The 57,671-nt window shown below is 38.1% G+C and carries 53 protein-coding genes and 1 pseudogene (1 of these 54 running past the window's edge); 28 read left to right on the top strand and 26 right to left on the bottom strand.

The genetic code is table 11. The annotated features are described in order from the left end of the window. Positions 1 to 1,032 carry the 5' portion of a gliding motility-associated C-terminal domain-containing protein gene (locus ACIQ32_RS01730; protein ID WP_396193931.1) on the bottom strand. The gene continues 759 nt to the left of window position 1, outside the view, so 1,032 of the gene's 1,791 nt are visible here — the first part of the coding sequence; it begins with the start codon at positions 1,030 to 1,032; the stop codon falls past the left edge of the window. A 116-nt stretch (positions 1,033 to 1,148) separates the two neighbouring features. Here ACIQ32_RS01730 and ACIQ32_RS01725 point away from each other — a divergent pair, with 116 nt between their 5' ends. The 3 genes from ACIQ32_RS01725 to ACIQ32_RS01715 are packed head-to-tail and all read left to right on the top strand — an operon-like array spanning position 1,149 to position 4,441. Then, a complete protein-coding gene (locus tag ACIQ32_RS01725; RefSeq protein WP_396193930.1) occupies positions 1,149 to 2,093 on the top strand; it encodes a FemAB family protein in 945 nt (314 codons plus the stop codon). Then, positions 2,090 to 3,169 carry a DegT/DnrJ/EryC1/StrS family aminotransferase gene (locus ACIQ32_RS01720; protein ID WP_396193929.1) on the top strand — a complete coding sequence of 360 codons (1,080 nt, stop codon included), beginning with the start codon at positions 2,090 to 2,092 and terminating at the stop codon, positions 3,167 to 3,169. Before ACIQ32_RS01725 ends, ACIQ32_RS01720 begins: the two co-directional genes overlap by 4 nt. Then, positions 3,170 to 4,441 (top strand): O-antigen translocase, encoded by a 1,272-nt coding sequence (locus ACIQ32_RS01715; protein WP_396193928.1) that lies wholly within the window; start codon positions 3,170 to 3,172, stop codon positions 4,439 to 4,441. Here ACIQ32_RS01715 and ACIQ32_RS01710 read toward each other — a convergent pair. Then, a complete protein-coding gene (locus ACIQ32_RS01710; protein WP_396193927.1) occupies positions 4,438 to 5,577 on the bottom strand; it encodes a glycosyltransferase in 1,140 nt (379 codons plus the stop codon). The genes ACIQ32_RS01715 and ACIQ32_RS01710 overlap by 4 nt on opposite strands. Before the next feature lie 67 nt (positions 5,578 to 5,644). Between ACIQ32_RS01710 and ACIQ32_RS01705 the strand changes: the two genes are divergently transcribed. Together ACIQ32_RS01705 and ACIQ32_RS01700 are read left to right on the top strand one after the other, a co-directional pair. Beyond that, a complete protein-coding gene (locus ACIQ32_RS01705) occupies positions 5,645 to 6,727 on the top strand; it encodes a glycosyltransferase (protein WP_396193926.1) in 1,083 nt (360 codons plus the stop codon). Next, positions 6,728 to 7,141, top strand: a complete 414-nt coding sequence (locus ACIQ32_RS01700; protein WP_396193925.1) for a sugar 3,4-ketoisomerase — start codon at positions 6,728 to 6,730, stop codon at positions 7,139 to 7,141. Here ACIQ32_RS01700 and ACIQ32_RS01695 read toward each other — a convergent pair. After that, positions 7,118 to 8,044, bottom strand: a complete 927-nt coding sequence (locus ACIQ32_RS01695; RefSeq protein ID WP_396193924.1) for a glycosyltransferase family 2 protein — start codon at positions 8,042 to 8,044, stop codon at positions 7,118 to 7,120. The genes ACIQ32_RS01700 and ACIQ32_RS01695 overlap by 24 nt on opposite strands. After that, complete coding sequence (locus ACIQ32_RS01690; protein WP_396193923.1) at positions 8,044 to 8,940, bottom strand: glycosyltransferase family 2 protein; 897 nt, start codon at positions 8,938 to 8,940, stop codon at positions 8,044 to 8,046. Before ACIQ32_RS01690 ends, ACIQ32_RS01695 begins: the two co-directional genes overlap by 1 nt. A 63-nt stretch (positions 8,941 to 9,003) precedes the next feature. Here ACIQ32_RS01690 and ACIQ32_RS01685 point away from each other — a divergent pair, with 63 nt between their 5' ends. Both ACIQ32_RS01685 and ACIQ32_RS01680 read left to right on the top strand, forming a co-directional pair. Beyond that, positions 9,004 to 9,822, top strand: a complete 819-nt coding sequence (locus tag ACIQ32_RS01685) for a 2OG-Fe(II) oxygenase (RefSeq protein WP_396193922.1) — start codon at positions 9,004 to 9,006, stop codon at positions 9,820 to 9,822. 1 nt (position 9,823) lies between these two features. After that, positions 9,824 to 11,083: an ArnT family glycosyltransferase gene (locus ACIQ32_RS01680; protein WP_396193921.1), complete on the top strand. Its 1,260-nt coding sequence runs from the start codon at positions 9,824 to 9,826 to the stop codon at positions 11,081 to 11,083. Here ACIQ32_RS01680 and ACIQ32_RS01675 read toward each other — a convergent pair. Then, positions 11,052 to 11,735, bottom strand: a complete 684-nt coding sequence (locus tag ACIQ32_RS01675) for a cell division ATP-binding protein FtsE (protein WP_396193920.1) — start codon at positions 11,733 to 11,735, stop codon at positions 11,052 to 11,054. The genes ACIQ32_RS01680 and ACIQ32_RS01675 overlap by 32 nt on opposite strands. A gap of 201 nt (positions 11,736 to 11,936) precedes the next feature. Between ACIQ32_RS01675 and ACIQ32_RS01670 the strand changes: the two genes are divergently transcribed. The 7 genes from ACIQ32_RS01670 to secDF all read left to right on the top strand — a co-directional run bounded on the left by ACIQ32_RS01670 (position 11,937) and on the right by secDF (position 25,518). Beyond that, on the top strand, positions 11,937 to 14,951 hold the full coding sequence (locus tag ACIQ32_RS01670) for a tetratricopeptide repeat protein (protein WP_396193919.1): 3,015 nt from the start codon (positions 11,937 to 11,939) through the stop codon (positions 14,949 to 14,951). Positions 14,952 to 15,008: 57 nt separating this feature from the next. Further along, complete coding sequence (locus ACIQ32_RS01665) at positions 15,009 to 16,727, top strand: TonB-dependent receptor (RefSeq protein WP_396193918.1); 1,719 nt, start codon at positions 15,009 to 15,011, stop codon at positions 16,725 to 16,727. A 75-nt stretch (positions 16,728 to 16,802) separates the two neighbouring features. Further along, positions 16,803 to 17,246, top strand: coding sequence for a hypothetical protein (locus tag ACIQ32_RS01660; protein ID WP_396193917.1), 444 nt, complete (start codon positions 16,803 to 16,805; stop codon positions 17,244 to 17,246). 162 nt (positions 17,247 to 17,408) lie between these two features. Further along, entirely contained in the window at positions 17,409 to 19,082 is a 1,674-nt protein-coding gene (asnB, locus tag ACIQ32_RS01655; RefSeq protein ID WP_396193916.1) for an asparagine synthase B, read from the top strand. Positions 19,083 to 19,326: 244 nt separating this feature from the next. After that, the gene (gene gyrB / locus ACIQ32_RS01650; protein WP_396193915.1) at positions 19,327 to 21,267 is read left to right on the top strand and encodes a DNA topoisomerase (ATP-hydrolyzing) subunit B; all 1,941 of its coding nucleotides are present in this window, start codon (positions 19,327 to 19,329) and stop codon (positions 21,265 to 21,267) included. Between the two features lie 116 nt (positions 21,268 to 21,383). Then, complete coding sequence (mdh, locus tag ACIQ32_RS01645; protein ID WP_396193914.1) at positions 21,384 to 22,319, top strand: malate dehydrogenase; 936 nt, start codon at positions 21,384 to 21,386, stop codon at positions 22,317 to 22,319. A 226-nt stretch (positions 22,320 to 22,545) separates the two neighbouring features. Next, on the top strand, positions 22,546 to 25,518 hold the full coding sequence (gene secDF / locus ACIQ32_RS01640; protein WP_396193913.1) for a protein translocase subunit SecDF: 2,973 nt from the start codon (positions 22,546 to 22,548) through the stop codon (positions 25,516 to 25,518). A gap of 57 nt (positions 25,519 to 25,575) precedes the next feature. On the opposite strand, the gene ACIQ32_RS01635 is transcribed toward secDF, so the two are convergent. The 5 genes from ACIQ32_RS01635 to ACIQ32_RS01615 form a co-directional block, all read right to left on the bottom strand. Then, entirely contained in the window at positions 25,576 to 25,950 is a 375-nt protein-coding gene (locus ACIQ32_RS01635; protein WP_396193912.1) for a DUF4258 domain-containing protein, read from the bottom strand. 64 nt (positions 25,951 to 26,014) lie between these two features. Beyond that, positions 26,015 to 27,214 carry an alanine dehydrogenase gene (locus ACIQ32_RS01630; RefSeq protein ID WP_396193941.1) on the bottom strand — a complete coding sequence of 400 codons (1,200 nt, stop codon included), beginning with the start codon at positions 27,212 to 27,214 and terminating at the stop codon, positions 26,015 to 26,017. Positions 27,215 to 27,312: 98 nt separating this feature from the next. After that, positions 27,313 to 27,720 (bottom strand): tRNA (adenosine(37)-N6)-threonylcarbamoyltransferase complex ATPase subunit type 1 TsaE, encoded by a 408-nt coding sequence (gene tsaE / locus ACIQ32_RS01625; RefSeq protein WP_396193911.1) that lies wholly within the window; start codon positions 27,718 to 27,720, stop codon positions 27,313 to 27,315. 79 nt (positions 27,721 to 27,799) lie between these two features. Next, entirely contained in the window at positions 27,800 to 29,353 is a 1,554-nt protein-coding gene (locus ACIQ32_RS01620) for a PglZ domain-containing protein (RefSeq protein ID WP_396193910.1), read from the bottom strand. Positions 29,354 to 29,497: 144 nt separating this feature from the next. Further along, positions 29,498 to 29,701 (bottom strand): DUF2892 domain-containing protein, encoded by a 204-nt coding sequence (locus ACIQ32_RS01615; RefSeq protein WP_396193909.1) that lies wholly within the window; start codon positions 29,699 to 29,701, stop codon positions 29,498 to 29,500. Between the two features lie 127 nt (positions 29,702 to 29,828). Here ACIQ32_RS01615 and ACIQ32_RS01610 point away from each other — a divergent pair, with 127 nt between their 5' ends. From ACIQ32_RS01610 to ACIQ32_RS01550, 13 genes are all read left to right on the top strand, one after another. Further along, on the top strand, positions 29,829 to 30,461 hold the full coding sequence (locus ACIQ32_RS01610; RefSeq protein ID WP_396193908.1) for a Crp/Fnr family transcriptional regulator: 633 nt from the start codon (positions 29,829 to 29,831) through the stop codon (positions 30,459 to 30,461). A 125-nt stretch (positions 30,462 to 30,586) separates the two neighbouring features. Continuing rightward, on the top strand, positions 30,587 to 32,005 hold the full coding sequence (locus ACIQ32_RS01605; RefSeq protein ID WP_396193907.1) for a rhodanese-like domain-containing protein: 1,419 nt from the start codon (positions 30,587 to 30,589) through the stop codon (positions 32,003 to 32,005). Positions 32,006 to 32,014: 9 nt separating this feature from the next. After that, positions 32,015 to 32,221 carry a hypothetical protein gene (locus ACIQ32_RS01600; protein ID WP_396193906.1) on the top strand — a complete coding sequence of 69 codons (207 nt, stop codon included), beginning with the start codon at positions 32,015 to 32,017 and terminating at the stop codon, positions 32,219 to 32,221. Continuing rightward, positions 32,211 to 32,513, top strand: a complete 303-nt coding sequence (trxA, locus tag ACIQ32_RS01595) for a thioredoxin (protein ID WP_396193905.1) — start codon at positions 32,211 to 32,213, stop codon at positions 32,511 to 32,513. Before ACIQ32_RS01600 ends, trxA begins: the two co-directional genes overlap by 11 nt. After that, entirely contained in the window at positions 32,513 to 32,713 is a 201-nt protein-coding gene (locus ACIQ32_RS01590; RefSeq protein ID WP_396193904.1) for a DUF6132 family protein, read from the top strand. The genes trxA and ACIQ32_RS01590 overlap by 1 nt, the downstream gene beginning before the upstream one ends. 120 nt (positions 32,714 to 32,833) lie before the next feature. Then, entirely contained in the window at positions 32,834 to 33,034 is a 201-nt protein-coding gene (locus ACIQ32_RS01585; protein ID WP_294777829.1) for a hypothetical protein, read from the top strand. Positions 33,035 to 33,145: 111 nt separating this feature from the next. Continuing rightward, positions 33,146 to 34,744, top strand: coding sequence for a hypothetical protein (locus ACIQ32_RS01580; protein ID WP_396193903.1), 1,599 nt, complete (start codon positions 33,146 to 33,148; stop codon positions 34,742 to 34,744). A gap of 141 nt (positions 34,745 to 34,885) precedes the next feature. Continuing rightward, entirely contained in the window at positions 34,886 to 36,193 is a 1,308-nt protein-coding gene (locus ACIQ32_RS01575; RefSeq protein ID WP_396193902.1) for a TolC family protein, read from the top strand. Positions 36,194 to 36,244: 51 nt separating this feature from the next. Further along, the gene (locus ACIQ32_RS01570) at positions 36,245 to 37,327 is read left to right on the top strand and encodes an efflux RND transporter periplasmic adaptor subunit (protein WP_396193901.1); all 1,083 of its coding nucleotides are present in this window, start codon (positions 36,245 to 36,247) and stop codon (positions 37,325 to 37,327) included. Positions 37,328 to 37,373: 46 nt separating this feature from the next. Then, positions 37,374 to 40,586, top strand: a complete 3,213-nt coding sequence (locus ACIQ32_RS01565; protein WP_396193900.1) for an efflux RND transporter permease subunit — start codon at positions 37,374 to 37,376, stop codon at positions 40,584 to 40,586. 19 nt (positions 40,587 to 40,605) lie between these two features. Beyond that, positions 40,606 to 40,911, top strand: a complete 306-nt coding sequence (locus ACIQ32_RS01560; RefSeq protein WP_396193899.1) for a hypothetical protein — start codon at positions 40,606 to 40,608, stop codon at positions 40,909 to 40,911. Positions 40,912 to 40,921: 10 nt separating this feature from the next. Continuing rightward, a complete protein-coding gene (locus ACIQ32_RS01555; protein WP_396193897.1) occupies positions 40,922 to 41,107 on the top strand; it encodes a DUF2892 domain-containing protein in 186 nt (61 codons plus the stop codon). 109 nt (positions 41,108 to 41,216) lie between these two features. After that, the gene (locus ACIQ32_RS01550; RefSeq protein WP_396193896.1) at positions 41,217 to 43,256 is read left to right on the top strand and encodes a M13 family metallopeptidase; all 2,040 of its coding nucleotides are present in this window, start codon (positions 41,217 to 41,219) and stop codon (positions 43,254 to 43,256) included. A gap of 36 nt (positions 43,257 to 43,292) precedes the next feature. Here ACIQ32_RS01550 and ACIQ32_RS01545 read toward each other — a convergent pair whose 3' ends face one another. The 7 genes from ACIQ32_RS01545 to rsfS all read right to left on the bottom strand — a co-directional run bounded on the left by ACIQ32_RS01545 (position 43,293) and on the right by rsfS (position 48,848). Next, positions 43,293 to 44,069 carry a superoxide dismutase gene (locus ACIQ32_RS01545; protein WP_396193895.1) on the bottom strand — a complete coding sequence of 259 codons (777 nt, stop codon included), beginning with the start codon at positions 44,067 to 44,069 and terminating at the stop codon, positions 43,293 to 43,295. 3 nt (positions 44,070 to 44,072) lie between these two features. Continuing rightward, on the bottom strand, positions 44,073 to 44,348 hold the full coding sequence (locus ACIQ32_RS01540) for an acyl-CoA-binding protein (protein ID WP_396193894.1): 276 nt from the start codon (positions 44,346 to 44,348) through the stop codon (positions 44,073 to 44,075). Between the two features lie 10 nt (positions 44,349 to 44,358). Then, positions 44,359 to 45,009: a phosphatidylserine decarboxylase family protein gene (locus ACIQ32_RS01535; protein ID WP_396193892.1), complete on the bottom strand. Its 651-nt coding sequence runs from the start codon at positions 45,007 to 45,009 to the stop codon at positions 44,359 to 44,361. Next, complete coding sequence (locus ACIQ32_RS01530; protein WP_396193891.1) at positions 44,999 to 45,802, bottom strand: phosphatidate cytidylyltransferase; 804 nt, start codon at positions 45,800 to 45,802, stop codon at positions 44,999 to 45,001. The genes ACIQ32_RS01535 and ACIQ32_RS01530 overlap by 11 nt, the downstream gene beginning before the upstream one ends. Position 45,803: 1 nt before the next feature. Then, positions 45,804 to 46,409, bottom strand: coding sequence for an LUD domain-containing protein (locus ACIQ32_RS01525; RefSeq protein ID WP_396193890.1), 606 nt, complete (start codon positions 46,407 to 46,409; stop codon positions 45,804 to 45,806). 114 nt (positions 46,410 to 46,523) lie between these two features. Then, a complete protein-coding gene (gene ftsH, locus ACIQ32_RS01520; protein ID WP_396193888.1) occupies positions 46,524 to 48,458 on the bottom strand; it encodes an ATP-dependent zinc metalloprotease FtsH in 1,935 nt (644 codons plus the stop codon). Positions 48,459 to 48,476: 18 nt separating this feature from the next. Beyond that, the gene (gene rsfS / locus ACIQ32_RS01515) at positions 48,477 to 48,848 is read right to left on the bottom strand and encodes a ribosome silencing factor (protein WP_396193886.1); all 372 of its coding nucleotides are present in this window, start codon (positions 48,846 to 48,848) and stop codon (positions 48,477 to 48,479) included. Between the two features lie 91 nt (positions 48,849 to 48,939). Between rsfS and ACIQ32_RS01510 the strand changes: the two genes are divergently transcribed. After that, positions 48,940 to 49,668 (top strand): biotin--[acetyl-CoA-carboxylase] ligase, encoded by a 729-nt coding sequence (locus tag ACIQ32_RS01510; protein ID WP_396193884.1) that lies wholly within the window; start codon positions 48,940 to 48,942, stop codon positions 49,666 to 49,668. A 6-nt stretch (positions 49,669 to 49,674) separates the two neighbouring features. On the opposite strand, the gene ACIQ32_RS01505 is transcribed toward ACIQ32_RS01510, so the two are convergent. From ACIQ32_RS01505 to ACIQ32_RS01465, 9 genes and pseudogenes are all read right to left on the bottom strand, one after another. Continuing rightward, complete coding sequence (locus ACIQ32_RS01505; protein WP_396193882.1) at positions 49,675 to 50,043, bottom strand: glyoxalase; 369 nt, start codon at positions 50,041 to 50,043, stop codon at positions 49,675 to 49,677. 175 nt (positions 50,044 to 50,218) lie between these two features. Next, entirely contained in the window at positions 50,219 to 50,413 is a 195-nt protein-coding gene (locus ACIQ32_RS01500; protein ID WP_396193880.1) for a hypothetical protein, read from the bottom strand. Between the two features lie 62 nt (positions 50,414 to 50,475). Beyond that, positions 50,476 to 51,042: a hypothetical protein gene (locus ACIQ32_RS01495; protein ID WP_396193879.1), complete on the bottom strand. Its 567-nt coding sequence runs from the start codon at positions 51,040 to 51,042 to the stop codon at positions 50,476 to 50,478. Positions 51,043 to 51,330: 288 nt separating this feature from the next. Then, positions 51,331 to 51,945 (bottom strand): response regulator, encoded by a 615-nt coding sequence (locus ACIQ32_RS01490; protein WP_396193878.1) that lies wholly within the window; start codon positions 51,943 to 51,945, stop codon positions 51,331 to 51,333. After that, entirely contained in the window at positions 51,942 to 53,720 is a 1,779-nt protein-coding gene (locus ACIQ32_RS01485) for an ATP-binding protein (protein WP_396193877.1), read from the bottom strand. The genes ACIQ32_RS01490 and ACIQ32_RS01485 overlap by 4 nt, the downstream gene beginning before the upstream one ends. A gap of 8 nt (positions 53,721 to 53,728) precedes the next feature. Then, positions 53,729 to 54,178, bottom strand: coding sequence for a hypothetical protein (locus tag ACIQ32_RS01480; RefSeq protein ID WP_396193876.1), 450 nt, complete (start codon positions 54,176 to 54,178; stop codon positions 53,729 to 53,731). A 109-nt stretch (positions 54,179 to 54,287) separates the two neighbouring features. Beyond that, positions 54,288 to 55,454: a DUF1501 domain-containing protein gene (locus ACIQ32_RS01475; RefSeq protein ID WP_396193875.1), complete on the bottom strand. Its 1,167-nt coding sequence runs from the start codon at positions 55,452 to 55,454 to the stop codon at positions 54,288 to 54,290. Between the two features lie 2 nt (positions 55,455 to 55,456). Beyond that, the gene (locus tag ACIQ32_RS01470) at positions 55,457 to 56,842 is read right to left on the bottom strand and encodes a DUF1800 domain-containing protein (protein WP_396193874.1); all 1,386 of its coding nucleotides are present in this window, start codon (positions 56,840 to 56,842) and stop codon (positions 55,457 to 55,459) included. Between the two features lies 1 nt (position 56,843). After that, positions 56,844 to 57,671: pseudogene (locus ACIQ32_RS01465) on the bottom strand (hypothetical protein); the annotation flags it as partial.

Raw genomic sequence — 57,671 nt, 5'->3', positions numbered from 1 at the left:
AATGAGATTATCAACATAAACGGAAACCGGTGTTTCTGTTGGTAAAGGTCCGGTACAGTCCGCATTAGAAACGGTGTAATTTACAATTATACTTCTCGAATCACATTGTCGTTGCACTTCGGTAACGGCAATACGGCCATCAGGAACCTGACTATTCAATTTGGTAACCACGGTGTTTATCATTACAAAATCTACTGAAGAAGAAAGCGTAATTTCGGCTTCAGTATCTCCTATTTGTATGTTGTTTTGAATGTCGTAAATATCCAAATCCATGTTGTATAGCGTAGTGCTTCCGGTAACCGAGTTGGTACTGTTAAAAACATTGCTCGACGGATTCAAAGCGTTAAATAACAAATCGCCATTGATTCGGAACTCTTCGGTGGCCAAACCCGAATCGCCTTCCCAAGCCAAAAAGCCCACTTTCGAATTCAAATTATCCACTACATTGAGGTCGTTTAAGGTAATGTTGAGTTCACTCGGAACACCTTCCAAACCGTCATAAATATTGATTTGATTTAAAGGTAAACTAGGTCGGCTGTAAACAATTACTATAGCCCATCCTGCAAAATTGGTTTTGCGTTGCAAGTGTAAACTAATGTAGGGACTTACATCAAGTTCGGATAAAGTATAATTGCCGTTTCCGGTAGTTTGTACCAACTGAGTGATGTCTTTGAAAGCACTGAAATAGGTAAAAACTAAGCCGTCAAAATTCCTTTGATAACTAAAGGTTCTATCCGGAGTTATATTGTTGGCATTCAGCTTAATGTTAAAATCACCATCACCGCTTCCGGCCCAATAAAGATAAGCTCTCACAACTGAGGCATCATTACTCAAGTTTAAACTAGCTGAGGATGTAGTGGTGGTAACGGGACCATTGGTGAAATTGTTTTCCGCCAAGTTTAAAGTGTTGCCCATTAATGTAAAATCGAAGGTGCCGTTGAGCTGCTCATAGAGAGAAATGTCCTGACTCCGAACACTGTAAATGTGGAGAAAGAAAACAATAAAACACAGCAATTTTCGTTTTAAATTCAAGGCAAAACACTTTTTATAAAGTTAAAAATAAGTAATTATTTTGGATTTCGTATTTTTTGTAAAGTGAATGCCATTAAAAAATAAATGTTTAATTTTCCGAAGTTTAAAAATATCCTGTGAATAATTATACCATTAGGCGATACCAATCAGATGATTTTGTACTTTGGAATGATTTCATTGACCAAACCATTACGGCCACTTTTTTGTTTCACCGAAATTTTATGGAGTATCATGCCAATCGGTTTCAGGATTATTCGTTGTTGGTTTTTGAGGCTGAAGTTTTGCAAGCTGTTTTTCCGGCCAATTGTATTGAAAACCGAATGTATTCCCACCAAGGATTGACCTATGGAGGTTTTGTTTTTAGAAGTGAAATTACTTCAGAAGGTATTTCAGCAATTATAGCTAACACCTTTGACTTCCTCAAAAAACAATCTTTTGAGTCCTGTGAAATCAAGGAAATTTTATCGTTTTATGCACCGATTCATTTCTCAGCAATTCGAGATAGTTTGCACAAACACCAAACCAAGGTTGTTGGACAGAAAATGAATTTGGCCATCGATTTGCATTCAGATTTCAAAATCTCTAAAAGCAAACTAAAACATTACCGTCGATTGCAATCGGAAGGTTTGGTGGTAAAAAAGGAAGCCGATTGTACTGCTTTTTGGCAAGAAGTATTAGAGCCTTTATTGCAGGAGAAATACAAAACAAAACCCCTACATTCGTTAGCCGAAATCAACTCGTTGCAATGTAAATTTCCCAACAACATCGAGCAATATAATCTTTACCTTGATAACGAAATCTTAGCGGGAATTACAATTTTTAAAAAACACAAAGTAATCAAATCACAATACGGCGCGACTACCGAAATCGGAAAAAAATTCAGAGCTTTGGATTATCTTTTCCTGTATTTAATAGACCATTTTAAAGCCGAATGCAATTATTTTGACATGGGAACAGTGGATGACGACAGCGAGTTAGGCTACAACGAAGGTTTGTTTAACCAAAAAAAAGAACTCGGTTGTAGCGTGTATTCCCAAAATATATACCAAATTGCACTATGATAAAATTCCTCGACTTACATAAAATTAATCTTCCTTACCAAACGGCTTTTCAGGAGAAAATGCAACAGGTATTGGACAAAGGTTGGTTTGTTTTAGGCGAAGAAGTACAAGCTTTTGAACAACAATTTGCCCAATATACTAAGGCGAAACATTGCATTGGAGTTGGCAACGGATTGGACGCGATGGTGCTCATTTTTAAAGCGTATATCGAATTGGGCTTGTTGCAAAAAGGGGACGAAATCATAGCGCCGGCCAACACTTATATCGCCAGTATACTCGCTGTTTTACAAGCCGATTTGACGCCGGTTTTAATCGAGCCCGATGCCGAAACCTACAATCTCAATCCCAACGAGATTGAAGCCAAAATCACCGCCAAAACCAAAGGCATTTTAGTAGTGCATTTGTATGGGCAATTGGCCGATATGGAAGCGATTTCAAAGATTGGTTTGCAACACAATTTGCTCATAGTGGAAGATGCGGCGCAAGCACAAGGCTTGCCTTTTACAGGAAATCATGCTCGTGCTTTTAGCTTTTATCCCGGGAAAAATTTAGGTGCTTTAGGCGATGCGGGTTGTATTACCACCGACGATTCGGAGTTGGCCAAAGTATTATTTGCCTTGCGCAATTACGGCTCGGAACAAAAATATTACAACGAATATTTGGGAGTCAATTCTCGACTTGACGAAATTCAAGCCGCTTTTTTAACTGTAAAATTACCGCATTTAGACAAAGAGAATGCCCTACGTAAATCGATTGCTCAAAGGTATTTAACTGAAATTAAAAACCCTAAAATCAGCTTGCCCAAGTGTGATGATTTCCAAAAACACGTCTTTCATCTGTTTGTGATTCGCACTGCTAACCGAACCAACTTACAAGAATATTTGAAACAAAACGGGATTGAAACTTTAATCCATTATCCTCTTCCGCCACACCAGCAAAAAGCATTGCCGGATTGGAATTCGTTGTCTTATCCTATAACCGAAGCCATTCATCGCGAAGTGTTGAGTTTGCCAATGAGTCCGGTTTTGACCCCAGAGGAAGTGAGTCATATCATCCAAATGTTAAATCGCTTTTAATTGAATTTCTTAAACCAAATATGGCAAAAAGAGCTGTTCAAAGTTACCTCTTTGAATGGTCTGAGCGTGTTGATAAAAATTATGGTTGGCTTTGTAACTTCTAAGGTCATTGCCGTTTTTATCGGTCCGTCGGGGATGGCATTAGTGGGTAACTTTCGGAATTTCATCACCGCCGTTGAAAATTTGGGCATCCTGGGTTTTCAAAACGGAATCATCAAGTATGTAGCGGATTACCACAATCAAGAAGAAAAGCAACGCTCATTTTTAGCCAGGGTTACGCTAACTATTTTACTCATGGTATTGATACTTTCCGTCTTGCTTTTTTTTACGGCTACGTATTGGAATGCCAGTTTGTTCGGTGCAGCTTTTCAGTACAGTGCCATTTTTAAAGCCTTGGCTTTCTGCCTGCCTTGGTATATCGGTTCTATTTTCCTGACCGCTGTTTTGAACGGTTTTGAAGCGTACGGGAAAGTCATTAAAATCAACATTATCGGCAACTTGATTGGATTGTTTTTGTCGGTAGTGTTGGTGTATTATTACAAAGAATTCGGGGCGCTTTTGGCGATAGTATTAGCGCCTGTCTTGGTGTTTTTAGTGACTTTGTATTTTATGTACAATCAACTTGACTATTTCCGAATTTCTTTCAGTAATTACAAGGTCGATTTTCTCCGCAATCTTTCCGAATACTCACTGATGGCACTGGTTTCGGCACTTTTGGGCCCGATAGTATTTTTGTCGCTTCGCAACACCATCATACACACACTGAGTTATGAAGCCGCAGGCTATTGGGAAGCGTTAACCCGAATTTCTTCTTATTACTTCTTGTTTTTGTCAAGTATTTTAACGGTATATTACCTTCCTAAACTCTCCAAATCAGAAAGTGTTGAAGAGACAAAATCCTTGTTTTGGAGTTACTTTAAAGGTATAGTGCCGTTTTTTTTAATCGGATTAGTAGTGCTTTACGTTTTGCGCGGGTACTTGATTCCGATATTATTAGCCGATTCCTTTCTCCCGGTTTCCGAATTGTTTTTCTGGCAATTCATAGGTGATGGTTTTAAAGCGGTGGCACTCATTTTGGGCTATCAGTTTTTTGCAAAGAAACTAACGAAAGCTTTTATAATAACTGAAATATTTTCGTTTGCTGTATTTTGGTTTTCGGGACAATATCTTGTGCGTTTGTACGGAATTGAAGGCATAGCGATGGCCAATGCCGTAACTTACGGAGTTTATTTGATCACCTTGTTGGTGTATTTCCGAAAGCAATTGTTCTAATCGCTTTTAGTCCACACCGAAATGTATTTTTCAGCGATTCTTTTGTAATGATGTTCTTGCTCTACAAAAGCCCTGGCTTTCTTTCCCATTTCAAGTATCGTTTCAGGATTTTCAATCAAAGCCGAAAGTTCCGCCACCAAATAATCTTCATCAGGCAACGCATTGATGGCCACTTTTTCCGTTAAATTATAGTGTTTTTCAAATAGGGCAGAAGCATTGGTAAAAACTACTTTGCCTTTCGCCATGGCTTCCAACGCATTGTAACCTTGGTCATGTCCGTACAACTGATCCAAAATAATAGGCACTCGGTTATACCGGTTAATGTATTCGGCATAAGGCACATTTTCGGTAACGGTAATCGTCACTTTTTCGGGATATTTTTGTTGAATCACCGCTAAGGCTTGCTCAAAAAAATCGTTGCCTTTTTTAAAGTAACTTTCTCTGTTGATGCCGTGGAAAATTTCAACGGTACCGCCAATTTCCATAGGAATGTAGTCGAGTTTATCCAAGTTAATCGGATTCGGAATCATTCCTAAATATTTCGGTTGGTTTTGCCACGGCAGATGGTAATCCAAATCGGAAGCGATTACGCCATCGCATTTTTCTTGAATAAATTGGTGTAATTTTTTAAAAGATGGTGTTCTGAACTTTAACACATTCAAAAACTTTTTGTCGGCAATTTTTCCCGCTAAATAGGGTTGTACAATCGAAGGATTTTCCGGATGGTTGAAATTGTAATTCACATGTACATAATCGTCGCCGCAACTGAGCAAAAACAATTTTTTATTGTGGCGAAACAAATAGTCAAGGATTTTGGTTTCATACCTGTAATCACAATAAAAACTGTTTTCATTAATCAGTTGCACCACATCAAAACCTTGAAAATCAACTTGGTTTTTACAGAATTGACGATAGGTTAAATAGGAAGTCAAATCGAAACCGGTCAGTTTCAAAACCGCTATTTTTAGTTTTTTTAATAATCCGACATCCCATTTTTTTACCAACGGAAAATCAACGGGATAATCCTTAAAACCATCTTTAAAACCCAAAATAGTTACGTCGTGGCCTAACGCAAGCAAACCTTCTTTTAAAGAATTGTGAAGCCGACTGTATTCTCCAATGAGTAAAATCTTCATTATCTTCCTATATTTACGCAGCCAAATTAACCGCTGCGTTTCAAATACGTTGCAATATAAGTAAGAAATGAACAATAATCGCAAAATTGCTATAGTTTCCGCTTCCCTGGGTGTTGGCGGTGCCGAGCGTTTTGCTGCGATGCTGGGCAAGATGTTACACGGTTTAGGTTACGAAATTCACCATATCATCATTCTCGATATAGTAACTTACGACTTTCAAGGACAATTGGTCAATTTAGGAAAACTGTTTGCCCAAGAAAAAGGCATTTTCAAAGCGGTTAAAAAAGGAAAATACATCGCCCGCTATTTGTACGAGAACCAAGTGGAGACCATTATAGATGTTCGTTCCCGACCGATGTTAGTCCGCGAGATTTTCACCAAATTAATTTATGGCCAACGGAAAACCTATTTTATGGTGCACAGTGCCAATTTGGAAATGTACTTCCCGAAATCCCAGTTTTGGGCGAGATTTCTTTATGCAAAAGCCACTAAATTAGTCACGGTTTCCAAAGCGATTGAACAGAAAATCCAAACGCAATATGGTTTGACGAATACTCAAACGTTATACAATCCGGTGGTTTTTTCAACAACTTTGAGCGATAAACCAATCGGTTTGCCGGAAACGTTTTTTTTGTTTTTCGGTCGATTGGAAGATGAGATTAAAAACTTGTCACTCTTGCTTGATGCTTATGAATTGTCAGTTGCGAAAAGCAAAGGCGTGCACTTAATTTTACTCGGCGATGGTTCAGATAAAAACAAAATAGCAGAAAAAATTCAGCAAAAACAACTCAGTTCTTTCGTCAAAATCATTCCTTTTCAAAATAATGTACTGCCTTTTATTCAACAGGCTAAAGCAACGCTTTTAACCAGTCGTTATGAAGGTTTTCCGATGTCGTTGATAGAATCTTTAGCGGCCGGAACTCCGGTAATTTCAGTAGATTGTGAAACCGGACCGAATGAAATTATACAACAAGGTATCAATGGTTTATTAGTAGAAAACCACAAGCCGGAAGCTTTAGCCAACGCGATGAATTCGTTCATAGCCGATGAAAAATTATACCAAAATTGTAAAAATAACGCCAAGCAAAGCGTAGAACATTTATCTTTGAATGCCATAGCACAATCTTGGCAACGCTTATTAAACGAATAAATGACCACTGTAGCCGATATTAAAATACTGCCTATACCCAAAATTCAAGACGTTAGAGGCAATCTTTCCGTCATTGAAGGCGATGTAATTCCGTTTGCCATGAAACGCGTGTATTATTTGTACGATGTGCCTAGTGGTGCTGAACGCGGCGGACATTCTCACAAAGACCAACAAGAATTTTTAGTGGCTTTGAGCGGTAGTTTTACCGTAGTGCTGACCGATGGCAAAAACAAAATATCGGTTACGCTTAATAAACCCAATGAAGGCTTGTTGATACCAAACGGTATTTGGCGCGAATTGGAAAATTTTTCTTCCGGTTCGGTTTGTTTGGTGATAGCCTCTGAGGTGTTTGAAGAGGCCGATTATATTCGGGATTTTTCAAAATTCCTCTTATCTAAAAACGGAATTTCCTAAGCCGTAGTTTGCGGCAACATTTTTTAACCAAACCAAAAGGCGTAAAATCGGATTCGGCATTTCCATCAAAATGGTTTTTTTCAAACCCAATCCATCCAAATCAATTTGATTGTACAGTACTTTAGCGGTTGCTGCATCACCGTTCAACTTGCATTTAATAACTGCTGAAAACCGATTTTGGTCGAGGAACTGTTTCAACTTGGCATTTTCCTTTTCTAAAACTACGTATTTTTCAAAAGTATAGGGTTCAAAATAGTAGTGCCAATTTCTGGAAATACTGTCCTTGTCGTATCGGTATCGTGCTAAAATACTTCCGATAAAACCAATAGTGTACTGCAAACCAATGCGCATCCACAGTTCGGTATCTTCGCCTTTTTTGATTTGGGTATCAAAGGTTCCTGTTTTTTCAAAAACCCTTTTATGGATGGCCACAGCGGAAGTCCATAATATGCATTCTTTCCGACTGGCATCAAAAAAATCGACCAACTGAAAATCTGTTATCTTTGCTAAGGAATAACGAGCCGGAATGGTTTTTTGAGCCGTTTCAATGGCAATAGCACACGAAAATACTTTGTGATTGGGTAAAACATCAATCTGTTTTTTGAAAGTGGCTAAAAAGTTTGGTTCCCAATAATCATCGGCGTCCAAAAAGCAAATAAATTCGCCCAGCGCTTTTGCAATACCCAAATTTCTCGCCACTGCAACGCCTTCGTTTTCTTTGCTGTAATAGCGAATTCGAACATCATTAAAACTCTGAATTACACTTTCGCTTCCATCGGTTGAACCGTCATTAATTACAATCACTTCAAAGTCGGTGAAAGTTTGCGCCAACAAGCTTTTAAGCGTTTCACCAAGAAACAACGCCTTGTTGTAAACCGGAATAATGACAGAGAAAAACGGCATCAGCGGAGATTTAGTTGACAAAAATAACCCAAACGGTACAAATCGAATACAAAAAGCGTAGGTTTAGCAGACAACAAGTGTTTAGTCATCAACGTTTTTCCTATGCCGAAGCAAAAAGCAGTCATTCGCGTCAAACCGAATTTTCGAAGCTTGGTATAGGTTCGAGTCAAGGCTGTGTCATCAGCTTGAATGATTTGATGGTCTAACACCCATTTCAAGTTTTGTAACGAACTGTGGAATTTCTCCAAAAATATGGCTGAACTCTCTAAATTTAAATGATAAGCCGGATTTTCAATATGTACAATCGGAATGTGATGCTTTTTCAGTTCCAAAATAAATACGATGTCTTCGTAGCCGTATTGGTAAATAGCGGTACTGAATGGATAAGCCAACAGCAAATCTCTCCTGATCATAACATTTGAAATTAAACAGTAGTGGTAAGGATTGGATTGTCTTTTAAACAAAGGAATTTCTTCCCGGCTTTTTCCGAAAACCCAACGCAGCAACTGTTCTTTAGTTGGCTTTTCCTTTTGGTATAGCAAACCACCGTAAACCACCGGATTTGCTTCGTTTTGAATCTGCTCAAGATAAGTCATGATAAAGTTTTCCGATTGGGGAAACATATCACAATCCATCAGTAATACCCAATCAAATTGGGCTTTTTGTATTAATGAATTCCGATTCTGACCGCGGCCTAAATTTGTTTCGTTTATTTCAAAACGGCAGCCTGGTAAGCCATTGATTTTTTGATTGTTATCGGTATTTGAATTCAGCGGCGAAGCATCATCTTGAACAATAATTTCATAGGCGATGTTGGCGGCCGACAATTGTTGTTGCAATTCCGTTACCAAGGGTAAAGTGTTGTAATCGTATGTTGGAATTAGCACTGAAATCATTTAGAAAACGGAATTAAATAATACCTTTACAAAGAAAATATATTTTTTGGCAACTATTACACGATGAACCGAATAGATTTAGCGAATTACATTTTTGAAAAATTACAAGCGCAACAATCGCAATTGCAGGCCGATTTTAATGCTGAAAATACACCTATTCGCTACGGTTTTGTTGATGACTTGCTACCCGAAACTGTGGCACAGGAAATCGCAGCTGTGTTTCCCAAACCGGAAGCAATGGTACTCAAGAAAAGCCTTCGAGAAGACAAGTACGTTGCCGCGCAAATGAATTTATACCATCCTTTGTTAGAAGAAATAATTTATGCTTTTCAAGACAAACGTATTGTGGCTTTGATTGGAGAAATTTGCGGGATTGAAAATCCGATTCCCGATGAGAATTTGTATGCCGGCGGCATTTCTTTAATGGGCCAAAATCAGTTTTTGAATCCGCATTTAGACAATTCCCACGACAAAGACCGCAACTTGTGGCGTGTGCTCAATTTATTGTATTACGTTACACCCGATTGGCAGGAAGATAATGGTGGCAATTTAGAGCTTTGGCCTAACGGTTTGTCGCAACCGCCAATTACCATTCACAGTAAATTCAATCGTTTGGCGATTATGGAAACCCATAGTCATTCTTTGCATTCGGTTTCACCCGTGGTTTTTGACGGCTATCGTAGATGTGTGTCGAATTATTATTTTTCCGAAAAACCACTTTTAGACAAGGATACGTTTCATGTCACTTCTTTCCGAGGTCGTCCCGAAAATAAACTGGCCGATTTGGTTTTGCAAGCCGACACTTTTTTACGCATGTGCCTTCGGAAAGTGTTTAAAAAAGGAATAAAAGAAAATCCGCACGTTTATAAAAAAGACAAATAATTTGTCGGGCTTCATTCAAAAATATCGCTATTCTTTATTACTCGTTCTAATCGGATTAGTTTGGTTGGAAGTGCTGAATAGGCTGTTGCAATTAGACCAACAAACCTTATTTTATCCGGATTCGTCCAATTATTTGGAATCGGCTCAAAAAATGTATTTAAAGTTTACCGGACATTACTATCGTCCGATGATGATGGCTTTTATTACCGGTTTGCCTTATTTATTCGGGAGTTCTGATGCCGGAATTTTACAATGGAGTTTACTGGTGAATGTCATTTGTTGGTTAGGTACTTCGCTGCTGTTGTTTCAAATGGCCAAAGATTTTCTGTCGGAGAAAATAGCTTTTGTCTTTGCATTCCTTCCTTTTTTTATCATAGGTAACGCAGTACTCAATTACCATTTGCTGACCGAAAACCTATTTGCCTTCGTCATTTTTTTGGCTTTTTATGCTTTGTTTCGGTACTATAAAACGAACAATTTTGGGTATTTGTCTTTTGGCTTGTCGTTACTGTTGGCAAGCATGCTGATAAAACCCGGTGCCAAGTTCTTTGCCTTGATTTTGCTGTTTTTTTTCATCAAAACAGTCTTGAAAAATTACAAAGCCAAAAGCATGATTTTGCTCTATGGTAGTGTTTTAATGATTTTGATTCAAGTGGTTGGGATGAAAGCACAATACGGTGATTTTACCATCAGTTACATTGACGGTGTAACTTATCACAATTATTTGTTCTCTAAAGCAGATTGTTTTAAAAACGGCAAGGAATACCAACAAATCAACAATCCAAGAGCAGAATATCTATTCAGTTTGACTTTTAACGACCAAAAACGAGTGGCTAAAGAAGATGCGGTTCACCAAATCAAAACCAACTTTCCCAACGTGATTAAAGCCTATCTTCACAACCTTTTGGATAACTCCAAATCGGGTAATGCCTGTATTTTTGATCTCGAAAATAAAAAGGGAAGAAGTGATTTTAACTCCTGGAAGACACTGGCCTTCGATTTGTCCAAATGGCAAAACCGACTGTTTACTGTGTTAGGCGTTTTAGTATCTCTTTATTTTGTGCGAAAGATTTTTAAACATAAGTCGCTGTATGCCTTAATGGCGCTCTTCGTACTGTATACAATAGTTTTATCCGGAATATCTTGTGGTCAAGGCGATCGCTTTCATGTGGTGACCTTTCCGTTTGCGATTTTACTATTAGCCAAATGGTTTGAAGAAACAAGCCGCTTTAAACGGTTTTCTGTACCACTTCAAAAATAGTGTTGTCTTCGCATTTTAAGGTCTTCGAAGGGAATTTCATCAACAAAGCATAATCGTGCGTAGCCATGATTACGGTTTTACCGTTCTCATTGATTTTTCGCAATACGCCCAAAACTTCAGCACTCGTTTGAGGATCTAAGTTTCCGGTAGGTTCGTCGGCCAAAATCAATTCGGGATCATTCAGCAATGCTCGGGCAATCGCAACTCTTTGTTGTTCTCCGCCTGAGAGTTGGTGCGGCATTTTATTGGCAATGCCTTTTAAGCCTACTCGCTCTAAAACATCATCAATTTTATTTTGCATCTCTTGTTGGTCTGTCCAGCCGGTGGCTTTCAAAACAAACAACATATTTTCGTTTACACTTCGATCCAACAACAATTGGAAATCTTGAAATACAATTCCGATTTTACGTCTCAAAAACGGAATGTCGTTTTCTTTTAAATTGGCCAAATCATACCCAACGATGTTTCCACTGCCTTCCGTCAAAGCCAAATCACCGTATAAAGTTTTCATAAAACTACTTTTTCCCGTCCCGGTTTTACCAATGATATAAAGGAATTCACCTTCTTTAACCTCCAAGTTTATTTGTGATAAAATCACGCGATTCTCTTGATAAATGGTAACGTTTTTTAAGGATAAAACTGTTGCTGACATGGATAATTGGGTTTATTGGGTAAAAATAGTAAATATAAATTCCAAATTCCAAATTCTAAATTCCAAATTGTCTCATCGAATCGAATTGAACGGTGAATTTCTAGGTTCCAAAATTGTTTAAAACAATGTTTATAATAAATGAAAGTGTTTTTACGTTATAGGGTATAGAGTAATATTTTTGGATAAATAAAAAAAAGAACCATGCGTAACGTTTTAATGTTATCATTTTTGTTGGGATTGTCTGTAGTTCCAACGATTTCAGCCCAACAATCTGCTATTTACACTCATGATTTATCCGAGTTTGACAAAGCTGTTTTGTTGTATAAAGACAAGCAATACCAATCCGCCCAAATTTTATTTGAACGGGTAAAACAAAGCAATAAAGAACAGGATATAGCGGCCGATTGTGCTTACTATATCGCCAATTGTGCCATTCATTTGAACCAATCGAATGCCGATGAGTTGATGGAGAAATTCGTAGCGGATTATCCAACCAGTTCTAAACAAAACCAAGCTTACATCGAAGTGGCGCAGTATTATTTCGAACAAGGAAAATTTCCTCAAGCCTTGCAGTATTTTGATAAAGTAGACGAAAGCGCGCTGACTTACGAACAAACGGAAAAATTCACCTTCCAAAAAGGCTATGCTTATTTCACTGCCGGTAATAAAAAAGAAGCTGCAGCCTATTTTAACAAAGTGGTGAATTCTAAAGATTATGGTACGCAAGCCAATTACTACTTGGGTGTCATGAAGTATGAAGACAACAATTATCAAGAAGCCAATAAGTACTTTCAGCAACTAGAAAACGAGGACAAGTACAAAGAAAAACTGTCTTACTTCAAAGCGGATATGCAATTTAAAGCCGGCGAGTTTGACAAAGCTATCGAAGCGTCTTTGACGGCAATGCCAAATTCTACCGCTGCCGAAAAATCGGAATTAAATAAAATTATAGGCGAAAGTTATTTCAACTTAAAACAATACGATAAAGCGCTGCCGTATTTAAAAGAATACAAAGGCAAAAAAGGCAAATGGAGCAATACCGATTTTTACCAGTTGGGTTATGCGTATTACATGCAAAAAGATTATGAAAATGCCATTTTGCAATTCAATAAGATTATCGACGGGAAAGATTTTGTAGCCCAAAACGGTTATTACCATTTAGGGGAATGTTATTTCAAAACCGATAAAAAGCAACAAGCGTTGAATGCCTTCAAAAGCGCTTCGGAAATGGATTTTGATAAAGCTATACAAGAAGACGCCAATTTGAACTATGCCAAATTGAGTTACGAAATAGGAAACTCCTACCAATCGATTCCAGATGTATTGTCAACATTTTTAACGAAATATCCGAATTCGCCAAGTAAGATTGAAATCGAGACCTTGTTAATCAACTCATACATCACGTCGAAAAACTATAAAGATGCGTTACTCTTATTAGAGAAAAACAACACCGAAACCAACAAGCCGGCGTATCAAAAAGTAACGTTCTACCGCGGGATCGAATTGTACACCGACGGGAATTACCAAGAAGCCTTGGGTATGTTTAAAAAATCGGTGGCTACTTCAAGAAACGAAAAATTCACCGCGAGAGCTATGTTTTGGAAAGGTGAAACCGAATACGTGTTGGATAATTTCAACGAAGCGTTGTTGAGTTTCAAACAGTTTTTGGGTTATACAGCGGCTAAGGAAACGCCGGAATACAAAAACATCAACTACAATATTGCTTACGCTTATTTCAAGCAAAAAGAATACGAGCAAGCCGGAAATTATTTCCAAAGCTATATCGATACCAATAAAGACGATAAAGTTCGTTTGAATGATGCTTATCTGCGTTTGGGTGATTCTCGTTTTGTAACTTCCAAATATTGGCCGGCCATGGATGCTTATAATAAAGCGATTGATATGAAAGGCATCGACGCCGATTACGCTGCCTTTCAAAAAGCCTTGAGCTACGGATTTGTATCGCGCAACGACCGTAAAATTGAAGATTTCAATAAGTTTTTGCAAAATTTCAAATCTTCCAAATACCGTGATGATGCGTTGTTCGAATTAGGAAACACCTATGTAGCTGAAAACAAAACTGATTTGGCGGTAAAAACCTACGACCAATTGTTGTCCGAATTCAAAAATGGTTCCTTCGCTTCCAAAGCGGTATTGCGTCAGGGTTTGGTGTATTACAACGGACAGAAAGACGAGTTGGCTTTGGCCAAATTCAAAAAAGTGGCAGCCGATTATCCTAGAACGCCCGAAGCCTTAGAAGCGGTTTCAACGGCACGATTGATTTATATGGATAACGGAAAAGTGGATGAATATGCATCGTGGGTAAGAACACTTGATTTTGTGGAAGTATCCGATGCCGAGTTGGATAACGATACTTATGAAGCCGCCGAAAAACAATACTTGCAAAACAATACCAAACAAGCCATTTCGGGTTTGAGCAGTTATGTGTCGAAATTCCCGAACGGTATTCACGCCTTAAAAGCCAATTTCTACTTAGCACAATCCTATTATGCTGACGGTTTGGAAGCCAATGCGGTTGCGGGTTACGACTATGTCATCAGCAAAAGTCGAAGCGAATTTACCGAGCAATCCTTGGCGCGTTTGTGTGAGATTCATTTGAAGAAAAACGATTATACTAATGCCGTTCCGGTTTTAAAAAGATTGGAAACCGAAGCCGATTTTCCTCAAAACGTTACTTTCGCCCAAGCCAATTTAATGAGAGCGTATTACGAACAAAAAGATTACGCCAATGCCGTGGTTTATGCGGATAAAGTTTTGGCCAATCCTAAAACCGATAATAAAATTAAAAGTGATGCGCAAATTATCGTAGCCAGAGCGGCAATTCAAGTCAATGACGAAGCCAAAGCCCGAACCGCTTATGCCAAATTGTTAACCATTGCCAAAGGGGAATTAGCAGCCGAAGCGCTATACTATGAAGCCTATTTTAAACACAAAGACGGCAAGTTTGAAGATTCCAACAAAACCGTTCAAAAATTGGCCAAAGAATATTCAGGCTACAAATATTTCGGTGCCAAAGGCTTAGTGATTATGGCCAAAAACTATTATCAGTTGAAAGACAATTTTAGCGCAACATCGATCTTAGATAGTGTGATTAAGAATTTCACTGCTTATCCTGATGTAGTAGCCGAAGCCCAAACCGAATTGGATAGCATCAAAGGCGAAGCCGCTAAAACCAATTCTTCCGTAACCGAATAAACTTTTCTCTGAATCTTCGAGTTTCTCAATGAATCTCTGTGTAATTTTAAATTAGATATGAAACAAGTAAAATATATAGCAGCCATCCTTTTTGTAACCCAAATCGCTTTCGCCCAAAAGAAAGACGAAAACATCGGAACCGAAGTAGTCAACGTGGTTAAACCTTATACGCCAACTATTTCCGATGCCTTCAAGGTGAAAGAAACACCAAGTTTAGATGACGAGGAAACTTTGAAAAAAGAAAACATCAAGTACAATATTTTTTCTTTTCCGGTAGCGTCTACTTTTGCTCCGGCCAAAGGAAAAGCGGCCGGCGTGGATAAAGAACCACAGGAAAAAATCTTCAGCAATTACCTGACCTTAGCCGCCGGAAATTACGGTACAGCCAATGTCGAATTATTTGTAACGGAAAACGTGAGCAACACGGATTACTTTGGCGGTATGTTGCGCCACAGTTCTTCTCAAGGCGGTATCGATGGGGTATTTTTGGATGATAAGTTTATGAATACCGCTTTAGATTTAACTTACGGTTGTCGCACCAACACTATGAATTGGAGCGCCGATTTGGGGTACCAACACCAAATTTACAATTGGTATGGCTTTTATCCCGGAACGATTACACCGGCAACATTAGCCACTATTGATGAGCAACAAACCTATCACACTTTATATGTGGGCGGAAGATTAGGATTAAATAATGTGTTGAAAGAAAGTTCGGTAAAGTTTACCCGATTTTGGGATGCTTTCGGTTCGGCTGAAAATCGTTTTGTGGCCAAACCTTCATTGGAATTTGATATCGTAGAACAAAAAATCAAAGCCGATTTTGTGTTGGATTACCTGAGCGGTTCTTTTGAAAAAAATATGGTGGGCAATGCCGGATTGAAATACGGATTTACCAATGTGGGTTTTCAGCCTAGCATCAAAATTAAAAAAGACGATTTAACGGTAAATGCCGGAGTCGGATTTTTCTACAGTGCTGCTCAGGAACAAGGTGAGAGCAAGTTTTTTATCTATCCGCAAGTTACGGGTTCGTATAGAGTTGTAGGCGATTTGATGATTTTTTATGCCGGAATTGAAGGCGGACTAAAACAAAACACTTACCGTGAATTTGCTCAGGAAAATTTCTTTATGTCACCAACATTAGTAATAGCACCAACCGATCAAAAATACGATGTTTATTTGGGTTTAAAAGGGAAGTTGGCCAACAGCGTGAGTTATAACATTCGCGGTTCTTATTTAAACGAAGATAATCGAGCCCTTTTCAAAAGCAACGGCTACGAGGAATTGGTGGGTTTCGAAGGTTACCAATACGGAAACTCATTCAAAGTGGTTTACGACAAACTCAAAACAGTTAGCTTTTTTGGAGAATTGAAAGCGGATTTTTCAAAAAATGTAGCATTCGGAATAAACGGAACTTTCAGCAGTTATACCACCGATGTTGAAAACGAAGCTTGGAATTTACCCGGTTTGACTATTGGAACAAGTTTAGATGTTAACATCACCCAAAAATGGTATGCCGGCGCCAATTTGTTTTTTGTAGGCGAAAGAAAAGATTTTGCCCATTTTGCTTCTTTAACACAACCTACTTTTGATACGGAAGTAACCTTAGACAGCTTCCTCGATTTGAATGCGCATGTAGGGTACAAACACAGCGAACGATTGACTTTTTTCTTAAAAGGAAACAACTTGGCCAATCAAGATTACCAACGTTGGTTGCATTATCCGGTGCAAGGCATACAGGTTTTAGGAGGCGCGAGTTATAAATTTGATTTTTAATGAAAATTGCTAAGCATCTGAATATCTGAGCTAATCCTTAGAACCTTAGAACTTCAGTGCCTCAGTACCTAGCTAATGAAACAACAAATCCACCAATACTACAAACAACTAGTGCAAGACCGAATTGATGTCTTCCAAGACATGATTTCCGGCTTGACTGTTGATGCACAAAACGATGCCAAAGGTTCAGCCGGCGATAAACACGAAACGGCTTTGTCGATGATGCATTTGGAGCAGGAAAAACTCAATCATAAGTTGCAAGAAGTCTTAGCCCAAAAAGCCATATTGGATAAAATTGATACGACGGTTTTACATCAAAAAGTAGCCTTAGGCAGTTTGGTGCAATCCAATGGCATGTGGTTGTTTGTCAGCACTGCCTTGCCTAAAATTACGGTAGACGGTCAAACAGTTTTTGCCATTTCTCCACAGTCGCCATTAGGAACTAAGTTGATGGGCAATGGCGTAGGATATTCAACCGAAATCAATGGCAAACCTTATTTTATCGAAGCAGTAAACTGATTTTTTTAATCGAATTTGGCCTTTTTATAACTTATTGCTTTTAAATTCTCTTTTATTTTCTTTTTATAATTACAATTTATAACTGATTTCAGATTATTGATTTATTTTTTAATGGTAAAAAATGACTTTTGCTTCATCAAATAAACAAAAGAATAAAAAGTTATGTGCGGAATTGTATGCGCCTTTGAATTAAAGCAAAAATCAGAAACCTTAAGACCACAAGTCTTGGAAATGTCGAAAATCATCCGCCATCGCGGTCCGGATTGGAGCGGTATTTTCAGTAACGATAAAGCCATTTTGGCACACGAAAGATTAGCTATAGTAGATCCGACTTCGGGCAAACAACCATTGTTCAGTAAAGATGGGCAGTTGGTTTTAGCAGCCAACGGAGAAATATACAACCACCGCGTTTTGCGCGAACAGTTTGAAGGCAAATACGAGTTCCAAACCCAAAGTGATTGTGAAGTCATTTTGGCTCTTTATAAAGAAAAAGGACCTCATTTTATAGACGAAATGAACGGGATTTTCGGTTTCGCCTTATATGATGTGGAAAAAGATGAGTATTTCATCGCTCGTGACCATATGGGAATCATCCCGTTGTATATGGGTTGGGATCAATTTGGGACTTTTTATGTGGCTTCCGAATTGAAAGCCTTGGAAGGCTATTGTACCAAAATCGAGTTGTTTCCGCCCGGCCATTATATGTCGAGTAAAGACGGTGAATTGGTGCAATGGTACCAAAGAGAATGGACCGATTTCGAAGCGGTTAAAGAAAACGAAACCAGTATCCAAGAAATCAGAACTGCCTTGGAAGCTGCTGTTCATAGACAGTTGATGAGTGACGTGCCTTACGGCGTATTGTTGTCGGGCGGATTGGATTCTTCCATTACTTCGGCCATAGCCAAAAAGTTTGCCCAAAAGCGAATCGAATCCGGCGATATGGTTGATGCTTGGTATCCGCAATTGCATTCGTTTGCCGTTGGCTTAGAAGGTTCACCCGATTTGGCCGCAGCCCGAAAAGTAGCCGATCATTTGGGAACCATTCACCACGAAATCAAATTCACCATACAAGAAGGCTTAGATGCCGTGCGCGATGTGATTTACAATATAGAAACTTATGATGTGACGACTATCCGAGCTTCCACGCCTATGTATTTAATGGCAAGAGTTATCAAATCGATGGGGATTAAAATGGTGCTTTCCGGTGAAGGTTCGGACGAATTGTTTGGCGGTTATTTGTACTTTCACAAAGCGCCGAATGCTAAAGAGTTTCACGAAGAAACCGTGCGTAAATTAAGCAAACTTCACATGTACGATTGCTTGCGTGCCAACAAAAGTTTAGCGGCTTGGGGTATCGAAGGTCGTGTGCCGTTTTTGGATAAAGAGTTTATGGATGTGGCGATGCGAATCAACCCACAAGATAAAATGATTAATGGTGAACGCATGGAGAAATGGGTATTGCGCAAAGCCTTTGAAGACATGTTGCCGGAAAGCGTAGCTTGGCGACAAAAAGAACAATTCAGTGATGGCGTAGGCTACAGTTGGATTGATACTTTGAAAGCGATGGTAGCTCAGGAAATTACCGATGAGCAATTGGCCAACGCCAAATACAAGTTCCCGATACAAACGCCAACATCTAAAGAAGAATATTATTATCGTTCCATTTTTAACGAGCATTTTCCAAGCGATACAGCCGCTTTAAGCGTACCTCAAGAAGCTAGTGTGGCTTGTAGTACGAAAGTAGCTTTAGAATGGGATGAAGCCTTTAAAAACTTAAATGATCCGTCGGGCAGAGCCGTGGCTAATGTACACGAAGAAGCCTACATAAAAGCATAATCGTCTTTTTTCTGTGAGAGAAATGAGTGCGTAAAGTAAAGTCGAGTTCTCAAACTTGATTGAATTGAAGTTTAGTTTGTTTGTTAGAAAAACGTCTGTCAATTTCGGCAGGCGTTTTTTGTTGAAATCAGGTCAAAAATGTTAATAACTTAAAGGTTTTAAACCCTTTTTTCAATAGGAAATCCTATGTGTTTTTATATATTTGCGTGTTAGACAAAAAATACATTTTTTACGATAAAATTATATGAGCGACGAGATTAAAAAGAACAATTATTCGGCCGATAGTATTCAGGCGTTAGAAGGAATGGAGCACGTTAGAATGCGTCCTTCCATGTACATTGGAGATACCGGAGTTAGAGGTTTGCATCACTTGGTTTATGAGGTGGTGGACAACTCTATCGATGAGGCTTTGGCTGGGCATTGTGATACTATTAGTGTAATTATTAATGAAGACAATTCCATAACGGTTGAAGATAACGGTCGTGGGATTCCGGTAGACATGCACAAAAAAGAAGGCGTGTCGGCTTTAGAAGTTGTTATGACCAAGATTGGAGCCGGAGGTAAATTCGATAAAGATTCCTATAAAGTTTCCGGAGGTTTACACGGGGTTGGAGTATCTTGTGTTAACGCCTTGTCTGACCATTTAAGAGCTACTGTTTTCCGTGATGGCAAAATATACGAGCAAGAGTATGAAAGAGGAAAATCTTTATATCCGGTAAAACAAATTGGCGAAACAGACAAAAGAGGAACTACGGTTACTTTTAAGCCGGATGCTACTATTTTTACCCAAACCTTAGAGTATTCTTATGATACTTTAGCAGCTCGTATGCGTGAGTTGTCGTTTTTGAATAAAGGGATTACCATTACTTTAACCGATAAACGACATACCAAAGAAAACGGTGATTTTGAAGGGGAAGTTTTTCATTCTAAAGAAGGTTTAAAAGAGTTCGTTAAGTTTTTAGACGGTAACAGAATTCCTATCATTGGTCATGTGATTTCCATGGAAAATGAAAAAGGGGAAATTCCGGTAGAAGTAGCTTTGATTTACAACGAAAGTTATTCTGAAAATATTTTCTCTTATGTGAATAATATTAATACTCACGAAGGAGGAACGCACTTACAAGGTTTCCGTATGGGGTTAACTCGTACGTTGAAAAAATATGCCGATGCTTCCGGTTTGTTGGAAAAATTGAAGTTTGAAATTTCAGGCGATGACTTCCGTGAAGGGTTAACTGCGATTATTTCGGTAAAAGTGGCTGAACCTCAGTTTGAAGGTCAAACCAAAACCAAATTGGGTAACAGAGAAGTAGTATCTCCTGTTTCTCAAGCGGTAGCCGAAATGTTGGAAAACTATTTGGAAGAAAATCCGAATGACGCCAAAATCATAGTACAAAAAGTAATCTTAGCGGCTCAGGCACGTCATGCTGCCAAAAAAGCACGTGAAATGGTACAACGCAAAACCGTTTTAGGCGGTGGCGGTTTACCGGGTAAATTATCGGATTGTTCCGAGCAAGATCCGGCCAGATGTGAAATTTTCTTCGTTGAGGGAGATTCCGCAGGTGGAACGGCTAAACAAGGTCGTGATCGTAATTTCCAAGCGATTATGCCATTGCGTGGAAAGATTTTGAATGTGGAAAAAGCGATGCACCATAAAGTGTTTGAAAACGAAGAGATTCGCAATATTTTCACCGCTTTAGGAGTAACCATCGGAACCGAAGAAGACAGCAAAGCCTTGAATATTGAAAAATTAAGATACCACAAAGTAGTCATCATGTGTGATGCCGACGTGGATGGTAGCCACATTGCTACTTTAATCTTGACCTTCTTTTTCCGTTTCATGCGCGAGTTGATTGAAAACGGGCATGTTTACATTGCGACTCCGCCATTGTATTTGGTTAAAAAAGGCAACAAAAAAGAATATGCTTGGAATGATGACCAACGCGACTTAGCCAACGAGAAAATGGGCGGAAGCGCCACAATTCAACGCTACAAAGGTTTGGGAGAGATGAATGCTGAGCAGTTGTGGGAAACTACGATGAATCCGGAGTTCAGAACCTTGCGTCAGGTTACGATTGACAGTTTGGCTGAAGCCGACAGAATCTTCTCGATGTTAATGGGCGATGAGGTTCCACCACGTAGAGAGTTTATTGAGAAAAATGCGGTTTATGCTAAAATCGATGCGTAACTAGCCCCGATTGAAGTGGAAATCCTTTTTTGGTTTGTTCACAAACCAAAAAAGATTGCAGCGTAAAGCGGGAATAGCTTCAAAAAAATAAAAAGAAACAACAAATTATATACAAAATGAAAGTTACTATTGTAGGAGCAGGAAACGTTGGAGCCACTTGTGCCGATGCGATTGCTTACAGAAGAATTGCCAGCGAAATTGTGTTGGTAGATATCAGAGAAGGTTTTGCAGAAGGAAAAGCGTTAGACATTACGCAAACCCAAACCACTTTAGGGTTCAATACCAAAGTAATCGGCAGTACGAATGATTACACCAAAACGGCCGGAAGTGATGTGGTGGTAATCACCTCGGGAGTACCGAGAAAACCGGGAATGACTCGTGAGGAGTTGATCGGAATCAATGCCGGAATTGTAAAAGGTGTGGCGGAAAGTTTATTACAACATTCTCCAAATGCCATTTTTGTAATTGTATCTAATCCAATGGATACCATGACTTATTTGGCATATAAATCGTTAGGATTGCCTAAAAACAGAATCATCGGAATGGGTGGAACGTTAGACAGCTCTCGTTTCAAAACCTATTTGTCGTTGGCTCTAGACAAGCCGGCGAATGATATCCAAGGAATGGTTATTGGTGGACACGGAGATACTACCATGATTCCGTTAACCCGATTGGCCTCTTACAACGGTGTGCCGGTTTCTCAGTTTTTGTCTGAAGAAGCTTTGGCTAAAGTGGCAGCAGACACTATGGTTGGCGGCGCTACTTTAACCGCTTTATTAGGAACTTCTGCTTGGTATGCGCCTGGTGCTTCAGTAGCGTATTTGGTAGATGCTATTTTAAACGACCAACATAAAATGATTCCGTGTTCGGTGTTTTTAGAAGGCGAGTACGGTCAGAGTGATATTTGTATCGGAGTGCCTTGTATCATCGGCAAAAACGGTGTGGAGCAAATTGTGGATATCCACTTGAATGAGTCTGAAAAAGCATTATTCGCTAAGAGTGCCGATGCCGTTCGCAACATGAACAACGATTTAAAATCGCATTTAGGATAATATATTAAGGTATGATAAAAAAGAGACTGCAAACTTTGCAGTCTTTTTTTTGATATTAATGGTGAAAATATTGGTTAATCTTATCGATAATTATATATTTGCACGTTTCATAAAAAAGGGGATAATTGTAAATCTGAGGCTTTATTTGGTAAAGTTTTGAATTTCAGGGGTTTTAATTTTTGTGAAAGCAAGAAAAAAACAAAGAATTAATTAATTTTTAGTAATAATGCAGAATAAAGGACTAGTTAAGTTTTTCGCAATTTTATTTGCTTTGGTAAGTATTTACCAATTATCGTTCACTTTTGTAGCCAATAAAGTAAAAAGTGACGCCAAAACATTTGCGGGAGGAAATCCTGAGAAAGAAGTTAAATACCTTGACTCGATAGGCAAGGAAAAAGTATTTCTTGATTTCTTTACTTACAATGAAGTAAAAGACAAACAAATCAATAAAGGTTTGGACTTGGAAGGCGGAATTAACGTAATTCTTCAAATCTCTGTTAAGGACGTTTTGAAGCAATTATCAAACAATTCTAAAAATCCGGTTTTCAACAAAGCCTTAGAAGATGCAACGGCAAACCAACAAGGGAACCAATCTTATTTGGATGCGTTTTTTGAAGCTTTCGATGCTAACAAAGGAACGACCAAATTGGCTTCTCCAGATATTTTCGCCAATAGAAATTTTGACGATCAAGAGTTGAACTTTAATTCAACTGATGAGCAAGTTAAAAAAGTATTGCGCAGAAAAGTTGACGAGTCGGTAGAATCTGCTTTTGGTGTATTGAGAAGTCGTATCGATAAATTTGGGGTAACCCAACCAAACATTGCCAAATTAGGACAAACCGGTAGAATCTTAATCGAGTTACCTGGTGCTAAAGATGTTGATCGTATCAAAAAATTAGTGTCAAGCAAAGCGGAATTAGAGTTTTGGGAAGCTTTCAAAGCAGAAGAATTTGGCGGGTTTTTACAACAAGCCAACGAAGCTTTAAAAGCAACTGTTAAAACTACTGAAAAAGCAGAAGCCGTTAAAGCTGAAGATTCATTGACCAAATTGTTAACCGATAAAGACAATGACACAGCAGCCGCTAAAAAAGGCAACAATCCATTGTTTGACAAATTTGTTTCTATTGGTGGCGGTCCGATCTTAGCGATTGTAAATACTAAAGATACTGCTGCGGTTAGTGGTTATTTGAAGCGATCTGAAATTCGTTCTTTATTACCGGGTGACAAACGTTTTGCCAAATTCGTTTGGGGAAAACCGACAACAGTTACCGATGAGAAAACGAAAAAAGAAACGGAAACCGTTGAATTATATGCTTTAAAAGGCAATAAAGACGATTTAGCTCCATTAAGCGGAGGTGTTATTGTTGACGCCAGAGATACTTTTGACCAAATGGGTAAACCGGCCGTTTCTATGCAAATGAATGGTGCCGGATCAAAAGAATGGGAAAAATTAACCGGAAATGCTTACACTCAGAAAAGTGCTATTGCGATTGCTTTAGATAATGTAGTGTATTCTGCACCGGGTGTAACTACCGGACCAATTGCCGGAGGTAGATCTGAAATCACAGGTAGCTTCAATGTAGCTGAAACCAAAGATTTAGCTAACGTATTAAGAGCTGGTAAATTACCGGCTACAGCAGAAATTATCCAATCTGAAATTGTTGGACCTTCCTTAGGACAAAAAGCCATTGATGCCGGTACGATTTCCTCAGTAGTAGGATTCTTATTGGTTTGTTTGTGGATGATGTTCTATTACGGTAGAGCCGGATGGTATGCTAACGTTGCTTTGTTAGTGAACTTGTTATTCTTATTCGGAATCTTAGCCAGTTTAGGTGCCGTATTGACTTTGCCGGGTATCGCCGGTATCGTGTTAACGTTAGGAACTGCGGTAGATGCCAACATTATTATATATGAAAGAGCCAAAGAAGAACTACGAGATGGTAAGTCGTTGGCCGATGCGGTAAAAACCTCTTACGGTTGGAAAGGTGCTATGCGATCTATTATTGATGCGAACGTGACTCACGTGTTAACCGGAGCTATTTTATTTATCTTCGGAACCGGACCAATCCAAGGATTTGCTACTACTTTATTGATCGGTATATTCACTTCGTTATTCACCTCTATCTTTATCGCCAGAATCTTTATTGATAAAGACATAGCTAAAAACAGAAGTCTAACTTTCACCACTCCAATCACTAAAAACTGGTTTACCGGTTTCCACTTTGATTTCATCGGCATTAAGAAAATTTCATACGTATTCTCTACTTTAGTAGTTGTAGTAAGTTGTATTTCTTTTTACTTTAACGGATTAGATGAAGGTGTTGATTTTGTGGGTGGAAGAACATTCCAAGTAAAATTTGACAAACCGGTTGAGCCTACTCAAGTTTCAGAAGAATTATCTGCTGCTTTTGGGGTAACTGTTGAAGCTAAAGTATTTGGAGAAGATGATCAGTTGAAAGTGACTACCAAATACAAAATCAAAGAAGACGGTGTTGAAGTAGATAAAGAAGTAAACGAATTGTTATTCAATACTTTGAAGAAATACTATAACGGTAACATTACTTATGACAACTTTATTAATACTTATGACGGAAAACAAGTAGGTGTTTTACAAGCTTCAAAAGTAGGTGCTGCTATTTCTGCTGATATCAAAACCAACTCTTTCTGGGCTGTTATCGGTGCTATGTTGGTAGTTGGATTGTACTTGGTAATTTCATTCCGCAGATGGCAATATTCATTAGGAGCGATTGCGGCGGTTTTACACGATGTTATTTTCGTTTTAGGATTGTACTCGTTATTATACAAATACATGCCGTTCCATATGGAAATGGATCAGCACTTTATTGCGGCTATCTTAACGGTAATCGGTTACTCAATGAACGATACAGTAATTGTATTCGACAGGGTTCGTGAGTTCTTAGCCGGAAACATTAAAGGTTCGTTTAAAGACGTAGTTAATGCCTCAATTAACACCACACTTTCCAGAACCATCAACACTTCCTTAACCATGATTATTGTATTGTTGATTATGTTCATCTTTGGTGGGGAATCAATTCGAGGATTTATCTTTGCAATGTTGGTGGGAATCATTGTAGGAACTTATTCTTCCTTATTCATTGCAACACCAATCTTAGTAGACAGTGTAAGCAAAAAAGACATCGAAGAAATCGAAAGTCGTCACAAAGGAGAACAAGCTTAGTCTTTTCTCATGAAATAAAAAAAGGGTTGTCACAATGACAACCCTTTTTTTTGCGTTTTACTTTTTTAAGATATCTTTTAAAACTGCCTTGTTAGAATAATTAATGACTTCTAAAGTAATAGGCTCATTCACTTTGTTTTTCCCTTCAATAACATAAATTTTTCCGCCTTTAAAGGGTTTATTGCTATTGTCAAAGTCTACATCGCCATGCGTTAGTATTGCTCTGATGTCGGCGGTATCAACCCATTTCTCCTTTAGTTTTTGGGTTGCCAAGCTGTCGTATTGAAAAGGTTTGTTCCGAAGGTCGTTCAGTACTCTGGCATTGGGGAAATAATTACATCGGGTATCTTTTCCGCTCCAAATTAAGACCACAAAAAACATTCCGATACTAAAGCCTACCAAATAGTAAGCAAATCGTTGATAAAACTTCATAATTGATTCTTTTCAGCAAAAGTAATCAATGTTAGAGTTACAGTAAAAAAGGAAGCAGATTATTTTAAAAGACAATCAGGTTAATGTCATTATCCGGTAAATTAAACCAATCGCCTATGGCTTTGTTCGTCAATATACCATGGTAAAGGTAAACCCCGTTTTTAAGTCCTTTATTGCAACGAATAGCGCTTTCCAATCCGCCGTCTTCGGCAATTTGCAGTAAGTAAGGTGTAATGATGTTACTAATGGATAAAGAAGCCGTTTTAGAATAACGTGATGGAATATTCGGAACGCAGTAATGGATTACATTGTTTTTAATGAAAGTCGGCGATTCGTGCGTGGTTACTTCTGAAGTTTCAAAACAACCACCGGTATCAATGCTTACATCTACTATAACTGCGCCTTTTTTCATGTGCTCTACCATGGTTTCAGTAACTACCACCGGACAACGGTCTTTGCCGCGCATGGCACCAATAGCCACGTCACATCTTCTCAAAGCTTTGAGCAACGATTTGGGTTGTATGGTAGAGGTGAAGATTCTTTGGTTCAAATTATTTTGCAAACGGCGCAATTTGGTAATAGAGTTGTCAAAGACTTTTACATTGGCTCCCAAACCTAAAGCTGTTTTGGCGGCAAATTCTCCAACAGTGCCGGCGCCTAAAATTACCACATCAGTGGGTGGCACTCCGGTTATGTTGCCTAGTAGCAAACCTTTCCCAAATTCATTGTTGATCATCAATTCAGCCGCAATTAGTACAGAAGCGGTACCGGCAATTTCGCTCAACGATTTTACAGCAGGATAAGAGCCATCTTCATCTTTGATGTATTCGAAGGCTAAAGCAGTAACTTTTTTCTTGGATAAAGCTTCGAAGTATTCTTTTTTTCGAGTTTTTAACTGTATGGCCGAAATGACAATAGTATTCTGATTGACCAACCCGATTTCTTCCATAGTTAAGGGTTCAACTTTCAGTATCATAGGACAACTTAACACTTTCTTAGTGTCGTTGGTAATGATAGCACCGGCATCACTAAATTCCTTATCGGTATAACTCGAACTCAATCCGGCTCCGGCTTCGATCATGACTTTATGTCCATGCGAAGTCAATGAATTTACCGCATCCGGTGTCAAGCAAATGCGTCTTTCTTGATATGAGGTTTCTTTAGGTATCCCAATAAAAAGCTCGCTCTTGTGGCGAAAGACTTCTAATTTCTCCTCTTGAGGGAGTAATTGTTGCTTGGTGAATGGGGTTAAAGACATAATCAGCAATTGAATTTAGTTCGAAAGTACGAAAAAAAAATCAATGCCAATTTCAAAAATCAATATCAATAGTAATAAAATAATTTACTTTGTCATTGCCGTTGTCAACTCAGTCTCAAAATTCTTTTGCCGTCAGGAGCGGAAGTCATGGCTATGGTAGAATAGTTATCAGGAAGTAAATTCGGAATCTTTTCGGCCCATTCAATAAAACACCAATGTCCGGAATACAAGTATTCATCAATACCCATATCTAAAGCTTCGGCTTCCGATTTTAATCGGTACACATCGAAATGATAAACGTTTTGTTGGTCATTGGTTTGGTATTCGTTGACCAAAGAAAAAGTCGGACTACTCGTAGTGTCATTTACACCTAACACTTTGGAAAGTGCTTTAATCAAAGTGGTTTTACCAACGCCCATTTGACCGTTAAAAACAATGACTTTATGCGGGTTTTCGGCTATGATTTTTTCAGCCACTTCTTGTAATTCGTTTATTGAAAATATGATTTCCATAGGTAACAGTAATTAGTAATTAGTGAATAGTAATTAGTAAAACTGCTAATCACTAATTACTATTCACTAATCACTTCTTTTATTTAGGGTTAAACACTAAAAACGGTACAATCATTTCTTCTAACGAAATACCGCCGTGTTGGTAGGTATTTCGGTAGTAACTTACATAATGATTGTAGTTGTTTACATAGGCCAAAAATAAATCATTCTTGGCAAAGATGTAAGAGCTGCTCATGTTTATTGTCGGCAAGCCAATTTTTTTAGGATCTTTTACGGCATAAACGTCTTTGTCTTCATAAGTCAAACTGCGACCGGTTTTATAGCGCAAGTTCAAACTGGTGTTTTTATCGCCTATCACTTTTGATGGATTCTTCACATTGATAGTGCCGTGATCGGTGGTAATGATTAGCTTAAAGCCCAATTTTTGCGCCTGTTGGATGATTTCCAACAACGGTGAATTTTTAAACCAACTCAAAGTTAGGGATCGATACGCTTTGTCATCGGATGCCAATTCTTTTACTACATCCATTTCGGTTTTGGCGTGTGACAGCATATCGACAAAATTGTAAACTATGGTTACAAGTTGGTTGTCCTTCAGCGCTTTAAAGTTGTCTGCCAATTTTTTTCCGCCGGCTAAATTGGTAATCTTAAAATAATCTTGTTTGATGTTTAGTCCTAAACGTTTTAAATGCGCGGTTAGGAAGTCGGCTTCATGCAGGTTTTTGCCGCCTTCATCAATGTCATTTTTCCAATATTGCGGAAATTGTTTTTCCATTTCTAATGGTGTTAAGCCCGAGAAAATGGAATTTCTGGCGTATTGCGTAGCCGTTGGTAAACTGGCGTAATACGGGATTTCTTTTTCCAATTTATAATGATTGCCCACCACACTTTCCATCGCTTTCCATTGGTCATAGCGCAAATTATCAATCACCACAAACAAAACCGGCTTGTCTTTTTTAACCAATTCAGGAACGACTAATTCTCTGAAAAGCGTGTGCGATTGTATGGGTTTGTCGGCCTTAGGTTCGAACCAACTTTCATAATTGCGTTCAATAAATTTTCCGAATTGCATGTTGGCTTCGACTTTCTGACTTTCCAATATTTCAAACATACTTTGGTCGTTGATGTTTTCCAACTCCAATTCCCAAAACAATAGCTTTTTGTACAATTCCACCCAATCTTCATAGCTGTTAACCATGGACAATTCCATCGCTATTTTGCGGAATTCCTTTTGATAATCTAAAGTGGTTTTTTCCGAAATTAATCTCGAGTGGTCGAGGTTTTTTTTCAAGCTCAACAAAATCTGGTTCGGATTAACCGGTTTAATCAAATAATCGGCAATCTTAGAGCCAATGGCTTCTTCCATAATGTATTCTTCCTCACTCTTGGTAATCATAATGACCGGTGTGGAGGATTTTTTCTCTTTCATTTCCGACAAGGTTTCCAAACCACTCATACCGGGCATATTTTCATCTAAAAAAACAATGTCAAAATTACCTTCTTCATAAGCATCTATGGCGTCTCGACCATTGTTGTATGTGGTAACCTGGTAGTTTTTGCTTTCTAGAAATAGGATATGTGGCTTGAGCAAATCAATCTCGTCATCCACCCAAAGTATTTTGATTTTGTCCATATGGCGTAGTTATTTTGGTGCAAATTACTATTTATAAAACGCAGTAGTATTAAAATTATTATAAAATAGTGAAATCTTTTTTTAAGCCATATCCAATAAAAAAAGTGCTACTAATAGCAGCACTTTAAATACAATAATAACAAGTTATTTGTTCTTACAAGTGTTGATTCCTAATAAGGGATAAAGCGGACAGAAGCTAACCAAACTGGTTAATAAAAATACAACTCCAAAAGCTAACAACACATAACCTAAAGTGCCGCTAACCGTTCCGGTAAAATACAGATAAGCAAAAACTGCCGCTAAAACGACTCTGATGCCTCGATCCAAAGTGCCCATGTTTTTTTTCATAATTATATATTTAGTTGGTTAATAGTTATTAAGTAAAGGTAAAAGTAAAAACATTTAATTTTACAAGGAATGATTTTTATCATGTCCTTTTTTTAGTCGAAATTTACAAAACCAAAATTCAATCAACATGTTAGAATTACTAAAAGAAAGTTACGGTTTTGTTTTTGAAGAAGCACTTCTCGAGGAAATTGCACAAGTGTCTCAGCTAAGAGCATTTGAAGAAGGTGATGTTTTGATTGATTTTGGCGATTATATTAAATTTATGCCTTTGCTCATTTCGGGCGCGATTAAAATTCTTCGGGAAGATTTTGACGAAGGCGAATTGTTGTTGTATTTCTTGGAAAAAGGCGATACTTGTGCCATGACCATGGCTTGTTGTTTGGGCGAAACCAAAAGCGAAATTCGAGCCGTAGCCGAAAATAAAGGCGAGGTAATCATGATTCCGGTAGCCAAAATGGAAGAATGGCTGGGCAAATATAAAAGTTGGCGAAATTATGTATTCAACAGCTACAATAGCCGTTTAAAAGAAATGCTAATGGCAATCGATAATTTAGCCTTCATGAATATGGATGAAAGGCTTTACAATTATTTAATGGATAAAGCGCAAATCAACAAATCCAATTCTGTTCAAAATACCCATCAGGAAATAGCTTATGATTTGCACACTTCTCGTGTGGTGATTTCTCGCCTGCTTAAAGCTTTAGAAAACGAAGGTAAAATCAAATTGCATCGCGCTTCGATAGAATTGATAAAGCCCTAAAGTTTTTGTGTAACTTTTGATACTTACAACGGTTGTTTTTAGTTTTACTTTTGTCTCACCCTGAATGATAATTATCATTTCAATACCAATTTTGATTGGATACATTTGGAGGAAAATCGACAACCATGAAATTAGAACAAATTTATACCGGATGTTTGGCTCATGCAGCCTATTATTTAGAATCCAACGGAGAAGCCGCTATTTTTGATCCGTTACGCGAAGTACAACCTTACATTGACCGCGCCCGGAAGGACAACGCTCAAATCAAATACGTTTTTGAAACGCATTTCCACGCCGATTTTGTTTCGGGACATTTGGATTTAGCCCAAAAAGAAAACGCCATTATAGTATACGGACCAACCGCCAAACCTGGTTTTGAAGCTTTAATAGCCGAAGACAATCAGGTTTTTGAAGTCGGCAATTGCAAAGTCAAAGCTATTCACACGCCCGGCCATACTATGGAAAGTACTACCTATTTGGTGATAGATGAAAACGGAAAAGAACACGGGATTATTACCGGAGATACTTTGTTTATAGGTGATGTTGGTCGACCGGATTTGGCCCAACATGTGGTGGCCGATTTAACTCAGGACAAACTAGCGAGATTGCTTTACCATTCACTTCACGAAAAAATCATGCCTTTGTCTGATGATTTAATTGTTTATCCGAATCACGGTGCCGGAAGTGCCTGTGGTAAAATGATGAGCAAAGAAACCACCGATACTTTAGGCAATCAAAAAAGGACCAATTATGCTTTAAATCCAAAGCTAACTGAAGATGATTTTGTTTTGGCATTATTAACCGGATTGACCACACCGCCGGCATATTTTCCTAAGAATGTTTTAATGAATATTCAAGGCTATGAAAGCTTAGAAAATGTGATGCACCGCGGTCAAAAATCCTATGATGCCAAGTCGTTTGAAATAGTAGCCAATGAAACACAAGCCTTAATTTTAGACACCCGAAAAGCTTCTGATTTTGCAGAAGGCTTTATTCCAAATAGCATTAACATTGGTTTGGAAAGTAATTTTGCCATGTGGGTTGGCGAATTGATCCCCGATTTACAACAAGAAATTCTTTTGGTAGCCGAAAACCATGAAAAAGTCCAAGAAGCCATCATCCGATTGTCAAGAGTGGGTTACGATCATGCCATTGGCTATTTGGAAGGCGGATTTCAAGCTTGGGTGAATGCCGGAAAAGAGGTTGATACGGTCAAAAGAATCAGTGCCAAAGAATTGGAAAATTTGGAGGAAATTCATGCCACGCCTATCATCGATGTTAGAAAGAAAAGCGAATATGATTCGGAGCATTTGGTAAACGCCATCAATATTCCTTTAAATGAAATCAATCTGCATTTGTCTGAGTTTCCCAAAGACCAACACTTTGTATTGCATTGCGCCGGCGGTTATCGCAGTATGATTGCGGCCTCTATTTTAAAACAAAGAGGGTTTGAAAATTTTGTGGATGTAATAGGTGGTTTTAATGAAATCAAAATGACTAACTTGCCCATTACCAATTACGTTTGTCCAACTACTTTATTATAAATTTTTGTCATGAAAAGAATACTGTTTTCCCAATGGCACCTGATGCGCTATTTCCGATTAGCGTTGGCCTTGTTTTTGTTTTTTCAAGCTTATGAAACAAAACAATGGTTTTTCATTGTCTTTGGTATTTTCTTTTTGTTTCAGGCGATTTTCAATATGGGTTGTGGCCCAAATGGCTGTCAGGTAAATTATAAAAATCAAAAAGATGAACAGTAGTTTTGATCAAATCATCCAATCCGAGAAACCGGTTTTAATTGATTTTTATGCCACTTGGTGCGGACCGTGTCAAATGCTCGGGCCTATCTTAAAAGAGGTAAAAGACAGTTTAGGTGACAGGGTTTCTATCATTAAAGTAGATGTAGATAAAAACCAAGAATTGGCCGCTATGCAGCAAGTTCGAGGTGTGCCTACTATGATGTTATATCAAAACGGAACACAACTTTGGCGTCAATCCGGAGTGTTATCCAAAGCCGAAATCATCAAAACAATCCTTGAAAAAATAAAGTAATGTCAAAAAAAGCTGTTTTAATTACCACTTTGGGCATCCTAATCGGGGCTGTTGGCGGTTATGCTTATTTTTATTTTATCGGTTGTGCCGGAGGTACTTGTGCTATTACTTCCAAGCCATTGAATTCTACTTTATACGGTGGTTTAATGGGCGGATTGTTGTTTAATATTTTGGTGCCAAAACCAAAGCAAGAAAAATAATTGTAGTTTCGAAGCTTGATTCTTAAGTTAGTTTTAAGCTAAAATTTTGTCTGTCAATGTTTTTATGTATTACATTTGATAACAGTTAAATAGATTAATCCCTTAAATAAATTATAAAAGATGAAAAAATTAGTTTCCGCATTTGCCGCAGTAGCACTTTTGTTTGCTATGAATGTTAACGCCAACAATGGTGAGCCAAAACAAAAAAAGAAAAAAGCAAAAACTGAAAAGTCTTGCTCAACGGAAGAGAAAAAAGAATGCAGCACTGAAAAAAAAGCCGGATGTTGCGCTTCTAAAAAAGCAGAAGATAAAAAAGCATAATTTAAAGTTTACAACTTGCTAAACGTCTCCCATTCGGAGGCGTTTTTTTATGTAACAAATGTGGCAAAACAATTGGTTTAGAATCAATAGTTTTGGAAAAATATTCTCAACATGAAAGCTCTTTTTTCTTTTTGGTTGTTAGCTTTGACTTATGCAACTTTTTCACAATCCACTTTTGATTACCAAGTACAACTCAACCCGATTACCATTGCCAATTTTCCCGGAATCCATTCGTATGCTTTTGGTCAATCCAATGGTAAATGGCTAATAATAGGCGGAAGACTCGACGGAATACATGCGCGTCAGCCTTTTAATGCTTTTCCGGCATCAAATAATAATACTACTATTTATGTTGTTGACGTGGTAACGAATCAGTTTTGGTCGGCTTCTGTTAATACCTTACCAACGTCTTTAAAAGAGCAATTACAAGCTACAAATTTGAACTTTTATCAAGATAATGACACGCTTTATATAATTGGCGGTTACGCTTTTTCTGCCACGGCCAACGATCATATTACCTTTGATAAATTGACTTCAATAAACGTTTCGGGTTTGATTAATTCGGTAATCAATGGAACGGCAATTGCCTCTCATTTCAAGCAAATGACTAATCCCAACTTTGCGATTACCGGCGGTCAATTAGGCAAAATAAACAATACGTTTTATTTGATTGGCGGACACCGTTTTGACGGAAGATATAATCCGATGAACAATCCAACGTTTACCCAAACCTATTCCAATCAAATCAGAAAATTTTCCATCGATAATTCAGGTACACAATTAAGTATTTCCAATTACGAAGCCATTACCGATGCGGTTCATTTGCACCGAAGAGATTACAATCTGCTCCCACAAATTTTCCCCGATGGTTCGCAAGGGTACACGATTTCGTCGGGCGTATTTCAAATCAATGTCGATTTACCGTTTTTGTATCCCGTTGATATCAAACCCGAAGGCTATTTTCCGCAAACGACTTTTAATCAATATTTGAGCAATTACCACAGTGCAAAAGTTAGCTTTTACGATGCTACAGATAATAACATGCACAACCTCTTTTTTGGTGGCATCAGTCAATATTATTACAACGGAACCACTTTGGTGCAAGACAACAATGTCCCATTTGTCAATACCATTAGCCGAACAACAAGATTCGCCGATGGTTCTTTCCAGGAATACCAACTGCCTGAAACCATGCCGGCTTTAAAAGGCGCGAGTGCCGAATTTATTCCGAACAAATCACTACCGCATTACAGTAACGAAGTCATAAAACTGAGTGAAATTACCGCAAATGAATTTGTAATCGGGCATATCGTTGGCGGATTGACCAGTCCGAGTGCGAATCCGTTTTCAGTCAATAATACTTCAACCACTGCTGCCAATGCCACTATTTATGAAGTGAAATTGATTAAAAATCTTCCTTTAGGTGTTCAACCCATAGAAGGTAAAAACCCTTTTTCAATGACGGTTTCACCAAATCCAACAGACAGCAGTACTGTGAGAATCAATTTCAAAATGGCTTATGCAACGACCATTGATTATTTTGTATCTACTATGGACGGTAAAATTGTTTTAGACGGTGAAATTGAAGATATTACGCAAGGCGATAATAGTATGAATTTCGAACTGGATGGAATTTCCAATCAAACGGTAATCATCACTTTTATATTCGATAATAAGTTTTATGTTTCTCAAAAAGTGATTGTAAAATAAATCAAATCAATACCACTGTTTTTTTGAGTGCCTGAGGAATCAGGCATTTTTTTATACCCAATTACCTCTGTAACAATTGTAACTGTGCACGCTTTTTCCCAGCTGTATTTTTGCTTCATAATTCAGATAAACATTATGAAGATGAGCAAACTATTAGTAACCACAGGATTTTTATTCTTATCCATTTTAGGATTCAGTCAAGACACGTTGACCATTTCTAAAAGCGATTTGAAACAAAAAGTATCCGAAAAGAACCTGCAAATTAAAATCGCTGATCAAAACTATCAATCGGCTAAAGCAGATTACCGCCAATCAAATGCACTCTTTTTGCCCAACATTACAATGTCTTACACCGGAATGGCTACTACTAATCCGTTAATGGCTTTTGGTTCGAAATTAAATCAGGAAATTTTAACCCAGTCTGATTTCAATCCGACTTTATTAAATGACCCGAAAACCACGCAAAACTTTGCCACTAAAATCGAAATTCAACAACCGTTACTCAACGTTGACGGCATTTTCGGAAGACAAGCCGCGAAAGCCAAAATGGAAGCTTTCCAACTGCAAACGCAGCGAACCCAAGAGTATTTAGAACTTGAAGTGACTAAGGCTTACATGCAACTCCAATTAGCCTACAAAGCCGTTCGTGTTTTGGAAAAAGCGGAGTCAACGGCTAAAGCCAATTTGAAATTGGTCGACAATTATTTCAAACAAGGTTTGTTACAAAAAACGGATGTGTTGAATGTTCAAGTGCGTGTAAATGACATTTCAAATCAATTGCAATACGCCAAAAGCAATGTGCAAAATGCTTCAGATTATTTGGCTTTTTTATTAAACGAAGACACACAAGGCAAAACCTTTAAACCTTCAGAAGAACTGGAAAACTCCATTAAAGTTGAAGCGATAAACACCCAATTATCAGAGAATAGGAAAGACATTCAAGCCCTAGACAAATCATCCGAAGCGTATCAAAAAATGATGGTCATGAGCAAAATGAATTTCTTACCAAGATTAAACGCTTTCGGAAGTTATGAGTTGTATGACAGTCAGTTTTTAGGTACCGCTGCCAAAGGTTATCTGGTAGGAGCACAATTGTCATGGAATGTTTTCGACGGTTACAAATCTATCGGAAAGTATGACAAAGCCAAAGCCGATTTCCAAAAAGCCACCATCGAAACCGAACAATACAAAAAGCAAAGCCAACTCGAATTAAGCAAAACCAATAGACAACTAAAAGATGCCGAAAACAAAGTCGGTTTGTCGCAAATGGCTTTCGAACATTCACAAGAAGTTTATCGCATTCGCCAAAATCGTTTCACCCAAGGTTTAGAAAAAACCACCGATTTATTGACTGCCGAAACCCAAATGATTCAAAAAGAATTAGAGCATTTGCAAGCCGTTTTCGAGTACAATTTCACCCAACAGTATTTACAGTTTTTAACTAAATAAGAGGTTAGAAAATAGAACAAAGAACAAAGAGAATAGACAAAAAATATAATCATGAAAAAAACAATAATCACACTTGCCATTTCAACATTTTTATTTCTTTCCTGCGGAAAAGACCGTAAAGAAATTACAGATAATGCAACGGCTATTCCGGTAAAAGTTAGTGGAATGGCTGCCCAAAACAATGGTTCTTTTGTAACCGCCAGTGGCAAAATTGAAGCCGAAAACAGTGCCAATGTCAGTACCCGAATGATGGGCTACGTAACCAAAGTGCATGTGAAAGTCGGACAAAAAGTTAGCGCCGGACAATTAATGGTAAGCATCAACGCTACCGATTTACAAGCCAAAAAAGCCCAAGTAGACGCTTCGATTTTACAAGCAACGGCAGCATTTAACAATGCGAAAAAAGACTATGAAAGATTCACTGCCTTGTTCAACCAACAAAGTGCGTCTCAAAAAGAATTAGACGATATGACTTCACGCTACGAAATGGCGAAAGCCGGATTGGAAGCTGCCAAACAAATGCGCAACGAAGTTTTAGCCCAATTCAGTTACAGCAATGTTACCGCGCCATTTTCGGGAGAAGTGACCAATACGTTTGTCAAAGAAGGCGATATGGCCAATCCCGGAATGCCGTTAGTAAGCATCGAAGGCGTTTCGCGTTTGCAAGTTACTGCGATGGTTTCAGAAAGTGAGATTGCCAACATTCAAAACGGAATGGCCGTAAAAGTTTTAGTAAAATCCATCAATAAAGAAGTAACCGGAAAAGTAATTGAAGTGAGCAGTTCGGCTAAAAATACCGGTGGACAGTATTTGGTTAAAGTCAGTTTGAACCGAATCGACAAAGCCATTTTATCCGGTATGTTTGTCAATGTTCAATTTCCTGTGGCCAATACAACGCAAACCACTACCACAACCGATAAGGTTTTAGTGCCCGAAAGTGCTTTAGTAAAACAAGGTCAACTCACCGGAATTTACACCATCGGCAACGGTAACAAAGCCATTTTAAGATGGTTGCGCATCGGGAAAACTTTCGGCAACCAAGTAGAAGTTTTATCCGGTTTATCGGCTGAAGAACAATACATCGTTTCGGCAGATGGTAAGTTGTATAATGGCGCAAAAGTGAAATTGAATTAACTCCTTTTCAAATTTTCAAATCATCACATTTTCAAATTAAAAAATCATGCAAGAAGGTATATCAGGTAAAATCGCCCATTTTTTTATCAATTCGAAATTAACGATACTGTTAATGGTTGGGTTAATGATCATCGGCGTATACAGTTCGTTTCTAATTCCAAGAGAAGAAGAACCGCAAATTAATGTTCCGATGGCCGACGTGATGGTAGGTTATCCCGGAGCGAGTCCTAGTGAAGTCGAAAGTCGCGTAGTGAAACCTTTGGAAAAAATTCTTTCCAATATCAAAGGTGTAGAACACGTGCACAGTATGGCGATGAACGGTCAGGCCATGTTGATTGTCCAGTTTTATGTTGGGCAAGATGTTGAACGCTCGTATGTTAAACTATACGATGAGTTGGCCAAACACGAAAATATGTTTCCGCAAGGTGTTTACAAACCGATGGTAAAAACACGTTCTATCGACGATGTTCCAATGTTAGGTTTGACGCTTTGGAGTGAAAAGTTAAGCGATTTTGAAATCCGTCAAATAGCCGAAGAAGTGACTTCGGAAATTGAAAAGGTAAAAGATGTAGCCATCACCAAAGAAATCGGTGGCCGAAACCGCGAAGTCAAAGTGGTGTTAGACAAAGATAAAATGGCGGAAAACGGTGTCGATGCGTTGAGTATTATGCAAATGATTCAGGCCAATAACGGCAGCTCACAATCGGGCAGTTTTGTTTCAGCCGATAAAGAATATTTGTTGACTACCGGCGAGTTTTTGAAAACCTCAGAAGATATTGAAAACTTGGTGGTTGGCGTTAATGCCAATTTGCCGGTGTATTTAAAGCAAGTCGCTTCAGTCCAAGACGGACCATCAACGCCGAGAAGTTATGTGTCTTTTGGATATGGCAAAGCCAATGAAAAATTCGCCAAAAACAATTCGGAATATCCTGCTGTAACGATTTCTATCGGTAAAGTAAAAGGTGCCGATGCGATGAAGATTTCTGAAAAGATTTTGGAGAAAGTCGAGCATCTGAAACAAACCATTATTACCGATGATGTTCATTTAGAAGTAACGAGAAACTACGGAGAAACGGCATCTGATAAAGTAGGCGAGTTGTTATTACACTTAGGAATTGCGATTATTGCAGTTACCCTTTTAGTAATGCTAGCCATGGGTTGGCGCGGTGGTTTGGTGGTTTTCTTTTCGGTACCATTGACTTTTGCGTTAACGCTTTTCGCCTATTATATGTTGGGTTACACGTTAAATCGTATCACCTTATTTGCCTTGGTTTTTGTAGTGGGAATTGTAGTAGACGACAGTATCATCATCGCCGAAAACATGCACCGTCACTTCAAAATGAGACGATTGCCTTTTAAGCAAGCCGCTATTTATGCGATTAACGAAGTTGGAAATCCTACCATTTTGGCCACATTCACAGTAATTGCTGCTATTCTTCCGATGGCTTTTGTATCCGGAATGATGGGACCTTACATGAGTCCGATGCCGATTGGTGCTTCGATTGCGATGTTGTTATCGTTGTTTGTGGCGCTGACCGTTACACCTTATTTGGGTTACCATTTATTACACGAAAAAGAAACCCAAGAACACAAAGCCGAGCAAGGATTGGAAACCTCATGGATATACAAAATCTACAACAAAATGGAACGACCGTTTTTAGAAAGTTCTAAAAAGCGTCGATTGATGTTAGGGATTACCGTTTTATTATTAATTGGTTCAGTCTTGATGTTTTTTACCAAATCAGTAGCAGTGAAGATGTTGCCTTTTGACAATAAAAATGAATTCCAAGTCGTGATTGACATGCCGGAAGGAACCACTTTAGAAAGAACGGCTGCGGTAACTCAGGAAATTGCGCAATATCTTTCAACCGTTCCGGAAGTCGTGAATTATCAGAATTATATTGGCACTTCGGCACCCATTACGTTTAACGGTTTGGTACGTCATTACGATATGCGTGGCGGTAGCAATATGGCCGATATACAAGTGAATTTGTTGCACAAAGAAGACCGCGATTTGCAAAGTCATGATATTGCGAAAATCGTCCGTCCCGAAATCCAAAAGATTGCCAAAAAATATGCTGCGAATGTCAAAATTATAGAAGTGCCGCCAGGACCGCCGGTATTATCCACATTGGTAGCCGAGATTTACGGTCCAAATTATAAAGAGCAAATCAAAGTCGCCAATCAAGTAAAAAATATTCTGGAAAATACCACAGATATCGTGGATGTAGATTGGATGACCGAGGACAATCAAACCGAATATAAATTAGTAGTTGATAAAGAAAAAGCCATGCTCAACGGAATCGCGCCACAACAAGTGGTAGGTAATTTGACTTATTTGTTAAAAGAATATCCGGTTTCCAATTTGTACGACGAAAATTCAAATGACAATGTAGGGATTGTTTTGTCTTTAGACGATAAGGATAAGACGAGTTTGCAAGACATTCAAAGCTTGAAAATCAAAGGCAATCGCGGTAATGTAGTGCCGGTGAGTGATTTGGTTAAAGTGGTTCAAGATACCTTGCAAAAAACCATTTACCGCAAAGACCAAAAACGCGTCGTTTATGTAACAGCCGATATGGCCGGCGATTTGGAAAGTCCGGTGTACGCCATTTTGGGGATGAATGAAAAACTCCAAAAAATGCAATTGCCTAAAGGCTATAAAGTCAATGAACTCTACATGGAACAACCATCCGATGAAAGTGATTTCACCGTAAAATGGGATGGCGAATGGCAAATTACTTTAGAAGTCTTCCGCGATTTAGGCGCTGCATTCTTAATTGTGATTGTCATTATTTACATGTTGATTGTAGGTTGGTTCCAAAATTTCAAAACGCCTATTGTTATGATGATGGCGATACCGCTTTCGTTAGTCGGAATTGTTTTGGGTCACTGGTTGTTGGGTGCTTTCTTTACCGCAACATCTTTTATCGGAATGATTGCTTTGGCTGGTGTGATGGTGCGAAATTCGGTCTTACTAATCGACTTTATCGAAATCCGATTGAATGATGGTGTTCCTTTGAAACAAGCTATCATTGAAGCCGGCGCTGTTAGAACTACGCCAATTTTATTAACTACTGGAGCTGTTGTAATTGGAGCTTCGATTATTTTATTCGATCCAATTTTCCAAGGTTTAGCGATTTCGTTAGTCTTTGGAGCGATTGTTTCGACATTGCTGACACTAATTGTAGTGCCTTTGATTTATTATATCACCGAAAGAAAAAAATGGGAGCACAAACCAACAGACACAAAAGAATAAGAACTTAATTCCTAAAGTCATGAAACTATTAATCATCACCGCCATAACCGAATTTGAAAAAGACATCAAATCGATGCTGAAGAAAGCCAACGTCAAAGCGTTCAGTTACAGAAATGTGACTGGCTACCGCGATGTTTCTGAAGAATTTATCGAAAGTAACTGGTTCGCATCCGAAATGAATGAAACGGAATCTTTGCTTTTTTATGCTTTTGTAAAAAAGGAAAATGTTGATTTACTATTCCAACTTGTTGCCGATTTTAATGCCAAACAAGAAACCAAAGTACAAGTGAATGTGGCCGTACTTAACATCGAAAAATCTAATTAAATATACTACTATGAAAAACAGAATAGTCAGAGCTGTAGCGGGAGCGTTTATCCTAATCAGCTTATTGTTATCGATTTATGTCAATCAGAATTGGCTGTGGTTTACCGCTTTTGTCGGAGCCAATTTACTTCAGTCTTCTATAACCAAATGGTGTCTGATGGAAGATATTTTAGACAAGTTAGGAGTAAAAGACTAATGACTAAGCCACCTTCGGGTGGTTTTTTATTGTTGTTTTTTTTACAAAAGCATTACATTTGGTAACAATTTGTAATGAATGCAGTCCAATTGTCTTTAAAAGTACTTTTATGAAACTAATAACTAAACTAACCATTGGCATGTTTTCGCTTGCTTCATTGGTAAGCTGTAACCAAAAAGAAACCGAATTTATCGATCCTTTATTGACCAACAGAGACACAACGGTTAATCCCGGCGATGACTTTTTTATGTATGCCAATGGCGGTTGGTTCAAAAGAAATCCCATTCCGGCCAGTGAACGAAGCAACGGTATTTTCCGAACGATAGGGGATACTATCAATTCGCAAATCAAACAAATTTGTGAAAAATCAGCCGAGATGACCGATGCGCCTAAAGGCAGTAACGAACAAAAAATCGGAGATTTCTATGCTTCAGGGATGGACACTTTGCAAATTGAAAAGTTGGGTTTGTCTCCGTTGCGAGCCGATTTGGATAAAATCAAAGCTATCAAAGATGTGCCGTCATTGTTGAATACTATGGCTTATTTGCATACCATCGGTGCCAATCCGGCTTTTTCATTGTATGTGGGTCAAGACGATAAAAACAGTGCCAAATACGCCGTATTTTTAGGGCAAGGCGGATTAGGATTAGGTAATCGTGATTACTATTTCAATACCGATAAAGAAACAGTTAATATCCGCGCTGAATATGTCAAGCATTTGGAAAAAATGGGACAATTGATGGGCAAACCTGTCGCAGCAGCCAAAGCTAATGCAACGGTAATTATGAAATTGGAAACCGAGTTGGCACAAAACTCCAGAAAATTAGAAGCCCTTCGCGATCCGATAAAAAACTATAACAAAATGGGTATGGCTCAAATGAATACTGCTACACCTAATATCGATTGGAAAGCCATGACTGCTTCAATGGGAATTAAAAATGCGGATACCATTATCGTTGGTCAGCCCGAGTTTTATAAAGCGTTGAATCAAATGGTAAAAAGTTACGCTATAGAAGATTGGAAGACCTATTTAGAATGGGATTTAGTAAATTCTTATGCCTCTTATTTGCACAATGCCATAGAGAAGCAGAATTTTTATTTCTATTCTACCGTAATGAGCGGCGTGAAAGAACAAAAGCCTCGTTGGAAACGCATAGTAGAACAAACCGATGGTGCTTTGGGTGAATTGATCGGACAAGTTTATGTAAAAGAGTATTTGCCGGAAGGTTCTAAAGAGAAGTTGTTGGAAATTGGAAATAATATCCGAACAGTCTACGCCGAGCGCATCAAAAAATTGGATTGGATGAGTGAAGAAACCAAGAAGAAAGCACTTTTCAAATTGAGCAAAATTGTCATGAAAGTAGGCTATCCTGATAAATGGAAAGACATGAGTAGTGTTGCCATCAACAGAGGTACTTTCTTGGCTAATGTTATGGCCACAAACAAATGGGCCATTAATGAAATGGTGTCCAAATTCGGAAAACCGGTTGACCGAACAGAATGGGGAATGTATCCGCAAACGTACAACGCTTATTACAGTCCGAGTAACAACGAAATTTGTGTTCCGGCCTGTAATATTTTGGTACCCGGATTTGAAGGTAGAATGCCCGATGATGCTGTATTGTATGGTATTATTGGAGGATCAACTTTTGGTCACGAAATTACCCACGGATTTGACGATCAAGGCAGTCAGTATGACGAAAAAGGCAACTTAAACAATTGGTGGACGGCTGAAGATTTGAAAAAATTCAAAGCCAAAACCAAATTAATCGTAGAGCAGTTCAGTCAGTTTGAAGCTTTACCGGGTAAATTTGTCAATGGTGATGCTACACAAGGAGAGAATATAGCTGATTTAGGTGGTGTTGTCATGGGATTTGAAGCGTTTAAGAAAACACCTCAGTACCAAAACAAAGAAAAAATCAGTGGTTTGACACCGGAGCAACGTTTCTTCTTGGCTTACGGTTATGCTTGGATGGTAAACATCAAACCTGAAGCATTGGCCAACCAATTGTTAACCGATGTTCACGCGCCGGCTAAGTTCAGAATCAACGGTCCGTTACAAAATAACCCTGATTTCCATAAGGCTTTCAATATTAAACCCGGAAGTAAAATGCGAAGATCGGATGCTCTCAAAGTAGAGATTTGGTAATAAAAAAAATCCCTAATCGAAAGATTAGGGATTTTTTTATTTGACAATATTAGCTTCCAGATACCTATCGGAAACTTTTTTCCAATTGATTACTTTGAAAAAAGCTTCAATGTATTTTTTGCGCTTGTATTGGTAGTCTAAATAATAAGCGTGTTCCCAAACATCCAAACACAAAATAGGTGTTCCTTTTACGGGTTGATTCGGCATTAATGGATTGTCTTGGTTAGGGGTTGAAGTTACTGATAACTTTCCCGCTTTGTCTACTACTAACCAAGCCCAACCGGAGCCGAATTGTTTTTCAGCGGCGTCAGCGAATTGGTTTTTAAACACTTCAAAAGATCCAAAATCCCTTGTGATTACCGTAGCCAAAGTATCTTTGGGTTCACCACCGCTTTTTGGAGCCATGCCTTCAAAAAACAGAGTGTGATTGTAATAGCCGCCGGCATTGTTGCGTAAATCGGCATTGCTCATATCCAATTTTTTGAGAATATCCTCAATGGCTAAATCTACCATGTTGGCATCTGCAGCGACCAATTTGTTTAAATTGTTAGTGTATGTCAAGTAATGTTTGGAATAGTGTACTTCCATAGTCAAGATATCAATACTTGGCATTAAAGCGTTGTATTCGTATGGTAACTTAGCGAGCGCAAACTGACCGCTTTCGGCACTTACGTCATCGGGATGACCTATAGTTACTTTTTCCTCTGCGGATGGAAGTGGCACTTCAACCACTTCAGTTAGTTTTTTTCGTTGGCAAGTAGGGAGTAGTAATACAAACGAAAAACATAAAACGGCAACAACAATCTTTTTCATGATTTATTTATTTTCATTTACAATAGCATGTATGGCTTTGATGTATTCTTCTTTGGCTTCTTCTACTGTTAGGTGGCTAATTTGCATCCAAGCATTGGTTTTAAAAGCATTTCGCAAATCAAATGCAGCAGAATTATTGTATTCTATGGTTCCGAAAGTGGCTTGCTTATAGTAAGCATATAAGCGCAATTGCACATCTTGCGGTAGTGAAGATTGTGTCATTTCAGAAGCTATTGCAACAGCTTCCAGGAATCGAGCCTCTAAGTCTTTTTCCGACATGGCGTTTCTTTTACTTTGAAACAATTACAGTTTGATTGCCAACCGCTTTTTGTTGTAATTGCACCGCTACTTGAGTCCCAAGTGGCAAGAAGATATCCACACGGGAACCGAATTTGATGAATCCGGCATCCTCACCTTGGGTTACCTCTTGGCCTTCTTCGGCGTAGTTAACGATACGACGGGCTAAGGCACCGGCAATTTGTCGGTATAAAATTTCGCCGAATGCTTCTGTTTCTATTACAACAGTGGTTCTTTCGTTTTCAGTACTGGCTTTAGGATGCCAAGCTACTAAATATTTCCCCGGATGGTATTTGCTGAATTTAATTTTCCCCGAAGCAGCGTAACGAGTAACATGCACGTTGATGGGCGACATGAAAATGGAAACCTGCAAGCGTTTGTCTTTGAAATATTCTTCTTCGAATACTTCTTCAATTACAACTACTTTTCCGTCAACCGGAGCTAAAATCGTGTTTTTGTTTGGTGTGATTTTTCTATTCGGATTTCTGAAGAATTGTAAAATCATTACAAAGAAGAACAAAACCAGCAATTGAACAGCCATTTTCAGCCATGGTAAGGTGATAAATTTATCGGCCAAAAGCAGAGTGGCAATAAAGCTGACCAAAGCGATGAAAATGATTTTATAACCTTCTTTATGAAACATAATAGATAATTTGGTAAAACAAATAAATAAACGGTGCAACAAATATAATACTATCTAATCGATCTAGAAAACCACCATGACCGGGCATGATATTGCCACTGTCTTTTACGCCGGCTATTCTTTTGAATTTCGATTCAATAAGATCTCCCAATGTACCAAAAGTGGTTACTAATAAAGCGATAATAATCCAACGAACCATGGATTCGTTTAAGTAGAATTTGGCTAATAAAACTCCGGCAATCATGGCAAAGATTAAACCTCCGGCAAAGCCTTCTATGGTTTTTTTAGGAGAGATTCTTTCGAATAGTTTGTTTTTTCCAAGAGTAATTCCTACCAAGTAAGCAAAAGTATCGTTGGTCCAAATCAGTGCTAAAATGGCAATAATAATTTCGGGATGGTAACTATTGGAAATAAAAGGAATTTTGGTAAAAATGATCATCGGAACAATCAAATAGCCTATTAAGAAAACATATTTGGCTTGGGTGTCTAAATGGCGGTTTTTCTTTTCAAATAAAAACAACAATGCACGTATAGAAACCAGTAGGGCAGCTATCAACAATAAGATTTCATTAGTTTTTACTGTATTGTCTAAATTGAAAAGTACATAACCAATTGTGGCAATAAGGAGTGGGATGATGGGTTTTAGCGAAACCAGTTTGCAAAATTCTCCAACGGAAAACAGTAACAAAAAACCAAACAGCAACAAAAAGCTGTAGGGAGAATAAAGTGTGGCACCAACCAGTAACATTACGTAAACTGCCCCGGATAAAGCTCTGGTTACGGTAGTTGTCATCTTATAAATCTTCTAAAAGCAAGAGGTATAAATTCTTGGCTGTGCTTCCATATTGCAGGAAGTCTTCGTCTTTAGCTTTTTCGAAATATTTGATGGTAGTAATATTCGTGGGGTAATCTTTGTCGTATTTCTTTTTTATCACACGTAGGCCATCACTTTTTGATTCTAAGATTTGACTGGTAGTGGCTAAGATTATAATGTTGATAGGTAAGTCGTTAGGTTTGTTTTGTTTGATTTGGTTTGAGGAAAACAGCACTGAACCTTCATCGGCAATAAGGTTTTCGCAGCTGGCAAACAAAAATTTAGGGTTTTGCGGCTTTTCGTAGCTTAATTTGTTTTCGTCCAACATGCTGAACAATTTCGGTTCATAGCAAAGGGCTTCGCATTCAAACCAATCGTTTTCTTCTAAAATATTCAGGAACTGGTCTTTTACTTCATTTAAGTTTTCGCAATACAAAAACTTTCCGCCATTTTTTTTGAAATTATAGGTAAACTTTTCATCTACTGGCAGTAGCGAAAAGCTTGATGGAGTATTGTTGAATTCGCTTTGACTTTCTTCGTCAGAGGCATCGTTACCTGTGCCAAATATTTTTCTGAAAAGACTCATGCTGGTTGTTTATAATCGGGTTTGGTATTTGAAATCCTTCAAAGATAAAAAAATCTTAATTCAAAAGTAAGTTTTGAATTAAGATTTTAAAAAATTGTTAAAAAACAGTATGGCTTATTCGCTAACGGTTTCAGCAAAGGTTTCTTCGGTAGAAGTATCGAAAGGTCTTTTGCCGAAAATAGCCTCTAAATCGTCTTTAAAAATCACTTCTTTTTCAATTAAAATGTTGGACAATTGTTCCAGTTTTTCTTTGTTATCTTGAAGTATTTTTATGGCTCTTTGGTATTCATTTTCAATTAAGGCAGAAATCTCTTGGTCAATTACCAATGCGGTTTCTTCTGAATAAGGTTTAGAGAAATTGTATTCACTTTGACCTGAAGAATCGTAGTAAGTTATGTTTCCCAGTTTGTCGTTTAGTCCGTAAATGGTAACCATAGCTCGTGCTTGTTTGGTTACTTTTTCCAAATCGCTCAAAGCGCCGGTTGAAATTTTGTTGAACATTACTTTTTCTGCAGCTCGTCCGCCCATAGTGGCACACATTTCATCCAACATTTGTTCCGGACGAACAATTAAACGCTCTTCTGGTAAATACCAGGCGGCACCTAAACTTTGTCCGCGTGGTACAATAGTAACTTTCACCAATGGTGCTGCGTGTTCAAGCATCCAGCTAACAGTAGCGTGACCGGCTTCGTGAACGGCAATAGCGCGTTTTTCTTCCGGAGTAACGATTTTGTTTTTCTTTTCTAAACCACCTACAATTCTATCAACGGCATCTAAGAAATCCTGTTTGTCAACCGCGGTTTTATTATATCTGGCGGCAATTAGAGCCGCTTCATTACACACATTTGCAATGTCAGCACCTGAAAATCCCGGGGTTTGTTTGGCCAAGAAATCGATGTCTAAACCCTCTACTTTTTTGAGTGGTTTTAAGTGCACTTCGAAAATTTCTTTACGCTCTCTCACATCCGGTAAGTCCACATAAATCTGACGGTCGAAACGACCGGCACGCATCAAAGCTTTATCAAGTACATCGGCTCTATTGGTGGCCGCTAATACGATTACGTGCGTATTAGTTCCGAAACCATCCATTTCAGTTAATAACTGATTTAAGGTGTTTTCTCTTTCATCGTTGGAACCGGAGAAATTATTTTTTCCACGAGCTCTTCCCACAGCATCAATTTCGTCGATGAAGATGATAGCCGGTGCTTTGTCTTTGGCTTGTTTGAATAAATCCCTAACACGAGAAGCTCCAACTCCGACAAACATTTCCACAAAATCAGATCCTGAAAGCGAGAAGAAAGGTACTTTGGCTTCTCCGGCCACTGCCTTGGCAAGAAGTGTTTTACCGGTTCCCGGAGGTCCGACTAATAGTGCGCCTTTGGGAATTTTACCTCCCAGAGTAGTATATTTTTCAGGGTTTTTAAGGAATTCAACAATTTCTTGGATTTCTTCTTTAGCACCTTCTAAACCGGCAACATCTTTGAAAGTAGTTTTTAAATCGGTTTTCTCGTCAAATAATTTGGCTCTGGATTTACCGATATTGAAGATTTGTCCGCCTCCGCCTCCGGCTCCGCCACCTGACATTCGGCGCATGATTAATACCCAAAGACCAATGATAATGATGATAGGCAATAAGCTGATAAAGATTTCAGTCCAATTGCTTTTTGGTTTGAAATCGTAATCTTTTAATTTACCATCAATTTTGGCTTTTTCGATTTTGTTTTGGAATACTTCATCGTTTCCGATATCAAAAGAGTAATGTGGTCCTTTATTAGGATTGCCTAACATGTCTTTTGATAATTTGCTGTGTGCTTTGTCTTTTAAAGCGGCTGCTGTAAGATAAGCTTCACCTTCGGTTTTATTGTAAATGACAACTTTTTCGATTTGTCCTTTTTCCAAATATTCATTGAATTTGGATGAAGAAATTTTAGCAGTTTCCTGAAAACCGGAACCGCCAATAAAATTCAATCCAAAAAAAACAATGATTAATCCGGCGTAAATCCACCATGGACTTATTTTAAAATTATTGGGTTTCTTTTCCGTAGCCATATAGTATTAGCGCAATTTTTAATAGTTAGTAGGGATAGATGTGATTTGGGCATCACCCCAAAGTCCTTCAATATTGTAGAACTCTCGTATTTGTTTTTGGAATACATGTACCACAATATTAACATAATCCATTAAAACCCACTCGCCGTTGTCCGTGCCTTCCACGTGCCAAGGTTTGTCTTTTAATTCTTTGGAAACTAATTTTTGAATGGAGTTAACAATGGCGTTAACTTGGGTGTTGGAATTACCGTTGCAAATTATAAAATAGTCACAAACGGCGGTGTCGATAGCTCTTAAATCGAGTATGTCAATGTCATTTCCTTTTACTTCTTCAATGCCTTTGATGATACTGGCTAATAGTACATCTGAGTTTACTGCTTTTTTAGTCATCTAGTATTTATGTGTATTTGGCAAAGGTATTACTTTTTGTACTTATTTTTGCTTAACAAAACTTTAAAAATTCACTTCACTTTTTTCTATTATGCCTATAATCAAACTCGATGCCATAGATTCTACTAATGACTACTTAAAAAAGTTGGTTAAAGAAAAGTGGCTTGAAAATTATACTGCTGTAATGGCCTTGGAGCAAACCAATGGCAAAGGGCAAATGGGTGCAGAATGGGTTGCTGAGTCTGGTAAAAACCTTACTATTAGTGTATTGGTTAAGGATGTGCCGCTCGATATGATTTCGATTTATGATTTCAATGTAGCAGTTGCTTTGGCGGCTATTGGTTTATTATCTATGAATGGAATTGTTAATGTTACTGTAAAATGGCCTAACGACATAATGGCAGAAAATAAAAAGGTAGGTGGCATACTAATTGAAAATACTATAAAAGCGGATGGCAGTTTTACAGCGGTTGTAGGTTTTGGATTGAATTTGAATCAGACCGATTTTGAGCATTTACCTCAAGCCAATTCGTTAACAAATATTACCCATAAAACTTATGATTTAGAAGAAATGGCCAACGGATTTATCAAATCATTAAAGTTGCATTTGGTTCTTTTTCCCGAACGTACAGAAGAGGCATGGATGCGTTACAATGATTTGTTATTCAAAAGAGACAAACCTGCCGCTTTTGAACTACCCAATGGCAGTCGATTTATGGGCATTATTAAGGGTGTAACCAAAGAGGGAAAACTGGAAGTTTTATTAGGCGATGACAGTTTTGCTTATTATGAGTTGAAAGAAGTGAAGTTACTTTATTAAGTTGTTTTAGTATTTTTTAAATTCACCAAAATGCCAGAGAATTCCCGACGGATCATGGACAAAGCATTCTTTTCCCCAAGCTAATGCTCTTATGGGAACAATTTTAACGGCATCATATTTTGAGGTTAGTTTTAAATCGAGAAGATTACGGTAGAATTTTTCCACATTTTCCACTTCTATAAAAACCATTGTATTATCGACCCAATCTTTCACATAAGCATTTTGGAGGTAGAAGTGAACCGTATTCATTTTTAAAAGACACAAATCATTTGACAATTCGATGGCTTCAAAACCTAAATCGGCATAAAAACTTTTGGAGATTTTGAAGTCTTTGGTACCAATGAACGGACGAATAGACAGCATGTTGTTTTTCATGTATCAAATTGGGTTTACAAAGTGAGAGGTGCTAAAATACAAAAAATCGTATTTCTAAGATTCGCTGAAGAATACTCTTTGGAAACGATTGATATACATTTTCACTCCACAACCCTCTTACTAAAGTCTCAAAATAATAAGAGGGCGGAGTGGTAGGTATAGAGTGCCGTAGAGATTAACGCATACTGTTTTGCACAAAATGCAATAAAGTTTTGCGTTCTACCGGCGCGGGGAATATCTTAAAACAGCGATCAACTGCAGAAGCAATTCTTACTCGAGAAAAATCCGGAAACTCATCAGCTATGATTTGGATGATGAACTTTCGCTCATGAGGTTTTTCATTATTGATAAACGGTTTTTCGTAAATCATTTTACACTGGTTTTCAACATTTTTCCAACACATAATTCACTTTTTTATTGTTAGGTATACTTTTATTTAACATCAATTGCCCAACTGTACACGATATTACAGTACGCTCCTGTTTTTCTGCGATCTATTTCTCCGTCAGCTAAAAATTCATCTCCAAATCTTTCGAACATCGAAACAAACCCCATATCTCTGTCGGGTATTCTGGCCAATGCTTTTCCGATGTGTGGAAGCGATTTTTTGGTTATTTCCAGCCAAGTCATTTTAGACCCTAAAATGTTATCTATCGGCCCCAAAGCATCCATGCCGAGTTCAGTAGCAATGTCTTCCATAAAATTGCCCGCATTTCTTACAGTCGACCTGGAATGTCTTATATAGAAATGAACATTCAATTCTTTTCCCGGTGGCATATTTCTTTTTAACAAAAGTAGGCCTTCACTTCCCGGGCCTTGATCGTCAAAATGGATATTATTGTCTTGATTTGGGGTAATTTTAATGGGTTCGTTTGGCAAAGTGGTTACTACCATTTTATCAGGATCTGTTGGGTGTTCGGCCACGATTACAAAATATATTTTCCAACGCTTTTTGGGGCGATCAATAGTGAGTTGGTTGATTTCCAATCGAACTTTCATAAGGTACTTTTTCTAAACGTCAACTTAATTTTCTCTGTTGTTTTTAACATTGATGGTAACTGAGTTGACTATATTAATTTTCAGGCTTATACTTAAAAAATTAAACCTGCCCTTGTGAGAAAGATCAAATACCACTAAAAAATTTTTCAATTAATAGAGCAGGTTTTTTTATTAACTAACCAAAACTTAAATAAATTACGTTTTTGATTATCTAAAATTCGGAAAAGAAAAGCATAAAAAAAATCCCCATCAATGGGGATTTTTATTGTTGAATCAAAGGTAATACTCTTACAAATAGTCGTATTTTCGCTCTATGGCAAATTTTATCAAATCGCTTTTGCCGATGGTTTTGATTTTTTTTGACATGTTTTTCCGGTGGGAATCGACAGTTGATTTTCCAATAAAGAGTGTTTCTGCGATTTCTTGAGATGATTTTCCCTCGGCAATTAGTTGCAAAATTTCTTTTTCTCGTGAACTGAAAAACAATTCGTTTTTAGAGGTTTCGTATTCGTTTTCGGTTTCATTGACAAAATAGGAATAGCCTTGACTAACTGCTCGTATAGCATCTAAAACAGTTTGAAGTGAAGAATTTTTCATGATGTATCCGGAAGCTCCGGCTTCTTTCATTTGAGAAATTGCGCCATCATGATCAAACATGCTGAAGGCAATGATTTTGGTATTGGGCAGTTCTGTTTTTATTGTTTTTGTAGCCACAATCCCATCGCATTTGGGCATTCGGATGTCTGTGATGATAACATCCGGTTTTAGCTTTCTGGCCTTTTCAATTAAGGCTTCGCCGTCGTTAGCATGTCCGATGATTTGGATATCACTTTCATTTTTAAGAAAGGACTTCATTCCGTCGATGAGCGCTTGGTGGTCTTCTGCTATGATTACAGTTATCATAATGGGATGTCAATTATTATGGAGCTGCCTTTACCTTCAAAACTGTCAATGTTGAAAGTTCCGTTGAGTTGTTCTACTTTTTTGGTGATGTTGCTTAAACCCATGCCGTCATTTTTAGCCGTTTTTTTCGGGTTAAAACCTTTACCGTTATCTTCAATTATAATGTTGATGCTTTCTTCGTCTTGGGTTAAACTAATCGTAATTGCTGTGGCTTCTGCATGTTTAATGGCGTTGGTTAAAAGTTCCTGAATCATTCGAAACAAGGTAACCTCCATAGCATTTTCGAATCTTTTGGTCATTCCGAAAGGAATCACCTGTACTGTTAGTTTACCGGGAATGGCAATTTTTTTGGCAATGTTTTGCACTGCAGGAACCAAGCCTTCGCTGCCAATTACGCCGGCATTTTTTGCATGAGCCATGCCACGCACTTTCTGATAAGCTTCTTCAATCAACTCATTGGTTTTGTCAAAAAGTGCTTGTCCGTTTTCCTCATTTTTGTTTTTTTGGGAGTAGAGATTTTGAAAATTAAGCTTCAAAGTAGCCAATATGCTTCCCAAGTTATCATGTAAATCGTTGGCAATTTTGAGCCGCTCCTTTTCCTGGCCTTCTAAGATTTTATCTATTTCTTTCAGCTCTTGGTCTTTTAAGACGTTTTCGAGTTTTTGACTTTCAATTAATCGTTCTTGCTCAGCTATTTTTTTCTTTTTATTGATGTGACTGATGCGGAAATAAGCTCCCGCTAGGATTATTAAAAACAGACCTATAAAGCTGTAAATGACCAGTTTATTTTTCTCGTCTTTAAGTTTTAGTTCTTGGTTTTCGAGTTCTTTTTCTTTGGTTTCGTATTTGGTGTTGATGTCACGGATGTATTTTTCTTCATCTCTTTTACTAACAATTTCCTCGAGTACCTTTTTTTTGTCTAAATACTCGATAGCCTTCTCAAAGTCCTTCATCTGTCGGTAAGTATCAGAGATATATTGGTAAAGAATTATGTTGAAATTTGTCCTGTAATTGTCAAACTTTAAATTTTCAGCAATATTGTAATATTTGATTGCTTTTTCAAATTCTCCTAAATTTCTTGCTATTGAGGCTAAATTCACATAAGCATAGGCAACACCTTCAGTATATTTTATTTCTCTACTTTGTTCCAAAGACAGATTTTGATAATAAAGGGCTTTTTCAAAGTCTTTTAAAAATTCACAATAAGTCAATCCAATATTTCTGTTGAATCTAATTTCATAAATTTGATTTTTTATTTTTCGGGCAATTTTTAACCCCTTTTCATGGAACTCTATTGCTTTTTGTGGTTCTGCTTTTTGTAAGCTTATACCAACTTCCAAGTATGTGGCACATAGCAAATCATCTTTGTTACTTTTTTCAGCATATCTAATGGCTTCATCAAGTAAGGGTTTATATTCCTCATACTTATATTCTGAAAGTCTTTTTTGTTCTGCTAGAGTTAAAGAAAGTTCAGTAACCTTATCATAATCTTTGGCTTTTATGTATAGATTTTTGGCTTTAATAAAATGTTCAACAGCGCCATTACCTGAATTATACAAATAATATGTCTTACCATATAAATGTTCTACCAATGCTTTTTCTCGAACCGATAACTTGTTAAGGTCTATACTTTTTAATTTATTCAAACGGGTTTTATAGTCAATTTTTTCAAATTCAGCTTCAAGTTTTAGTAACTGTTCATCTTGTGAAAAAACAGTCAAGCTGTTGAAAAAAATCAACGTCAATAAAAATAGTTTGGTGAATATAGTTTTCAATATTAATGCTAATTTAAACCGCCATCTCCTTTACTCCCCGGGGGAGAACCAGCTTCCAAATGCGCATAAATTCCTTTTTTGTAATTTTCTATGTATTCGTTGTCTGCTGCATTTTTTTTGGGATTAAATCCAATACCGTGGTGGATATAGACATCGATTTTTTCCCCTTCTTCAATTTTGAAAATGTCTTTATCTCCCGTTTGTAAATAACTGTTGTTTAGGTTCGCAAAAGGGATGTCAACTTCATTTAAAACACTGTCGGGCGGGTAATTACTAAAATCGGTTATATTACCGTCTTTAGTTTGTAATATGCCTACAATAGCATACCGGTTTTCATCACAGATGTTGTAGAAAGTGCTGATGTAAAACTCATCCGGACTGATATCAGTGGTTTGAATTTTTATGTTGAATTTTTGATCTTTATTGTCAAAGGTTCCTTCTGATTCGTATACTGTCATGATTTTAAGGTTTATGTTGTTTCCTCAAAGATGAGAATTTATTTTGTAAAAAAAAATCCCCATCAATGGGGATTTGTTAACTTAATTCTTAGGTAAAAATGCTACAAAATTAAAAAAGACCGTCAATAGGCTTTGAGTTGATCCCGATGGTTTGAGGATTAAAGTTCATTTTTTGTTGCAATAATCGGCCATAAATGCTTCTAAAGTCAATCTCGTATTTTAAATCGCCTTGGTCTAAATCGGATAAATTCGGATTATTGCCAATGATTTTACCTTTGTTATTTCCGCCAATTATAAACATGGGTGCGGCGGTTCCGTGATCGGTTCCGTTGCCGTTGTCTTTGACTCTTCGGCCAAATTCCGAAAAAACAACGACAGTCACGTTTTGCAGTAAATCGACTTTCTTTAAATCACTGTAAAAACTAAAAACAGCATCGTTCAATTCTTCAAGATTGCGTTGGTGAATGCCTAATTGGTTGTCATGAGTATCGTATCCGTTTTGCGAAGTGTAATATATTTTGGAGTTGAGATTGCCTTTGATGAGTCGGGCTATCCATTCTAAATTCTTACCCAAGTTTGTTTTGGGATAACTCATTTCAGAGGTTGATTTGGCTAAAGCATGTTGAATTTCTTCCGAACCTTCAGTAACTGAATTGGCTATTTTACGCACAAAATCCAATTGCGGGTTGTCGGACAGTTTTATCATATCGTCTTTGTCATTTCTGATTTTAAAACGATTTGGATCTTTGACCGTTACAAAATTAGGTTCATTGCCTTTCAAAGCCAAATTGTCAATCGAATCCAAGTTGACGCCGGCTGTAGGTTGGTGTTCTTTGCATTGCAAATCCAAATAACGTCCCAACCAACCTTCGCTTAAATATTGGTTTGAATTGGAAGCTGTTTGCCAAATTTCCTGACTGCGGAAATGCGAACGATTGGGTTCAGGATAACCTACATTTTGAAGGATACTCAAGTCACCGTTTTGTTGCATATCGGCAAAATTTTTCAAGGCCGGATGAAAAGCCATTCCCTTGTTTTTTCCGATAACATTGTCCTTGGATATCGCAATTTTTGTTCTTAATTCGTAATACAACGGATTGTCATAAGGAATATAAGTATTCAGTCCGTCGTTACCGCCGTTGAGTTGGATAAAAACCAAACATGGCTCACCGATAACCAAACTACGCTGACTTCCAAAAGCATGAAGAAAATCCGGCAGCAGTAAAGCACCGCCGGTAAATGTTCCGGTAAGGGTTAAAAAGTTTCTTCTGTTCATGGCTAAATGATTTGAAATTCGGGTGTTTTGACCATCGCATTAAACAATCGAAGCACCGCATAATCTGCATTTTCAGCTTTCGGATTGAAATCATATTTTAAGATGGTTTCCCATTCTTTTTGCAAATTATCATCGGTTTTGAAGAGCAATCGGTTGGTCAGATCTGCTATAATGGATTGATGGTTGCCGTTTTTATTCCAGTTGACCCTAACTTTTAATGGTGCTCCGTTTTCGGTCATCATTTCGTTGGAGAATTGTATTCTTCGGTTCCAACTTCGGCCGTCACAAAGCAAATCGGCAACATTATTCCGCTGCAAATAGATTTGAGAAGTCAACCATTCTTTGCCGCCATTCCAGCCTTTTACATTGGGTTGGTTGAATAAATCCATGCCTTGTTGTTTCAGAAAAAAAGCGATTAGTTTCGGGTTCATTTGAGTGGCGTTTAATTCGTGCATCAGCTGCATGATGAAAACCAACGGGTCTTTGATTTTGCTTCCCGCTGTATCTTTTGAAAATTCTTCGATAAAGATTTTGGCCAGTAGCGGTTGAACTTCAAAATTCACTTTTCTGAAATAATCACCATAGTAGGTTACCAATGTTTCCGGCGGATTATCATAAATAAACCACTGCAGTATTTTTCGAGTGAGCAAATAAGGCACAGCTTTTTGTTCGAAAATAATATTTACCATTTCCTCAACTTTGAATTTCCCGTTCTTACCGAAATAGGTTATGGGATCATTATTTTCCAATAGCTTACGATAGATAGCCTTGTCTTCACCGAGGTTTAATCCGGCCAAACCTTTAGCGCCGTTTTTAATATCTTCTTCCGAATAATTCCCGATGCCCAGGGTGAAAAGTTCCAATAATTCCCGACTCAAATTCTCATTAATTTTATCCCGTTTATTGTCTACATTGTCCAAATACCGGACCATAGCATTGGTTTGCAAGACTTGTTTGGTCAGGGTTTTGAAATTGCCGAAAGCATTTTCTCTAAGCAGTTGGTTGTGTTGGAAAATCCAATGATTGACTTTTACTTTTTGATAAGTTGATACAAAATGATTGTGCCAAAAACAGGTCATTTTTTCTCGCAGCGGGAATTCCTCAGACCTCATTTTTTCTATCCACCAAGCTTTCATTTCAAAAGAAATTTGCAGTTCTTTTTTGAGCATTTCTTTTGTTTCATCAGTGGAACTTTTTTGCAAAGTTTGTCTTTTCGCTCTTAATTCTTGGAGCGATTTAGGGCTGTCCTTCAAAAAATCAGGGATTTTAGGGCTGAATTCTGACTTAATAGAGGCTTCAAGAAATTGCTCTAATCCCATTTTAGCAATGAGTGGACTTTGCTTACTCGAAAAGCCTAACCGAATTGACCAAAGATTATTTTTATCCATTTTATCTTCTGTTTCTCATAGGAGTTCTTCGGGTTTTCACCACTTTTACATTGCCTCTTCGGTTTTTGTGTACTACAGTGGTTCCTCTGCGATTGTGCACCACTAATGTAGAGGAATGTCTTCTCGGGGTATAAACCCTGCGCGCTGCAACAACTCGACGAGAAACTGCCGGGCGATAGTAAACCCTATGAGGCGCACAGTGAGCATAAAACACCGGATGCGCTATCGGGCGCCATGGTTTCCACCAACGCGGATAATTACCCCAGCGGTAGGGTGAAACCCAAACTACATATCCAGGACCGCATAAAAATCGAACACTGGGCCATAGCCAAACATTAACAGTTATTACTTGAACATCCGTATCGAAATGATTGGGTCCGCCTTTGGTACTTTTTACACTTTCTTTCTCCTCTGTGGGTTCGATTATGGTGTTTTCAGGATACAAATCGGCATCGCCTTCAATTTGGAGTACAGCTTGACTTTCCCCGGTTTTTTCAATACCGATAGTAGCAATGTCTTGCTTTTCTTTTCCATTCAAATAAGTGCTCAATACAATGAGGTGTGAATCACCTTCTTTGATGTCTTCAACCACTATGTAATCAATTTCGTCGTCGTTGTTCAGGTCGAGATTGTTTACACGATTGTTTTCTTCATTCAGTAATTTTTCAAATTCTTCCAATGAATTGGCTTTTTTAAACATCGCCAATGCGCCTTCCAAACTAAAATCGTCACCGGTATTGACCGGACGATCGTCAACCTGACCATAAACTGAAGTTATTCCCAAAGCAACCAACAGCAGTAATAAATGTTTTTTCATATCCAAACAAGT

Origin of the sequence: Flavobacterium sp. (genome assembly GCF_044373165.1) — a bacterium.
In the GTDB taxonomy this organism is placed as follows: domain Bacteria; phylum Bacteroidota; class Bacteroidia; order Flavobacteriales; family Flavobacteriaceae; genus Flavobacterium.
The sequence above is the reverse complement of the archived record's forward strand: the minus strand, read 5'-3'. Positions and strand labels throughout refer to the sequence as shown.

What these genes read in the sequence shown, in the direction of transcription:
- ACIQ32_RS01510 (WP_396193884.1), top strand. Translation starts at nt 48,940, where the DNA reads ATGCCTATAATCAAACTCGATGCCATAGATTCTACTAATGACTACTTA.
- ACIQ32_RS01540 (WP_396193894.1), bottom strand. Translation starts at nt 44,348, where the DNA reads ATGTCGGAAAAAGACTTAGAGGCTCGATTCCTGGAAGCTGTTGCAATA.
- ACIQ32_RS01600 (WP_396193906.1), top strand. Translation starts at nt 32,015, where the DNA reads ATGAAAAGAATACTGTTTTCCCAATGGCACCTGATGCGCTATTTCCGA.
- ACIQ32_RS01555 (WP_396193897.1), top strand. Translation starts at nt 40,922, where the DNA reads ATGAAAAACAGAATAGTCAGAGCTGTAGCGGGAGCGTTTATCCTAATC.
- ACIQ32_RS01690 (WP_396193923.1), bottom strand. Translation starts at nt 8,940, where the DNA reads ATGATTTCAGTGCTAATTCCAACATACGATTACAACACTTTACCCTTG.
- ACIQ32_RS01560 (WP_396193899.1), top strand. Translation starts at nt 40,606, where the DNA reads ATGAAACTATTAATCATCACCGCCATAACCGAATTTGAAAAAGACATC.
- ACIQ32_RS01470 (WP_396193874.1), bottom strand. Translation starts at nt 56,842, where the DNA reads ATGGATAAAAATAATCTTTGGTCAATTCGGTTAGGCTTTTCGAGTAAG.
- ACIQ32_RS01575 (WP_396193902.1), top strand. Translation starts at nt 34,886, where the DNA reads ATGAGCAAACTATTAGTAACCACAGGATTTTTATTCTTATCCATTTTA.
- ACIQ32_RS01475 (WP_396193875.1), bottom strand. Translation starts at nt 55,454, where the DNA reads ATGAACAGAAGAAACTTTTTAACCCTTACCGGAACATTTACCGGCGGT.
- ACIQ32_RS01580 (WP_396193903.1), top strand. Translation starts at nt 33,146, where the DNA reads ATGAAAGCTCTTTTTTCTTTTTGGTTGTTAGCTTTGACTTATGCAACT.
- ACIQ32_RS01695 (WP_396193924.1), bottom strand. Translation starts at nt 8,044, where the DNA reads ATGCCGTTTTTCTCTGTCATTATTCCGGTTTACAACAAGGCGTTGTTT.
- ACIQ32_RS01610 (WP_396193908.1), top strand. Translation starts at nt 29,829, where the DNA reads ATGTTAGAATTACTAAAAGAAAGTTACGGTTTTGTTTTTGAAGAAGCA.
- ACIQ32_RS01565 (WP_396193900.1), top strand. Translation starts at nt 37,374, where the DNA reads ATGCAAGAAGGTATATCAGGTAAAATCGCCCATTTTTTTATCAATTCG.
- ACIQ32_RS01550 (WP_396193896.1), top strand. Translation starts at nt 41,217, where the DNA reads ATGAAACTAATAACTAAACTAACCATTGGCATGTTTTCGCTTGCTTCA.
- tsaE (WP_396193911.1), bottom strand. Translation starts at nt 27,720, where the DNA reads ATGGAAATCATATTTTCAATAAACGAATTACAAGAAGTGGCTGAAAAA.
- ACIQ32_RS01700 (WP_396193925.1), top strand. Translation starts at nt 6,728, where the DNA reads ATGACCACTGTAGCCGATATTAAAATACTGCCTATACCCAAAATTCAA.
- ACIQ32_RS01620 (WP_396193910.1), bottom strand. Translation starts at nt 29,353, where the DNA reads ATGGACAAAATCAAAATACTTTGGGTGGATGACGAGATTGATTTGCTC.
- ACIQ32_RS01495 (WP_396193879.1), bottom strand. Translation starts at nt 51,042, where the DNA reads ATGAAAGTTCGATTGGAAATCAACCAACTCACTATTGATCGCCCCAAA.
- ACIQ32_RS01480 (WP_396193876.1), bottom strand. Translation starts at nt 54,178, where the DNA reads ATGACAGTATACGAATCAGAAGGAACCTTTGACAATAAAGATCAAAAA.
- ACIQ32_RS01570 (WP_396193901.1), top strand. Translation starts at nt 36,245, where the DNA reads ATGAAAAAAACAATAATCACACTTGCCATTTCAACATTTTTATTTCTT.
- trxA (WP_396193905.1), top strand. Translation starts at nt 32,211, where the DNA reads ATGAACAGTAGTTTTGATCAAATCATCCAATCCGAGAAACCGGTTTTA.
- ACIQ32_RS01585 (WP_294777829.1), top strand. Translation starts at nt 32,834, where the DNA reads ATGAAAAAATTAGTTTCCGCATTTGCCGCAGTAGCACTTTTGTTTGCT.
- ACIQ32_RS01635 (WP_396193912.1), bottom strand. Translation starts at nt 25,950, where the DNA reads ATGAAGTTTTATCAACGATTTGCTTACTATTTGGTAGGCTTTAGTATC.
- ftsH (WP_396193888.1), bottom strand. Translation starts at nt 48,458, where the DNA reads ATGGCTACGGAAAAGAAACCCAATAATTTTAAAATAAGTCCATGGTGG.
- ACIQ32_RS01710 (WP_396193927.1), bottom strand. Translation starts at nt 5,577, where the DNA reads ATGAAGATTTTACTCATTGGAGAATACAGTCGGCTTCACAATTCTTTA.
- ACIQ32_RS01665 (WP_396193918.1), top strand. Translation starts at nt 15,009, where the DNA reads ATGAAACAAGTAAAATATATAGCAGCCATCCTTTTTGTAACCCAAATC.
- ACIQ32_RS01605 (WP_396193907.1), top strand. Translation starts at nt 30,587, where the DNA reads ATGAAATTAGAACAAATTTATACCGGATGTTTGGCTCATGCAGCCTAT.
- ACIQ32_RS01660 (WP_396193917.1), top strand. Translation starts at nt 16,803, where the DNA reads ATGAAACAACAAATCCACCAATACTACAAACAACTAGTGCAAGACCGA.
- ACIQ32_RS01685 (WP_396193922.1), top strand. Translation starts at nt 9,004, where the DNA reads ATGAACCGAATAGATTTAGCGAATTACATTTTTGAAAAATTACAAGCG.
- ACIQ32_RS01530 (WP_396193891.1), bottom strand. Translation starts at nt 45,802, where the DNA reads ATGACAACTACCGTAACCAGAGCTTTATCCGGGGCAGTTTACGTAATG.
- rsfS (WP_396193886.1), bottom strand. Translation starts at nt 48,848, where the DNA reads ATGACTAAAAAAGCAGTAAACTCAGATGTACTATTAGCCAGTATCATC.
- ACIQ32_RS01525 (WP_396193890.1), bottom strand. Translation starts at nt 46,409, where the DNA reads ATGAGTCTTTTCAGAAAAATATTTGGCACAGGTAACGATGCCTCTGAC.
- ACIQ32_RS01545 (WP_396193895.1), bottom strand. Translation starts at nt 44,069, where the DNA reads ATGAAAAAGATTGTTGTTGCCGTTTTATGTTTTTCGTTTGTATTACTA.
- ACIQ32_RS01535 (WP_396193892.1), bottom strand. Translation starts at nt 45,009, where the DNA reads ATGTTTCATAAAGAAGGTTATAAAATCATTTTCATCGCTTTGGTCAGC.
- asnB (WP_396193916.1), top strand. Translation starts at nt 17,409, where the DNA reads ATGTGCGGAATTGTATGCGCCTTTGAATTAAAGCAAAAATCAGAAACC.
- secDF (WP_396193913.1), top strand. Translation starts at nt 22,546, where the DNA reads ATGCAGAATAAAGGACTAGTTAAGTTTTTCGCAATTTTATTTGCTTTG.
- ACIQ32_RS01675 (WP_396193920.1), bottom strand. Translation starts at nt 11,735, where the DNA reads ATGTCAGCAACAGTTTTATCCTTAAAAAACGTTACCATTTATCAAGAG.
- ACIQ32_RS01670 (WP_396193919.1), top strand. Translation starts at nt 11,937, where the DNA reads ATGCGTAACGTTTTAATGTTATCATTTTTGTTGGGATTGTCTGTAGTT.
- ACIQ32_RS01505 (WP_396193882.1), bottom strand. Translation starts at nt 50,043, where the DNA reads ATGAAAAACAACATGCTGTCTATTCGTCCGTTCATTGGTACCAAAGAC.
- ACIQ32_RS01500 (WP_396193880.1), bottom strand. Translation starts at nt 50,413, where the DNA reads ATGATTTACGAAAAACCGTTTATCAATAATGAAAAACCTCATGAGCGA.
- ACIQ32_RS01705 (WP_396193926.1), top strand. Translation starts at nt 5,645, where the DNA reads ATGAACAATAATCGCAAAATTGCTATAGTTTCCGCTTCCCTGGGTGTT.
- mdh (WP_396193914.1), top strand. Translation starts at nt 21,384, where the DNA reads ATGAAAGTTACTATTGTAGGAGCAGGAAACGTTGGAGCCACTTGTGCC.
- ACIQ32_RS01720 (WP_396193929.1), top strand. Translation starts at nt 2,090, where the DNA reads ATGATAAAATTCCTCGACTTACATAAAATTAATCTTCCTTACCAAACG.
- gyrB (WP_396193915.1), top strand. Translation starts at nt 19,327, where the DNA reads ATGAGCGACGAGATTAAAAAGAACAATTATTCGGCCGATAGTATTCAG.
- ACIQ32_RS01490 (WP_396193878.1), bottom strand. Translation starts at nt 51,945, where the DNA reads ATGATAACTGTAATCATAGCAGAAGACCACCAAGCGCTCATCGACGGA.
- ACIQ32_RS01615 (WP_396193909.1), bottom strand. Translation starts at nt 29,701, where the DNA reads ATGAAAAAAAACATGGGCACTTTGGATCGAGGCATCAGAGTCGTTTTA.
- ACIQ32_RS01590 (WP_396193904.1), top strand. Translation starts at nt 32,513, where the DNA reads ATGTCAAAAAAAGCTGTTTTAATTACCACTTTGGGCATCCTAATCGGG.